The sequence below is a fragment of the Acidovorax sp. LjRoot38 genome (assembly GCF_964252975.1).
Classification (GTDB): Bacteria; Pseudomonadota; Gammaproteobacteria; order Burkholderiales; family Burkholderiaceae_C; genus Acidovorax; species Acidovorax facilis.
This window is the reverse complement of the sequence record NZ_CAXUPT020000004.1, coordinates 1-55,884: the sequence shown is the minus strand read 5'-3', so window position 1 is coordinate 55,884 and position 55,884 is coordinate 1. Positions and strand designations below refer to the sequence as shown.

Annotated in this window: 52 protein-coding genes, 3 tRNA genes and 1 pseudogene (1 of these 56 only partly in view); 19 read left to right on the top strand and 37 right to left on the bottom strand. The window is 63.8% G+C overall.

Annotated elements, in window-relative coordinates; all coding sequences use genetic code 11:
• The 7 genes from ACSQ22_RS08010 to ACSQ22_RS07980 all read left to right on the top strand — a co-directional run.
• Positions 1-380: the 3' portion of a cupredoxin domain-containing protein gene (locus tag ACSQ22_RS08010; RefSeq protein ID WP_436129983.1), read on the top strand. The gene continues 118 nt to the left of window position 1, outside the view; only the last 380 of its 498 coding nucleotides appear in the window; its start codon lies beyond the left edge, outside the window; it ends in the stop codon at positions 378-380.
• A 17-nt stretch (positions 381-397) separates the two neighbouring features.
• The gene (locus ACSQ22_RS08005) at positions 398-937 is read left to right on the top strand and encodes a DUF411 domain-containing protein (RefSeq protein WP_436129982.1); all 540 of its coding nucleotides are present in this window, start codon (positions 398-400) and stop codon (positions 935-937) included.
• On the top strand, positions 934-1,290 hold the full coding sequence (locus ACSQ22_RS08000; RefSeq protein WP_436129981.1) for a copper-binding protein: 357 nt from the start codon (positions 934-936) through the stop codon (positions 1,288-1,290). The genes ACSQ22_RS08005 and ACSQ22_RS08000 overlap by 4 nt, the downstream gene beginning before the upstream one ends.
• Positions 1,291-1,356: 66 nt before the next feature.
• Positions 1,357-2,364 (top strand): P1 family peptidase, encoded by a 1,008-nt coding sequence (locus ACSQ22_RS07995; RefSeq protein WP_436129980.1) that lies wholly within the window; start codon positions 1,357-1,359, stop codon positions 2,362-2,364.
• Positions 2,365-2,504: 140 nt separating this feature from the next.
• Positions 2,505-3,302, top strand: coding sequence for a lectin (locus ACSQ22_RS07990; protein WP_436129979.1), 798 nt, complete (start codon positions 2,505-2,507; stop codon positions 3,300-3,302).
• A 10-nt stretch (positions 3,303-3,312) separates the two neighbouring features.
• Positions 3,313-3,843, top strand: a complete 531-nt coding sequence (locus ACSQ22_RS07985) for an EF-hand domain-containing protein (protein WP_436129978.1) — start codon at positions 3,313-3,315, stop codon at positions 3,841-3,843.
• 133 nt (positions 3,844-3,976) lie between these two features.
• Positions 3,977-5,299: a TAXI family TRAP transporter solute-binding subunit gene (locus ACSQ22_RS07980; RefSeq protein ID WP_436129977.1), complete on the top strand. Its 1,323-nt coding sequence runs from the start codon at positions 3,977-3,979 to the stop codon at positions 5,297-5,299.
• Between the two features lie 115 nt (positions 5,300-5,414).
• Here ACSQ22_RS07980 and ACSQ22_RS07975 read toward each other — a convergent pair whose 3' ends face one another.
• Together ACSQ22_RS07975 and ettA are read right to left on the bottom strand one after the other, a co-directional pair.
• The gene (locus ACSQ22_RS07975) at positions 5,415-7,838 is read right to left on the bottom strand and encodes a DUF1631 family protein (RefSeq protein WP_436129976.1); all 2,424 of its coding nucleotides are present in this window, start codon (positions 7,836-7,838) and stop codon (positions 5,415-5,417) included.
• Positions 7,839-7,898: 60 nt separating this feature from the next.
• Entirely contained in the window at positions 7,899-9,560 is a 1,662-nt protein-coding gene (ettA, locus tag ACSQ22_RS07970) for an energy-dependent translational throttle protein EttA (RefSeq protein ID WP_055400762.1), read from the bottom strand.
• 243 nt (positions 9,561-9,803) lie between these two features.
• Between ettA and ACSQ22_RS07965 the strand changes: the two genes are divergently transcribed.
• The 4 genes from ACSQ22_RS07965 (at position 9,804) to ACSQ22_RS07950 (ending at position 15,429) form a co-directional block, all read left to right on the top strand.
• Positions 9,804-11,624: a DEAD/DEAH box helicase gene (locus ACSQ22_RS07965; protein ID WP_436129975.1), complete on the top strand. Its 1,821-nt coding sequence runs from the start codon at positions 9,804-9,806 to the stop codon at positions 11,622-11,624.
• A 94-nt stretch (positions 11,625-11,718) separates the two neighbouring features.
• Positions 11,719-12,273, top strand: a complete 555-nt coding sequence (locus ACSQ22_RS07960; protein WP_436129974.1) for a nucleoside-diphosphate sugar epimerase — start codon at positions 11,719-11,721, stop codon at positions 12,271-12,273.
• A gap of 33 nt (positions 12,274-12,306) precedes the next feature.
• Entirely contained in the window at positions 12,307-13,422 is a 1,116-nt protein-coding gene (locus tag ACSQ22_RS07955; RefSeq protein ID WP_436129973.1) for an endonuclease/exonuclease/phosphatase family protein, read from the top strand.
• Positions 13,423-13,554: 132 nt separating this feature from the next.
• Positions 13,555-15,429 carry a M14 family zinc carboxypeptidase gene (locus ACSQ22_RS07950; RefSeq protein ID WP_436129972.1) on the top strand — a complete coding sequence of 625 codons (1,875 nt, stop codon included), beginning with the start codon at positions 13,555-13,557 and terminating at the stop codon, positions 15,427-15,429.
• Between the two features lie 209 nt (positions 15,430-15,638).
• On the opposite strand, the gene ybaL is transcribed toward ACSQ22_RS07950, so the two are convergent.
• Entirely contained in the window at positions 15,639-17,393 is a 1,755-nt protein-coding gene (ybaL, locus tag ACSQ22_RS07945; RefSeq protein WP_436129971.1) for a YbaL family putative K(+) efflux transporter, read from the bottom strand.
• Positions 17,394-17,604: 211 nt separating this feature from the next.
• Here ybaL and ACSQ22_RS07940 point away from each other — a divergent pair.
• Positions 17,605-17,681 (top strand) — tRNA-Arg (locus tag ACSQ22_RS07940).
• Positions 17,682-18,135: 454 nt separating this feature from the next.
• On the opposite strand, the gene ACSQ22_RS07935 is transcribed toward ACSQ22_RS07940, so the two are convergent.
• The 14 genes from ACSQ22_RS07935 to ACSQ22_RS07870 form a co-directional block, all read right to left on the bottom strand.
• The gene (locus ACSQ22_RS07935) at positions 18,136-19,833 is read right to left on the bottom strand and encodes a restriction endonuclease subunit S (RefSeq protein WP_436129970.1); all 1,698 of its coding nucleotides are present in this window, start codon (positions 19,831-19,833) and stop codon (positions 18,136-18,138) included.
• 11 nt (positions 19,834-19,844) lie between these two features.
• Positions 19,845-21,326 carry a type I restriction-modification system subunit M gene (locus ACSQ22_RS07930; RefSeq protein ID WP_436129969.1) on the bottom strand — a complete coding sequence of 494 codons (1,482 nt, stop codon included), beginning with the start codon at positions 21,324-21,326 and terminating at the stop codon, positions 19,845-19,847.
• A gap of 89 nt (positions 21,327-21,415) precedes the next feature.
• Positions 21,416-23,893 carry an EcoAI/FtnUII family type I restriction enzme subunit R gene (gene hsdR, locus ACSQ22_RS07925; RefSeq protein ID WP_436129968.1) on the bottom strand — a complete coding sequence of 826 codons (2,478 nt, stop codon included), beginning with the start codon at positions 23,891-23,893 and terminating at the stop codon, positions 21,416-21,418.
• Positions 23,894-24,106: 213 nt separating this feature from the next.
• Positions 24,107-24,310, bottom strand: a complete 204-nt coding sequence (locus tag ACSQ22_RS07920; RefSeq protein ID WP_055400780.1) for a hypothetical protein — start codon at positions 24,308-24,310, stop codon at positions 24,107-24,109.
• 192 nt (positions 24,311-24,502) lie between these two features.
• Positions 24,503-24,578 (bottom strand) — tRNA-His (locus ACSQ22_RS07915).
• 48 nt (positions 24,579-24,626) lie between these two features.
• Positions 24,627-26,558, bottom strand: a complete 1,932-nt coding sequence (locus ACSQ22_RS07910; protein WP_436129967.1) for a SurA N-terminal domain-containing protein — start codon at positions 26,556-26,558, stop codon at positions 24,627-24,629.
• 60 nt (positions 26,559-26,618) lie between these two features.
• Positions 26,619-26,694, bottom strand: a tRNA-Val gene (locus ACSQ22_RS07905).
• A 15-nt stretch (positions 26,695-26,709) separates the two neighbouring features.
• Positions 26,710-26,982, bottom strand: coding sequence for an HU family DNA-binding protein (locus ACSQ22_RS07900; protein ID WP_008906675.1), 273 nt, complete (start codon positions 26,980-26,982; stop codon positions 26,710-26,712).
• 368 nt (positions 26,983-27,350) lie between these two features.
• The gene (pgsA, locus tag ACSQ22_RS07895; protein WP_055400785.1) at positions 27,351-27,917 is read right to left on the bottom strand and encodes a CDP-diacylglycerol--glycerol-3-phosphate 3-phosphatidyltransferase; all 567 of its coding nucleotides are present in this window, start codon (positions 27,915-27,917) and stop codon (positions 27,351-27,353) included.
• 43 nt (positions 27,918-27,960) lie between these two features.
• Positions 27,961-29,952: an excinuclease ABC subunit UvrC gene (gene uvrC, locus ACSQ22_RS07890; protein ID WP_436129966.1), complete on the bottom strand. Its 1,992-nt coding sequence runs from the start codon at positions 29,950-29,952 to the stop codon at positions 27,961-27,963.
• Positions 29,953-30,049: 97 nt separating this feature from the next.
• Complete coding sequence (locus ACSQ22_RS07885) at positions 30,050-31,030, bottom strand: Bug family tripartite tricarboxylate transporter substrate binding protein (RefSeq protein WP_436129965.1); 981 nt, start codon at positions 31,028-31,030, stop codon at positions 30,050-30,052.
• 85 nt (positions 31,031-31,115) lie between these two features.
• On the bottom strand, positions 31,116-32,096 hold the full coding sequence (locus tag ACSQ22_RS07880) for a Bug family tripartite tricarboxylate transporter substrate binding protein (RefSeq protein ID WP_436129964.1): 981 nt from the start codon (positions 32,094-32,096) through the stop codon (positions 31,116-31,118).
• 46 nt (positions 32,097-32,142) lie between these two features.
• Entirely contained in the window at positions 32,143-33,123 is a 981-nt protein-coding gene (locus ACSQ22_RS07875) for a hydroxymethylglutaryl-CoA lyase (protein ID WP_436129963.1), read from the bottom strand.
• Positions 33,120-34,325: a CaiB/BaiF CoA transferase family protein gene (locus ACSQ22_RS07870; RefSeq protein WP_436129962.1), complete on the bottom strand. Its 1,206-nt coding sequence runs from the start codon at positions 34,323-34,325 to the stop codon at positions 33,120-33,122. Before ACSQ22_RS07870 ends, ACSQ22_RS07875 begins: the two co-directional genes overlap by 4 nt.
• A 138-nt stretch (positions 34,326-34,463) precedes the next feature.
• On the opposite strand from ACSQ22_RS07870, the gene ACSQ22_RS07865 reads away from it, so the two are divergent.
• The 3 genes from ACSQ22_RS07865 to efp all read left to right on the top strand — a co-directional run bounded on the left by ACSQ22_RS07865 (position 34,464) and on the right by efp (position 37,212).
• The gene (locus ACSQ22_RS07865) at positions 34,464-35,366 is read left to right on the top strand and encodes a LysR family transcriptional regulator (protein WP_121506858.1); all 903 of its coding nucleotides are present in this window, start codon (positions 34,464-34,466) and stop codon (positions 35,364-35,366) included.
• On the top strand, positions 35,363-36,517 hold the full coding sequence (earP, locus tag ACSQ22_RS07860; protein ID WP_436129961.1) for an elongation factor P maturation arginine rhamnosyltransferase EarP: 1,155 nt from the start codon (positions 35,363-35,365) through the stop codon (positions 36,515-36,517). The genes ACSQ22_RS07865 and earP overlap by 4 nt, the downstream gene beginning before the upstream one ends.
• Before the next feature lie 140 nt (positions 36,518-36,657).
• Entirely contained in the window at positions 36,658-37,212 is a 555-nt protein-coding gene (gene efp, locus ACSQ22_RS07855) for an elongation factor P (protein WP_008906801.1), read from the top strand.
• 132 nt (positions 37,213-37,344) lie between these two features.
• Here efp and rimO read toward each other — a convergent pair whose 3' ends face one another.
• On the bottom strand, positions 37,345-38,736 hold the full coding sequence (rimO, locus tag ACSQ22_RS07850; RefSeq protein ID WP_121506860.1) for a 30S ribosomal protein S12 methylthiotransferase RimO: 1,392 nt from the start codon (positions 38,734-38,736) through the stop codon (positions 37,345-37,347).
• 180 nt (positions 38,737-38,916) lie between these two features.
• Positions 38,917-39,477, bottom strand: coding sequence for a polyhydroxyalkanoate synthesis repressor PhaR (gene phaR, locus ACSQ22_RS07845; RefSeq protein ID WP_055402453.1), 561 nt, complete (start codon positions 39,475-39,477; stop codon positions 38,917-38,919).
• A gap of 236 nt (positions 39,478-39,713) precedes the next feature.
• Here phaR and ACSQ22_RS07840 point away from each other — a divergent pair, with 236 nt between their 5' ends.
• Positions 39,714-40,802 carry a mechanosensitive ion channel family protein gene (locus ACSQ22_RS07840; RefSeq protein ID WP_436129960.1) on the top strand — a complete coding sequence of 363 codons (1,089 nt, stop codon included), beginning with the start codon at positions 39,714-39,716 and terminating at the stop codon, positions 40,800-40,802.
• An 87-nt stretch (positions 40,803-40,889) separates the two neighbouring features.
• On the opposite strand, the gene ACSQ22_RS07835 is transcribed toward ACSQ22_RS07840, so the two are convergent.
• The 3 genes from ACSQ22_RS07835 to ACSQ22_RS07825 form a co-directional block, all read right to left on the bottom strand.
• Positions 40,890-41,333 carry a hypothetical protein gene (locus ACSQ22_RS07835; protein WP_436129959.1) on the bottom strand — a complete coding sequence of 148 codons (444 nt, stop codon included), beginning with the start codon at positions 41,331-41,333 and terminating at the stop codon, positions 40,890-40,892.
• Positions 41,334-42,161: 828 nt separating this feature from the next.
• Positions 42,162-42,491, bottom strand: coding sequence for a hypothetical protein (locus ACSQ22_RS07830; RefSeq protein ID WP_436129958.1), 330 nt, complete (start codon positions 42,489-42,491; stop codon positions 42,162-42,164).
• A 104-nt stretch (positions 42,492-42,595) separates the two neighbouring features.
• On the bottom strand, positions 42,596-42,886 hold the full coding sequence (locus tag ACSQ22_RS07825) for a hypothetical protein (RefSeq protein ID WP_436129957.1): 291 nt from the start codon (positions 42,884-42,886) through the stop codon (positions 42,596-42,598).
• Between the two features lie 99 nt (positions 42,887-42,985).
• Here ACSQ22_RS07825 and ACSQ22_RS07820 point away from each other — a divergent pair, with 99 nt between their 5' ends.
• The 3 genes from ACSQ22_RS07820 to ACSQ22_RS07810 are packed head-to-tail and all read left to right on the top strand — an operon-like array spanning position 42,986 to position 44,089.
• The gene (locus ACSQ22_RS07820) at positions 42,986-43,303 is read left to right on the top strand and encodes a transcriptional regulator (protein WP_436129956.1); all 318 of its coding nucleotides are present in this window, start codon (positions 42,986-42,988) and stop codon (positions 43,301-43,303) included.
• Positions 43,290-43,583, top strand: coding sequence for a BrnA antitoxin family protein (locus tag ACSQ22_RS07815; RefSeq protein WP_436129955.1), 294 nt, complete (start codon positions 43,290-43,292; stop codon positions 43,581-43,583). The genes ACSQ22_RS07820 and ACSQ22_RS07815 overlap by 14 nt, the downstream gene beginning before the upstream one ends.
• Positions 43,580-44,089: a hypothetical protein gene (locus ACSQ22_RS07810; RefSeq protein WP_436129954.1), complete on the top strand. Its 510-nt coding sequence runs from the start codon at positions 43,580-43,582 to the stop codon at positions 44,087-44,089. Before ACSQ22_RS07815 ends, ACSQ22_RS07810 begins: the two co-directional genes overlap by 4 nt.
• Before the next feature lie 6 nt (positions 44,090-44,095).
• Here ACSQ22_RS07810 and ACSQ22_RS07805 read toward each other — a convergent pair whose 3' ends face one another.
• From ACSQ22_RS07805 to ACSQ22_RS07735, 15 genes and pseudogenes are all read right to left on the bottom strand, one after another.
• Positions 44,096-44,416: a hypothetical protein gene (locus ACSQ22_RS07805; RefSeq protein WP_436129953.1), complete on the bottom strand. Its 321-nt coding sequence runs from the start codon at positions 44,414-44,416 to the stop codon at positions 44,096-44,098.
• Complete coding sequence (locus tag ACSQ22_RS07800; RefSeq protein WP_436129952.1) at positions 44,413-44,778, bottom strand: hypothetical protein; 366 nt, start codon at positions 44,776-44,778, stop codon at positions 44,413-44,415. The genes ACSQ22_RS07805 and ACSQ22_RS07800 overlap by 4 nt, the downstream gene beginning before the upstream one ends.
• Positions 44,775-45,389, bottom strand: coding sequence for a lysozyme (locus ACSQ22_RS07795; protein ID WP_436129951.1), 615 nt, complete (start codon positions 45,387-45,389; stop codon positions 44,775-44,777). The genes ACSQ22_RS07800 and ACSQ22_RS07795 overlap by 4 nt, the downstream gene beginning before the upstream one ends.
• On the bottom strand, positions 45,386-45,703 hold the full coding sequence (locus tag ACSQ22_RS07790; RefSeq protein ID WP_436129950.1) for a hypothetical protein: 318 nt from the start codon (positions 45,701-45,703) through the stop codon (positions 45,386-45,388). Before ACSQ22_RS07790 ends, ACSQ22_RS07795 begins: the two co-directional genes overlap by 4 nt.
• On the bottom strand, positions 45,700-46,332 hold the full coding sequence (locus ACSQ22_RS07785; protein WP_436129949.1) for a hypothetical protein: 633 nt from the start codon (positions 46,330-46,332) through the stop codon (positions 45,700-45,702). The genes ACSQ22_RS07790 and ACSQ22_RS07785 overlap by 4 nt, the downstream gene beginning before the upstream one ends.
• On the bottom strand, positions 46,329-46,757 hold the full coding sequence (locus tag ACSQ22_RS07780) for a discoidin domain-containing protein (RefSeq protein WP_436129948.1): 429 nt from the start codon (positions 46,755-46,757) through the stop codon (positions 46,329-46,331). Before ACSQ22_RS07780 ends, ACSQ22_RS07785 begins: the two co-directional genes overlap by 4 nt.
• A gap of 8 nt (positions 46,758-46,765) precedes the next feature.
• Positions 46,766-47,404 carry a hypothetical protein gene (locus ACSQ22_RS07775; protein WP_436129947.1) on the bottom strand — a complete coding sequence of 213 codons (639 nt, stop codon included), beginning with the start codon at positions 47,402-47,404 and terminating at the stop codon, positions 46,766-46,768.
• Positions 47,401-48,123, bottom strand: a complete 723-nt coding sequence (locus ACSQ22_RS07770; protein WP_436129946.1) for a head decoration protein — start codon at positions 48,121-48,123, stop codon at positions 47,401-47,403. The genes ACSQ22_RS07775 and ACSQ22_RS07770 overlap by 4 nt, the downstream gene beginning before the upstream one ends.
• A 9-nt stretch (positions 48,124-48,132) precedes the next feature.
• Positions 48,133-48,453, bottom strand: a complete 321-nt coding sequence (locus ACSQ22_RS07765) for a hypothetical protein (RefSeq protein ID WP_436129945.1) — start codon at positions 48,451-48,453, stop codon at positions 48,133-48,135.
• A complete protein-coding gene (locus ACSQ22_RS07760) occupies positions 48,446-48,775 on the bottom strand; it encodes a hypothetical protein (RefSeq protein ID WP_436129944.1) in 330 nt (109 codons plus the stop codon). Before ACSQ22_RS07760 ends, ACSQ22_RS07765 begins: the two co-directional genes overlap by 8 nt.
• Before the next feature lie 13 nt (positions 48,776-48,788).
• A complete protein-coding gene (locus ACSQ22_RS07755) occupies positions 48,789-49,397 on the bottom strand; it encodes a hypothetical protein (protein ID WP_436129943.1) in 609 nt (202 codons plus the stop codon).
• Complete coding sequence (locus tag ACSQ22_RS07750; protein ID WP_436129942.1) at positions 49,394-50,665, bottom strand: carboxypeptidase regulatory-like domain-containing protein; 1,272 nt, start codon at positions 50,663-50,665, stop codon at positions 49,394-49,396. The genes ACSQ22_RS07755 and ACSQ22_RS07750 overlap by 4 nt, the downstream gene beginning before the upstream one ends.
• Before the next feature lie 2 nt (positions 50,666-50,667).
• Complete coding sequence (locus ACSQ22_RS07745) at positions 50,668-50,940, bottom strand: hypothetical protein (RefSeq protein ID WP_426307828.1); 273 nt, start codon at positions 50,938-50,940, stop codon at positions 50,668-50,670.
• 5 nt (positions 50,941-50,945) lie between these two features.
• A complete protein-coding gene (locus ACSQ22_RS07740; protein WP_436129941.1) occupies positions 50,946-54,008 on the bottom strand; it encodes a hypothetical protein in 3,063 nt (1,020 codons plus the stop codon).
• Positions 54,009-54,016: 8 nt separating this feature from the next.
• Positions 54,017-55,884: pseudogene (locus ACSQ22_RS07735) on the bottom strand (hypothetical protein); the annotation flags it as partial.

Here is a 55,884-nt window from a genome sequence, read left to right as displayed (position 1 = left end):
ACTGGGGCATCGCAGGCGACGCCAAGGCTGTGCGCCGCACCATCACCGTCCGCATGAGCGATGACATGCGCTTTGCGCCGAATCACATCGAAGTGCGCGAGGGCGACACCGTGCGGCTGCGTGCCGAGAACAAAGGCAAGGTGTTGCACGAGATCGTGATCGGCACCAAGGCCGAACTGGACCAGCACGCCGAGATGATGAAAAAGCACCCCGGCATGGAACATGACGAGCCCTACATGGCGCACGTGGCGGCGGCCAAGACCGGCGACATCGTGTGGCACTTCAACCGCGCCGGGAGTTTTGACTTTGCCTGCCTGATCCCCGGCCACTACCAGGCAGGTATGACCGGCACCATCACCGTGCTGCCCCGCAACCAATAACGCCAGGAGGACACGCCATGACCATTTCACGCAATCCACGCTCCGCATCCACCGCAGCCCACACTGCACGACGCCAATGGCTCACCACCGCACTGCCTTTGCTGGGTGCGGGTGTGGCCGTCGCCCTGCTGCCCGGCCTGTCCCGAGCAGCCACCAACACCCCAACACCGCTGGAGGTGTGGAAAGACCCGAACTGCGGCTGCTGCCAGGACTGGGTGGACCACATGCAAGCCAACGGTTTTGCCGTGAAGGTGCACGCCACCGGCAACAACGCCGTGCGCGCACGGCTGGGCCTGCCGCAAAAGCTGGGCTCGTGCCACACCGCCCTCATCGGCGGCTATGTGGTGGAAGGCCATGTGCCTGCCAGCGACGTGCGCGCGCTGCTGCAGCAAAAGCCCAAGGCCCTGGGCCTGGCGGTGCCTGGCATGCCCGTGGGCTCGCCGGGCATGGACGGCCCTGCGTATGGCGACCGGCGTGACCCGTACGACGTGCTGCTGGTGGCGCGCGACGGCAGCACCCGTGTTTTCAAAAGCTACAACAAGAAGGCATCGACATGAAAATCCTTTCCATCCCCCTGGTCGCCAGCCTGCTTCTCCTGGGCGCAGGGCCCGCTCTGGCGCAAGCCCCCACCGCTGCAGCCTCCGATAGCCACAACAGCCACCATCCGGCCCCGTCGGCGACGCAAGCGGAACTGAGCGAAGGCGAAATCACCCGCTGGGACCCGCGCACACTGCGCCTCACCTTGAAGCATGGCGAGATCAAGAACCTGGAAATGCCGCCCATGACCATGGTCTTCCGCGTGGCGGACGCCAGCGTGGTGGGTGACATGAAACCGGGTGACAAGGTGCGCTTTCGGGCAGAGCAGGTCAATGGCGCTTACCACGTCAAGCAGATCGAAAAGGCCCCGTGAGCCCCCTGCCGGCTGACTGACGTCGCACAAACCAGCTGGTGCGCCCGGGCACCATAATCGACGGCCATGAGTTCTCAACACGTTCTGGCCGGCAGCGCTGGCAGCATCACCCGCGTGGCGGGCATCGAGGTCGGTCACTTCACCGAAACCCGCCGTCCCACGGGCTGCACCGTCATCATCACCCGCGAAGGCGCCGTGGCCGGTGTGGATGTACGGGGCGCAGCACCCGGCACCCGCGAGACCGATCTGCTCCACCCCTCCAACCTGGTGGACAAGGTGCACGCCATCATGCTGGCCGGAGGCAGCGCCTGGGGGCTGGATGCCGCCACCGGCGCTGTGCGCTGGCTGGAAGAGCGCAACATCGGCTTCGATGTGGCCGTGGGCCGCCTGCCCATCGTGCCTGCCGCCGTGCTGTTTGACCTGCTGGTGGGCGACATGCGGATTCGCCCCGACGCTGCGGCGGGCTACGCGGCGTGCGATGCGGCATCCACCGCCGACCCGGCCGAGGGCAATGTGGGTGCGGGCACGGGTGCGGCACTGGGCAAGATCTACGGCATCCAGCGTGCCATGAAGGGCGGCATTGGCACCGCCTCTGTCACATTGGATGGCGTCACTGTGGGCGCGCTCATTGCCTGCAACGCCCTGGGTGACGTGATCGACCCCGACACCGCACAAGTGATTGCAGGCGCCCGCACCGACGACGGCCTGCGCCTGCGCGACACGCGCCGTGCCCTGCTGCGCGGCGACCCGCCCCAGCCCCTGCTGGCGGGCACCAACACCACCATCGGCGTGGTGGCCACCGACGCCGTCATCACCAAGGTACAGGCCCACCGCCTGGCCGTGGCCGCCCACGACGGCCTGGCGCGCAGCATCAACCCGGTGCACACCATGTCCGACGGCGACACGCTCTTCAGCCTGGGCACTGGCCGCGCAGGCAAAAGCCTGGGCATGATGGTGCTGGCCACCATGGCAGCCGAGGCCACGGCCATTGCCACGGCACGCGCTGCACGCGCGGCGCGGTCCATCACCACGGCGGAAGGTTTGTACTTGCCGTGGGCTGGTGAGTTGGGGTAAACAATGGTCATGGGGCCATGGCCCATGAGCCCATATGATGCCCACACGGCGCAGGGCTCAGCCGCCAGAACACGCCCGCAGCGCACCGCGGCCCCCACGCGCCAGTCTTGCCACCCTATCAATCGCGACAAGGAGAATTCATGAAAGACCTAAACCGTCTGCGGCACAGCTGGTTGTTGTGCCTGCCTTTGCTCCTGAATACCCAAGCCGCCATCGCCCAGGACCAGTTCGTGGACCTGCAATCCAACGGTGGCTACACGTCCTATCGCCTGCCGGACGACACCACCCAGGTGGCCCTGAGCGCACAGACACAGGGGGCTTGCCGTTTCAATCGCACCTGGGGCTATGACCTGACGAACCGGGAACTTTGGACCAACGGGGGGTGTGGCGGCCGCTTCCAGATTACCCGAAGCTACGCACCGAACAACAGCAGTGGCTCCAACGCAGGTGCAGCGGTGGCCGCGGTGGCCGCCATCGCGGGCCTTGCGCTGCTGGCCAACCACAACCGGCACGACAACGACCGGCGACCCGAGTACCCAGACTATCCCGGCCAGGGTGGCGACTGGGGGCGAGAAGTCCGCGTGGACGGCCGCCTGTGCCTGGACGTGCGGGGTGGCAAGTTCCAGCCAGGCACCACATTGCAGGTGTATGAATGCAACGGCACCGCGTCCCAGCGGTTTGCTGTGGGGCGCGGGGGTGAGATCCGGGTACGCGACCTGTGCGTGGACGTGGACCGTGGCGACCCGCGCGATGGCGCACGGGTGGTGCTGTGGTCGTGCTCGGGCTCGCGCAGCCAAAGCTGGGCCACCCGGGGCGGCCAGATCGTGAGCCAGCTCACCGGCAAATGCCTGGACGTGGAGGATGGCCGGGTCCGCCAGGGCGCACACACCATGGTCTGGCCCTGCAACCGCAGCCCCAGCCAACGCTGGTGGTGGTAAGGAGGGCCCAATGATGATCACAACCCAAACCCCACACGCTCTGCGCACCATGCGCTTGCTGTGCAGTGCAGCAGCGGCAGGCACCTTCGCTCTGGCATCTGCATCCGCCGCGCAGGCAGCGGATGCCCCGGTGTCTTCCCCCACATCCCCACCCAAGGTGACCACCGCGGCCCAGAAGCCAGCAGCACCATCGCGCGCCAACCGGCTCCAGGCAATCTGCTCGTCTGCTGACCTGAACCACGACGGCAAGGTGTCTCTGGAGGAGTTTCACCGGGACATCGTGCAAGGCTGGCACAACCTCTCGCCCGATGCGACAGGCCATGTCCAGCTCTCCGACCTGGCCCAGGTGCCGCGCATGGGCAAAGGCCGCCTGAAGCGACTTGCAGCCGTTGACACGGACAGCGACGGTAAGCTGTCGTTCAAGGAAGTCGTTGAAAGCCGCATGGCCTATTTCGACGCGGCGGATACCGATCAGGACGACCAGCTCTCCCTTCCGGAATGTGTGGCTTACGAGCGCCAGCGGCGCGGCAGCAAGCCATAGATCTCAGGAACTCCTGTCGCTCCTGGCCCCATGTGCCTGGAGGGCGTAGGCCACAGCCGCATGAGCAACCACGGGGCCTCGGATGGTCGCAGAGGCCTCGTGGTTGCTCCACCCCATGTTCAGCACTTATTCCATGTCCCAGGCTTTCCGCAATACCCTGCTTTCTCTGCGCGATCTGATCGTGTCGGCCGGTCCTCTCGCGTTTCTGGCGGTGGGACTGCTGGTGCTGGCGTACTGGTGGCTCAACCCCAACCCACCCAAAACCGTGACACTGGCCACAGGCCCGGCGCAAAGCGCTTACGAGGAGTTTGGCAAGCGCTACCAGAAGGCGTTGGCGGAGGACGGCATCGAAGTCCGGTTGCTGCCCAGCGATGGCTCTTCGCACAACCTGCAGCTGTTGCGTGAGGGCAAGGCCGATGTGGCGTTTGTGCAGGGTGGCACGGCCGAACTGCAACCCGATGATGCCGACGAGCTGGTGTCTCTGGGCAGTCTCTTTGTGGAGCCCGTGTGGCTGTTCTACCGTGCGGAGACTGCAGAACGTGTGTACAACACTCCGCGCATCGACAGCCTTCGGCAGTTGCGTGGCTGGCGGGTCAATGTAGGCTCAGACGGTAGTGGCGTGCCCAAGCTGATGGAGCGCCTGCTCGACGCCAACAAGGTGGCGCCTGGTGCGGTGCAGATGTCCCGGCTGGAGCAGACGCCAGCCACCGTGGAATTTCTGGCGGGCAGACTTGATGCGCTGGTGTTCGCCTCGGCCCCCGAATCCCTGATGGTGCAGATGCTGCTGCAGACACCCGGCGTGCAGTTGCTGGACTTTGCCCAGCACGAGGCCTATGCGCGGCGGTTTCCTTTCCTGACTCCGGTCACATTGCCGCGCGGCGTGGTGGACCTGGCGGCCAACGTGCCCACGCGGGATGTGCGCCTGGTGGCATCCACTACCTCGCTGCTGGCACGCGATGCCACGCACCCTGCCCTGCTCACCCTGTTTGCGCAGAATGCGCAGAAACTGCACGGCGGATCGGGCTGGTTCAACCGGGCCCGCGAGTTCCCCAACTCACGCAATAGCGAACTTCCGATTGCCAAAGAAGGCGACCGGGCCATGAACGAGCCGGTGCCGATGCTGCAACGCTACCTGCCGTTCTGGATGGCAAACCTGATTGAGCGCATGTGGCTGGTACTGGGCATTTTGCTGGCGATCATGCTCCCGCTGTCGCGCGTCGTGCCGCCGCTGTACCAGTTCAGGGTGCGATCACGCGTTTTCCGCTGGTATGGCCGGCTTCGTGAGATTGAAAACGACATGGAGGCTGGCAACATTGACGCCGCCGAGCTGCTCAAGGCCCTCAATACGCTGGAGGCACAGGCTGAAAAAGTGAGCGTACCGTTGTCCTACGCAGACGAGTTGTACGCGCTGCGCAATCACATTCACCTGGTGCGCAAAAAGTTGCTCCGCGCCTGAGCTGTCCCTGGCGCTTCAGGGTACATCTGTGAATTGAGCGCCCTTTGTTGCATGGAGCACGCGAGGCCAAGGCTCAAAGCGATGGCGAATCGCGTGGGAAGCGCGGGGTGCTGAGTTAGCGTGTCTTGGAAGACTTGGAGCCCAACGGGGCAACTTTGGAGGAAGGGGCGCTGCTGGTCACCTTCCGGGACGACCCCGCTGAGACAGCGTCCAGAACACGGACCGTGGAGGACACTGCCGGAACCACCCGCAAGGAGCCGTCCGCAGCCAGCTTGTCGCGCATCCGCCGGGTCATGGATTGCGTGCTCGCATCGGGTGCTGTGAAAAGGAACAGGGTGCCGTGTGGGCTGGCCCAGGTAAGTTGCGTGCGGACGACCCGGCCGTTGGTGACCAGCTCGACCCATGCGCCAATTACAAAGTCAGCGTAGGGATCGGGCGCATCCACGGGCGCCTGAACACTGTCCTCGGGGGCCACAGCGGAGGCTTGCGCTTCAGCAGGGGCTGCTTCTTGGGCCACCGGCTCGGGTTCTGGCTGAGGCGCCGCCACAGGTGCGGGCGCTGGCTTTTCAAAGGCCGACTGATGCAGCCCCACCAAACGCTGCAAGAAGGCGCTGGTCTGCACTGCGGGGTAATTGATGGTCTTGAGCCCCTTGCGCAACTTGGCCAGCAGGCCGGGTATGGCCTCGTTCAGGCGCTCAGGTTCCTGGCGGGTCAGGTCGGGTTGGGCGCTCCATAGCAGCACAGGCACCAGCGCCAGGTAGCCACCGGGGTCCTCATCCTGCCCATCTCCGCCCTTGAGCACCTGCGCCAAGGCGATCACATCCGCCCATGGGCCGGCGGCAAAATCGAGCACGTCGGCAGGCACGTTCTCCAGATCAGGCAGCCTGCGGATGTCGGCCGCAGTCTTTTCGGCCAGCATTTCCCGCTGCTCCGCTTGGAGCAAGGCTTTTTGCTGCGCTTCCTGATGGGCCTTGATCTTCTGCTCCTGAGTCTCCCAGGCAGACTGCAGGGCCTTGAGCACGGTATCAAAAGGCCCTGCATCTTTGATTTCGTTGGCAGTCAGGTGCTCCACCGCACCTTGCACCAAGCGCATGAAACTGCTGAACCCCGGCGTTGCTTCTGCGGTGAACGCCAGACTGCGTTGCGTCAGCTCATCCAGCAAACGGCGCGCGGGATGGGTGCCATCGGTGAAAAACCGCCCATCGTGTGTCACCAGTTGTTTGAGTGCGGGCTCCAAACTCTTCACAGCCTTCTGCACGGGCGGCAGAAGGCGAGCATCCTGGGCAATGTTCTCCATCATGCGGCCAACCACCTCAATGGCCATGGCCGGGGATTGGGTGGCCGCCTCCATCGGCATGGCCGCGTACACCACAGGAGCCACACCCGGGCCCCGCCACCCCGTCAAAGGCGCCGACAGCGAAGCTGCCTGGCTGCCGCTGGCGAGCCTTCCCACCAAGCGTTCGAGCTGGGCCATGTCCTCGATGGCCTCGGCCGCTGCACCCACAGGGTAGTAACCACCGCCTTGCGGCATCGGTTGGGCACCCGCAGGAGGCACACCCCACGCAGGCTGCAAAGCCACCGGCTGCGAAGGCATGGCGCCATATGCGCGTGGATCAAAAGGATCTCCGCCAGCCAACATCTGGCGCAGGATGCCCACCGTCAACAATGCTTCTTCTGCGGCTGGCGCCATCGGCGATTGCAGGGAATCGCCACTCCAGCCAGTGGAAGGCCCCATGCCACGGCCATAGCCGGTGTTGCCATAGTCCCCCATGGGCGCGCCCATCGAATTGCCATAGCCGGAGTACCCCCCACCATAGCCGGTACCCATGCCGGTGTTGGTGCCAGGGCCACCGTAGCCACCGCCACGACCCGCGTTGCCGCCGGGCGTGCCGAGCACCGCGTACCCCACGGGCTGAACGCCATGCTCGCGCAGGCTGGCAGCCGTTTTTTTGTATTCATCCACCAGCAGCTTACCCAACAGGTCGCGCATGTGCTGCATCCACAGCTGGCGCACTTCGGGCGATACACCAGTGTCTCCCACCACCTGCTGGAGCGCGCGGATATAACTTTCGGGGCGCAGTGGGTTGCGTTCGGGTTGCACACTGCGCAAGCCTTGTGCGGAACTGACGAGGGTGTTGAGTTCGGCCAGTACCGCATCAGTGGCATGTAGCGCCGATTGCTGCGCCTTGGACAGCTCCACCTGCGCCTGCATCTCGTTCTCATCCATGAGCGAGAGTTCACCGAAGTCCATGCCGGTGTCCTCGGCAGAACTGCGGCCTTTGGCAGCGGGACCTTCGGCAAAAATCTCCAGCAGGGCCATGGGATAACCCTTGACCAGCGCAGCTTCATGCTGGTTCAGCAAGCGCAGGCTGTCACTGACCAGATTGCGCTGCTGGATATTGCGGACGACAGACTCCTCACCCGTCAGGGCCCCTTGCGTGACCTTGACCAATTCCTGCATCAACGCCTCGCCGCCGCGCACGGCGTTGACGACACAGGCGCGGAAAACAGTTCTCGAACGAGAAGCAGTCTGGGACATGGTGGGGAGGAATCGATCGGACAACAGGTTTCCAGATGCAATGCTACTTGACCTGACGCCTTATTTGAGGGCTTTGAACCTCATTCGTTTGGGTTTTGCCCCTTCTTCACCCAGGCGCTTCTTCTTGTCGGCCTCGTACTCCTGGTAATTGCCGTCAAAGAACGTCCACTGGCTGTCACCTTCAGCCGCCAGGATGTGGGTGGCGATCCGGTCCAGGAACCAGCGATCGTGGCTGATTACCAACATCGTGCCGGCAAATTCCAGAAGCGCGTCTTCGAGAGCCCGCAACGTTTCCACGTCCAGATCGTTGGACGGCTCGTCCAGCATCAGCACGTTGCCGCCGGCAATCAGGGTCTTGGCCAGGTGCAAACGACCGCGCTCCCCCCCTGAGAGCATGCCAACCTTCTTTTGCTGGTCGCCGCCATTGAAGTTGAACCGGCCACAGTAGGCGCGGCTGGCCATCTGGAATTTACCCACGTTCAGGATGTCGAGCCCGCCCGATACGTCTTCCCAGACGGTCTTGTCATTCGACAAGTCATCGCGATGCTGGTCCACAAAGGCCATCTTGACGGTGGAGCCGATAACGACCTCCCCCGCGTCCGGCTTTTCCTTGCCCGCAATCAGCTTGAACAGCGTGGACTTACCGGCGCCGTTGGGCCCGATGATGCCGACGATGGCGCCTGCAGGAATGTTGAAGCTCAGGTTGTCGATCAGCACGCGGTCGCCAAACGACTTGGTGACGTTCTTGAACTCGATCACCTGGCTGCCCAGACGGTCCGCCACGGGGATGAAGATTTCGTTCGTTTCGTTGCGCTTCTGGTATTCGTAATCGCTCAGTTCCTCAAAGCGGGCCAGACGGGCCTTGCTCTTGGCCTGGCGGGCCTTGGGGTTCTGGCGCGACCATTCAAGTTCCTTCTTCAGGGCCTTGGCGCGGGCTTCCTCACCCTTTTGTTCGGCTTCCAGACGGGCGCCCTTCTGGGTCAGCCAGTCGGAGTAATTGCCCTTGTACGGGATGCCGGACCCACGGTCCAGTTCCAGAATCCATTCGGCGGCGTTGTCCAGGAAGTAGCGATCGTGGGTGATGGCCACCACGGTGCCGGAGTAGCGCTGCAGGAACTGCTCCAGCCAGTCCACCGATTCGGCGTCCAAGTGGTTGGTCGGTTCGTCGAGCAGCAGCATATCGGGCTTGGACAGCAGCAGGCGGCACAGGGCCACGCGGCGTTTTTCACCACCGGAGAGCACGCCAATATTGGCATCCCAAGGTGGCAGGCGCAGCGCATCGGCTGCGATTTCCAATTGGTGCTCGGAGTCGGTACCCGCCGTTGCAATAATGGCTTCCAGCTCGGCCTGCTCGGCGGCCAGCGCGTCAAAGTCGGCATCTTCAGCGCCATAGGCGGTGTAGACCTCTTCCAGACGGGCCTTGGCGGCAAAAACCTTGCCCATGCCGGCTTCCACGCTCTCCCGCACGGTTTGTGTCGGGTCCAGCTGGGGTTCCTGGGGCAGATAGCCGATGTTCAGACCGGCCATTGGGATGGCCTCGCCTTCGATTTCCTTGTCAAGGCCCGCCATGATCTTCAGGAGGGTGGACTTACCCGAACCGTTAGTCCCCAATACGCCAATCTTGGCGCCCGGGAAGAAGCTCAGGGAGATGTCTTTCAAGATCTGCCGCTTGGGCGGCACGATCTTGCCGACGCGATTCATGGAAAAAACGTATTGGGCCATTGAGTGTCAAACCTGCAAAAATGAGCAGAAATTCTGCGTGCAAACCGAGATTATCGGGCCATGCGACAATACCCACCGTAGCGGGCTCCAGTTGCCCGCCACATCAGCACACTGCTGGGGACGAAGGAAGCATCAACTTCCAGGCTCCCACTCTTGAACCTCATCGGCTTGAGACTGGCTCGACAACCTCCCGGTTGCACGACAGGCCGATACCCAGCGCCCCGGACGGGCGCATCCAAAGACATGACATTTGACGAACTGAACCTGGCTCCTGCCATCCTGAAGGCCGTGCACGAAACGGGCTACGAAACCCCCACGCCCATTCAGGCCCAGGCCATTCCCGCCGTGCTCGCAGGCCACGACCTGCTGGCTGGCGCGCAGACTGGCACCGGCAAGACCGCCGCGTTTACCCTGCCCATGCTGCACCGCCTTTCGCAAAGCGCTGCCCCCAAGAACAAGTTCGGTGGCAAGGGCATCCGTGCCCTGGTGCTGACGCCCACCCGCGAACTCGCCGCCCAGGTGGAAGAATCCGTGCGCGAATACGGCAAATACCTGGATATCAACTCCACCGTCGTCTTCGGCGGTGTGGGCATGAACCCGCAGATCGACCGCGTCAAGCGCGGCGTGGACATTCTGGTGGCCACGCCCGGCCGCCTGCTGGACTTGCAGCAGCAGGGCTTCCTGGACCTGTCGACCGTGCAGGTACTGGTGCTCGACGAAGCCGACCGCATGCTGGACATGGGTTTCATCCACGACGTGAAGAAGGTGCTGGCCCTGGTGCCCAAGGACAAGCAAAGCCTGCTGTTCTCGGCCACCTTCAGCGATGAAATCCGCGACCTGGCCAATACCCTGCTCAAGAACCCTCAGAGCATCCAGGTCACCCCCAGCAACACCACCGTGCAGCGCATCTCGCAGGTGATTCACCCCGTGGGCCGTGGCAAGAAGAAGCAGGTGCTGCTGCACATCATCCAGCAGCACAACTGGAGCCAGGTGCTGGTGTTCACCCGCACCAAGTTTGGCGCCAACAATGTGGCCGAGTTTCTGACTAAAAATGGCGTGCAGGCCATGGCCCTGCACGGCAACAAGAGTCAGAGTGCGCGCACCCAGGCACTGGCAGGCTTCAAAAGCGGCGAAATCCGCGCCCTGGTGGCCACCGACATTGCAGCGCGCGGCATTGACATCGACGACCTGCCGCACGTCGTCAACTACGAAATCCCGAACGTCTCTGAAGACTACGTGCACCGGATTGGCCGCACGGGCCGCGCTGGCGCTACCGGCGAAGCCGTGAGCCTGGTCTGCATGGACGAAGAAGGCTTCATGATGGACATCGAGCGCTTCACCAAGCAGCAGATCCCGGTCCAGATCATCGAAGGCTTCGGCCCCGACGCGGGCGAGAAGGCAGAGCCCATCGCCATGGGTCGCCAGACCATCTGGGGCGGTGCAGGCAAGCCCCCGAGCCGTGACGTGATGCAGGCAGCCGCCAAGGCAGCCCGCAGCGAAATGATGGACCGCATCCGCACCAACAAGGCCGGCCAGGGTGCTGGCGGCGGCGGTGACCGCGGCCCCCGCAGTGGCGGCGGTGGTGCCCGTGGTGGCCGCGCCGGTGGTGCCCCTGCTGCAGCGGGCGGTGGCGGCAATGGTCCGCGCGGTGGCCGTGCCGGTGGTGGCGGTGGCGCCCAGGGCGGCGGCGCACGCGCTGGCGGCCAGGCACCTGCACGCGGCCGCTCCGGCGGCAGCGCCGGTGGCGGAGGCGGCGGCTACGAAGGCGGCAATCGCTACGACGACTCGCAACCCCCACGCGCGAATGCCCACCTGGGCACGCACATGGGCCATGCCAACCCAGGCCATCGCAACTCCAGCCATGCAGGCGGCGGCGCTGGCGGCCAGCCAGATCCCATGCGCACCAGCGTGGACAGCTTGGGCGGCGGCGGTCGCCGTGGCGGTGGTGGCTATCGTGGCAACAACGGTGGAGGTGGCGGCTATGGCGGAGGCACGGGTGGTTCTGGTGGCCGGGGCAACGGGTCTCGTGGGCCGGGCGGTTCTCGCGGCTCTTTTGGCCGCTGATCCGTCGGTAGGCAAAAACACAGCCCATACCGGCATAGCGCCGGGCGAAGCGCTGCCACCCGAGGTGCATGCGCTGTATGCCCTTGGTCGGCGCATGCCTGACATCACGCATCCACGGCTGCACCTGCACGCTGTGGATTTTGCGGCCTTGGGCGCACAGCCCGCGGTCCCGGGCCTGCCGCATGTAGATGATGTCTACATCACGTTGGGGACGACCATCGCAGCGGCTGGCAGCCAGCAGGCTTTTCGCGCGGTGGACCACGACGCGGTCATTGCCACCGCGCGCACAGCGATGGCGGCCGGGGCCACCCGCTGCGGGGTAGTGACCGCCATGGGCGCAGACGCAAATTCCCGCATCTTCTACAACCGTATCAAAGGCGAGGTCGAGCAGGCGCTCAAAAGCCTGGGCTTTGACACGCTCGTGATCGCGCGCCCATCGCTGCTGCTGGGTGAACGCCGGGCTCTGGGCCAGGCCGCGCGCCCCGCCGAGTCCCTGTCCATCAAGGCCTTCAAGCTGCTGGACCCGCTCATCCCCGCCAGCTACCGCGCCCGCCCCGGTGCCGACGTGGCGCGAGCGCTTGTCCATGCCGTGCAAACGCGGCCTGCGGGGCTGCACGTCCTGTCAGGCAACGCGCTGCAGGTCTTCTGACCTCTTCCCCAGTCCACTGCAGTTGCCTGTGCGATGCTGTGGCCTATGCGCCCCAACGACTTCTCCCAGCCCCTGGCCACTTTGATGGTGGCCACCTGCAATGTGCTCAACCTGGCCAATCCTGGCCGCCTGTTCTACGAGAACCAAGACCCCTACAGCCAGACGGAGTTTGATCGCAAGCTCACCTGGCTGGGCGACCGGTTTCGCATGCTCAATGCCGACGTGCTGGCAGTACAGGAGGTGTGGGACGACGCAGCATTCAAGGGCGCCCTCGGCCGCAGCGGCCTGCGCTACGACTTCGTGGCGGTACCCGGGGCGGAGAACGATGCGACGCGCACCGGAGCACAAGGCACGCCCCGGGTCGGCATTGCGACACGGCTCAAGGTGGATGCCTTGCAGTCGTTTGCGGAATTTCCCCCGGGCTTCCAGGTAGAAATACCGGGCCTGGGCCTGCACACGCGCTTTGAACGGCCGCCTCTGGTTGCAACACTGCGCATGAAACACGGACAGAGCCTGAACGTACTGACGGCCCACCTCAAATCCAAACGGCCCAAGTTCCTGCAGGATGCACAGGGCAACCCCACGGAAGACCGGGACGACCGCAAGGTGATGGCGCTGGCATCGCTGCGCTCGCTGATCATGCGGGGCGCCGAAGCCATGGCGCTGCGCTGCCTGGTCATCGACCTGCTGCACCGCACCAGCGTGCCGCTGGTGGTCTTGGGCGATTTCAATGACACCCCGGACAGCGTCACCACACAGCTCATCTGCGCCACCAATGAGATCGCCTACGACCGCTCGGCACGCGATGTCGCGCTGTTCAATGCCTACGACCTGCAGGGCGATGCGGCGCTGAAGAAGGATGTCGCGTACTCACACATCCACCAAAGCTCGCCCAGCGTGCTCGACCAGATTCTGGTGAGCGAGGAATTCGTGCACAACGGCAGGAACAGCATGGGCGACGTGCGGCGCGTGGACTACTTCAACGACCACCTGCACGAAGGACGTGACAGGACCCGATCGGACCACGGTTTTGTGCGCGCACTGCTGCGGCTGAAGATGGCACAGCAGACGGAGCCCTCACCTGCACCGTCCACCTCCGCCGGCAGCTCGCTGGCCTCGAATCCAGTCCCATCGGCCCCAAAACTGTGACATCGCACAGGGCTTTGGCGCGTCAACCCCGGGTTTGCAACGGGATGTACGCTGACACGGCATGGCAGTGACGGGCAGGTAACATCGCCGTAACAAAGCCGCCCGGTCAGGCCTCAGAAGGCAGATACCACCATGAACATGTACTCCAACCCTCACCGCACCCCACCAGAAGCGTCATCGGCCCTGCCGCCACCGGCTCGCCCACAGCGCATGCCCTGGAAGGTCTCGGCGTTGCTGGCAGCCGTGCTGCTGACGGCGTGCTCCAGCACCCCGCTGCCACCCTGGCCATCAGCGCCAGCCACGCGAACCAGCGCGCCGGCCCCCTTGCCCCGCGCTCAGCCAGGTACGGTGGTGCCAGCGCCCTTGGGCCAGGCCCCACAGGCTCAGGCCCCGCGCCAAGGGGCGATCGCCAGCCCGCTGCCACCACCCGCGCCGCTGGTCGTGCAAAACGAAGGCCCGATGGCGCCCCCCTACGGTGCGGCCGTGGCTGCCCGGTTCCCTGATCCACCCATGGCCTACAGCACACCCGGCCTGGGACCGGACCGCAGAGCTTTCACCACCAATGCCGAGCTGGGCCAGTGGCTGCATTCCCTGGCCGATCCGGCTCCCCGTGGGCCCACGCGCACCAAGCTGCTCAACCTGGGCATGTCGCAGCGCGGTGAACCCATCCTTGGCCTGCTGGTGACCCGCGCTGCGGGCACGGAACCCGCCAACCTGGACACCAGCGGGCGGCCCACCGTAGTGCTCGTCGGCCAGCAGCACGGCGACGAACCCGCAGGCAGCGAAGCGCTGCTCGTGATCAGCCGCGAACTAGCCCATGGCCTGCTGGAACCCCTGCTGGACCGCATCAACGTGGTGATAGTGCCGCGCGCCAACCCCGATGGCGCCGCCGTTGGCACCCGCGTCACGGCCAATGGCGTGGACATGAACCGCGACCACCTGCTGCTGAACACCCCCGAGGCCCGCGCTCTGGCCAAGGTGGTGAACGACTACCGCCCCATCCTGGTGGTGGATGCCCATGAATACACGGTGGTGGGCCGCTACCTGCAGAAATTCAACGCCATCCAGCGTTATGACGCCCTGCTGCAGTACACCACCACCGCGAACTACCCCGAGTTTCTGACCAAGGCCTCGCAAGAGTGGTACCACCAGCCCATGGTGGCGGCCCTCAAGGCCCAGGGCCTGACCAGCGACTGGTACTACACCACCTCGACGAACCCGGACGACAAGCGCATCTCCATGGGGGGCACCCAACCCGACACCGGCCGCAATGTGAACGGCCTGAAGAACACCATCAGCCTGCTGATCGAAACACGGGGCGTGGGCATCGGGCGCATGCACATCCAGCGCCGCGTGCATTCGCAGGTCACAGCCATCACCAGTGCGCTGCGCAGCACCGCAGAGCGGGCGGCCAACCTGGAGCAGGTCCGATCCTTCGTTGCTCGCGACGTGAGCGCCCAGGCCTGCCGCGACCAAGTGGTGGTAGAAGCAGCGGCCACCCCCACCCAGCGCGAGCTGGACTTCCTGGACCCCGAAACGGGTGCAGACCGCGCCATCCGGGTGGACTGGAACTCATCCCTCACCTTGCGCCCCACCAAAACCCGCGCCCGCCCCTGCGGCTACTGGCTGTCGGCCAACTCCACCGCCGCCGTTGAGCGCCTGAAAATGCTCGGCCTGCAGGTGATGCGCGTGGCCGAATCCGGATCGGCACTGGCCGATATCTACCGCGAAACCGCGCGTGAGTCCGGCGACCGGCAGGACGTGATCGGCACCATCGCCGGGGGTAAGGGCATTGTCCGCGTGCAGGTATCGCCAGTGCGCAGTGCCATCGACGTGCCTGCGGGCAGCTTCTATGTGCCACTGAATCAGCCCCGCGCCAACCTGGCAGTGGCCGCCCTGGAGCCCGACACGCAAAACAGCTATTTCGCCAACCACCTGATTGAAGAGCTGGGAAATACCGCGCGCATCATGTCACCCCCTGCCCTGGTGTTTGAAGACATCAACTAGCCTTGAACGCGCCTGCCTGAAACCCACCACCGACGAACAATGCAAGGTCTTGTGGGTCGAGGCGGCAGAAATGCGGGACAAGGTGCAGGAGGCAGTGCGCAGGAGCAGCCCAACGAGGCTGCAACCAGCGCCCGGGCAGAGAAAACACTATAAAACTAATAGCTTCCAGCGCTTATCGATCAAGCGCTAGCAGCCAAAAACACTGGTATTCAGACCCCACCGTGCAGCGATGCAGGGCGGGTATGCCGCGCAAGGCGTGCTTCGGTACGCTCCAGCACATGGCGGGCCATAGCCTGGGCCAACGCCTCGTCGGCCAGAAACACCGTGCTGTCGCACTCCTGCGCAAGCCGCCGCGCCTCATCGCCACTGTGGCTGCGCACCACGGTTTCGATGTGGGGGTTCAGTGTGCGCGCGGTGGTGATGATCTGCCGCACATTCAGGGTGTCCGGCGTAGCAATGACCAGCATGGCGGCGCGGGCGATGTGCGCCTGTATGAGCACGGCAGGGTCCACCGCATCACCAAACACTGCTGCAATGCCAGACTCCCGCAATGACTCCACCAGTTCGCGGTTCTGCTCGGCAACCACGAACGGGATGTCGTTGGCCACCAGCACATTGGCAACGCGGCGCCCCACCCTGCCGTATCCCACCAGCACCACTTGCCGCGCGAGATAGCGGGCGTCGGTGCTCGTGGGCAGTTCGGCCAGAGGGTCGTCGCGCTGCTCCAGCCGCCGTGCCAATGCCGACCGGGCGCGCAACCAGGCCTGCAGCGGGGCAATGGCATGAAAAAGCATCGGATTGAGCGCCATCGAAATCAGCGCCCCCGCCAGCACCAGGCTGGCCCCTTCGGGCGGCAGCAGCCCCAGCGATGCGCCCAGCGCCACCAGGATGAAAGAGAACTCCCCGATCTGCGCCAGGCTCGCCGAGACCGTGAGCGCCGTATTGAGCGGGTAGCGAAATGCCAGCACCAGGGCCGCCGCAGCCAGCGTCTTGCCCAGCATGATGATTGCCACCACCGCCAGCACCTGCAATGGCCGACTCCACAGCACGGAGGGGTCGAACAACATGCCCACCGAGACAAAAAACAGCACGGCAAAAGCGTCGCGCAGCGGCAAGGACTCTTGCGCAGCCCGGTGGCTGAATTCCGACTCGCGCATCACCATGCCCGCAAAAAACGCACCCAGCGCAAACGACACCCCAAACAGCGCGGCAGACCCAAACGCAATGCCCACCGCTGCAGCTACCACACACAGCGTGAACAGCTCCCGCGAACCCGTGCGCGCCACCTGCCAGAGCACCCAAGGGAACAGACGGCGCCCCACCAGCAACATCAGCGCCACAAAACCTCCAACCTGCAACAACGTCCATCCCAAGGCCTGCCACAGCGCCGCGCCATCCACGCCCTGGGCAGCTGCACCTTCGCCCCCTGTGCTGCCACCCAGCCAGCCTGCAAGCGGCGGCAGCAACACCAGCACCAGCACCATGGCCAGGTCTTCCACCACCAGCCAGCCCACGGCAATCCGCCCGGTGTGACTGTCCAGAATGCCCAGGGTCTCCAGCGCACGCAACAGCACCACCGTGCTGGCCACCGAGAGCGCCAGGCCAAACACCAAAGCCCCGCCCAAGCCCCAGCCCCACCAGGTGGCCAAAGCCATGCCCAGCCCCGTGGCCACCATCATCTGCACCACCGCCCCGGGCACCGCAATCTTGCGCACGGCCAGCAGGTCACCCCACGAGAAATGCAGGCCAACGCCAAACATCAGCAACATCACGCCGATTTCAGCCAACTGGCTGGCCATCGCCGCGTCTGCCACAAAGCCCGGTGTGTATGGCCCGATGACCACGCCCGCCAGCAGATACCCGATCAACGCAGGCAACCGCAACCGCGTAGCCACAAAACCCAACGCCAGGGCCAGCCCCAGCGCGGCAGCGATGGTGTGTATGAGCGTGACGCTGTGCGGCATGGTGCGGGCGGGCCGAGGAAATGTGTTGGCGGGTGGGTAGGTAGCCTCGTTATACCCGCATCCACCGGGCTTCTGCTACTGCCAATACCAAGGCCGCCCTCTTCGGGGAGGCTCTGTACGCAGGGTATGATTCGCGGTCTGCGCCACAGCGCAGTTGCGGAATACTCTGCAATACAACCGAGTAAGCACCTCTTTGCCGAAAGCTTGTTCACTGCCCGTAGCTCAACTGGATAGAGCAATAGCCTTCTAAGCTATAGGTCGGGGGTTCGAGTCCCTCCGGGCAGGCCAAAGCAGCCATTCACACAGTCTCACAACCTCTCAGAACCCGCATGTTTCCCGGCATGGCGGGTTTTTTGTGGTCTCAGGCCATTTCACTGCGGACCATGGGATACCCCCAAAAAGTGGGTACTTCTGCTGGTATCTCGACATGCCAACGGTGCAGATACCGTGGGTGCCGGTGCAAAACGTGTCGCCGGGGGCTTGCCATCAGGCCCCGGTCGCCTGCACCTCGTACGCATGCTCTCCCCGATGGTGTCACCGCACCGCCCGCCCCCGCATCAGCACTGCGCCTACGGGGAAGGCTGGGCCACGCCCAACAGCGCAGCAGCGCGCGGATGCGCATGCCTTCCTACACCCACCCACGCTGAAAGTCAGGCCACGGGACCGTGCCTGCCTGCATATCGACCAGCAGGTCGTTCATGTCCTTGGGGTTGGTTTGAACGCTGCCCACAGGCATGCACTTTCACACCGAGGCCGTGGACTCCACCAGCGCCTGGGCTAGGTTGGACTGGGTGGTTTGGGCATCGACCAGGCGCTGGCGCAGGTCGGCGCACAGGCGGCGCAGGGCTGTGACGCGGGTGACGATGCGGGATTGTTCGATAAGGGGAGGAAGAGGGAAAGCCAGCTCAGCGACCTGCTTGGTCGATATATGTGGCACGCCGTTGCTGCGCCCTGGGTCGATAGTGCCCATGAACAAATCAGACTGCAGCCAAAGCACCAGAAACTCAGGCGACACACAGACAAGTGAAGTAAGTCGCGCAACCCGCTGGAGCAACAAGCATGGCAAGTCAGATTCTCGAATTACCGCGTATTTCAGGCCGGTGGAGATGATGGGGCGGTCCAGCGAAAGAACGATATCACCCACACGCAGTGCGAACTGCTCGTAGTCTTTTGCGGTCGCAACATCAAGCATGACTGGTGTCGACCAATCAACGTGACCATGGCTTACGTTCACGTTGCGCAAGAGCCGAACGCCAGCTTGCTTGAACCACTCACTCTTGAACGCGTAGCCGTTGAGCATTTCAACAACGTCAGCGACGCGCGCCCACTCCCACCCCACCGGCAACTCAAACGGCTTTTCCTCGTCGGTGATGGGCGGCAGGGGTTTGTCGCGTTTGATTTGGCCTGTGGCGATGAGGCGGTCTTTTTCGGCGCGGATCTTTTGCAGCAAGGCGCTGGCGGGTTCGTCGGTGGGGTCTTGGGGCACGAGCAGGCCGCGCACGGCCAGTTGCAGCAGGGTTTGCTCCAGGGCGTCGATGGCTTCGGGGCGGTCGAACAGCAGGTCGAAGTGCTGGGCCACACGCTGCCAGTTGTCGGCCAGTTCCTCGGGCGTGGTGCTGGCGGTGAGCGTGCCCAGCAGGGTGCTGACCAGTTGGGCGTGTTGCGCGGCCTCCAGTTGGCCCTTGGCCTGTAGCGCATCGCACAGGCGCATGAGTTCTTCGACGCGGGTTGCGATACGGGATTGTTCGGCGAGGGGCGGTACTGGAATTGGTATCAGTTGCAAACGAGCAGATTTGATTCCTTGGGCTGTTACGCCAGTAGCTTGGTCTGAGAACACACCTTGCATCCAGGGCGACCGCAGAAATGTTGAGAGCGCACCGGACATTTGGGGTTCGTACAGTCCAAAACAGATGACACGCTGGGCGAGTGCAAAGCGTTCTTCAATATCAATTGCAGCGACATTTCCAAGCGGGGCTTCGGTTGTGAACAACAGATCACCGACTTTTGGGAATCCGCGAGTCATCCAGCCAGCGTAAGCCGCTTCAGCAATGAATTCGCGCGGCACACGGTTGATGAACCCTTGCCGAACATTTTTTGCAGTGATCAGTGGAATACCTGACTCGGTCTTCGTCGGCGTTTTGCCGCGATAGTCGATGAAGTTTGCAAGTTGGCCGAGCCTCACCCACGCCCACCCCTCCTGCAACTCAAACGGCTTGTCCTCGTGCGCAATCTCCGCCAACGGCTTGTCCCGCTTGATCTTCCCCTCCGCAATCAGCCGATCCTTCTCCGCCCGAATCTTCTGCAGCAGCACACTCGCCGGTTCATCCGCGGGGTCTTGCGGCACCAGCTTGCCTTGCACGGCCAGGGTAAGAATCAGCTCGCGCAGGCGGGCCACGCCACCGGGGGCGGTGGCCAATACATCCAAATTTGATAGCAGCATGCGCTTATCCATCAAGCGCTAGCGGCCATTTTGACCATTAATGACCGCGCCAGGATGCCCTTGAGCTCGTCGCGCAGGGCCTGGGCCTCGGCTTGCAGGCGGGCGTGCTGGGCCAGCAGTTCGTCGGGGTCGTGGCTGGTTTGTTCGCCGACGTGGGGGTTCTTCTGGTCGAGGTTCCAGTTGGCCGCGCGGAGGGTGTCGATGCTGACCTTCCAGGCGCGTTCGTTTTCCACGCGGGCGGCAAAGCCGTCGGCCTCGGTGCCCCACCAGGCCTTTTCGGCGTCGAACTCTTCGACGCGGATGGGCTTGGTCTTGTTGTAGTTCTTCACGCCCGGTGGGTACGGGTGTTCGTAGTACCAGACATGCGGGGTGGGCTGGCCCTTGGTGAAGAACAGCAGGTTGGTCTTGATGCCGGTGTAGGGGGCGAACACGCCGTTGGGCAGGCGCACGATGGTGTGCAGGTTGCACTCAGCCAGCAGTTGCTCTTTGATGCGGCTTTTGACGCCTTCGCCAAACAGGGTGCCGTCGGGCAGCACCAGGGCGGCGCGGCCGTTGACTTTGAGGATGTGCTTGATGAGCACCAAAAACAGGTCGGCAGTCTCTTTGGTGCGCACGTCGGCGGGGTAGCCTTGTTCGATGCCGGGCTCTTCCACGCCGCCAAAGGGCGGGTTGGTGAGCACCACGTCCACGCGGTCTGCCTGGGTGTAGTCGCGCAGGGGGCGCACCAGGGTGTTGTCGTGGCGGATGTTGCTGGGCACCTCGATGCCGTGCAGCAGCAGGTTGGTGACGCACAGCATGTGCGGCATCTGCTTTTTCTCGACGCCGCGAATGCTGTTTTGCAGCACGGCTTCTTGGTCCGCATTTTTGACTTGCTTGCGCAGGTGCTCGATGGCGCACACCAGAAAGCCGCCGGTGCCGGTGGCGGGGTCGAGCACCACCTCGCCCAGTTGGGGGTTGACCATGTCCACCATGAACTGGGTGACGGCGCGGGGGGTGTAGAACTCGCCCGCGTTGCCTGCGCTTTGCAGGTCTTTGAGGATTTTTTCGTAGAGGTCGTTGAACTGGTGGCGCTCGGCCTGGCGGTTGAAGTCGATGCCGCCCAGCTTGTTGACCACCTGGCGCAGCAGGTGGCCGCTTTTCATGTAGTTGTAGGCGTCTTCAAACACGCCGCGCACCACGTAGCCGCGCGGGTTGCGGGCGGGGTCGGCGCTGAGGCTCTTGAGCGTGGCAAAGAGCTGGTTGTCCACAAAATCGAGCAGCGCCTCGCCGGTCATGCCCTCGGGGTCGGCCGCCCAGTTGCGCCAGCGCATGGCCTCGGGGATGGGGCTTTGGTAGTGGTCCCGCGTGAGTTCCAGTTCTTCTTCGAGCGCATCAAACACCTTGAGGAACAGCAGCCAGGTGAGCTGGCTGATGCGCTGGGCGTCGCCATCGACGCCGCTGTCCTGGCGCATGATGTCCTGGATGGATTTGATGACGAGGGTGAGGTTGGACATGGGGTGCAGAATTTGAGTCAAAACAGGCTCTATCGCTTATTGGATAAGCGCTAGCAGCTATCAAAAACAGAGTGATTAGGCTGCCACGGTCAGGCGGCCGGTGGCGTAGCGTACAGCTCGCGCTCCAGGGTTTGCAGCGCGTGCAGGTACTGCGGGCGGCCGCCAAAGCTGCGCACCAGTTCCACCGGGCTGCCCAGGTCGGTGAAGGGCTGGAGCTTGAAGACTTCGTTGCTCTCGATGGTGGCGATGCCTTCGTCGGCGTATTTGTCGAGCAGGGCCTCCAGCACCTTGCGCGCTACGGGGCCGTATTGGGTGAAGACGTTGCGCTTTTGCACGCGGCGGGCGCGCTCGCTGCGGGTGAGCGGGGGCTGGTCGTAGGCCACATGGAGCAGCAGGTCGAACGGGTCGAGGTCCACCATGCCCATGTGTGCTACCTCGTCGGCCAGGGCTTCGAGCAGCACGCCCTGCCCTTCCAGTTCTTGCAGCAGCGCGGCCTTGCGGTCGGCCTGCTGCCAGGCCTGCAGAAACTGGTCGAGCGATTCGTATTGCTTGCGCAGGTTGATGCGGGTGTAGTCGCGCAGGCTCTCGGTGATGAGCTGGCCCTGGGCGTTGAGGTACTGCACGCGCTCGCGGGCCACGGCCACGGTGACGTTGTTGCCGAGGACGTATTTCTTGGGGCCGTCCCCCGCGCCGCTGCCGCCCGCGAAGGGGCCTAACGGGTCCAGGAGGTGGCCTTCGACAGGCTCAGGCTGAACGGGCTGGGATGGATCTGAGATCGCGGGCGCATCGGGCGGGGCCACGGGCTCGCCGCTGCCGGGCTCGTAGATTTGCACGGGCTCGCCATCAAAGTCTTTGTCGGCAAAGAGTTCGGTGGCGCGCTTGAAGTCGAGGATGGTGAACCAGGTTTTGCCCAGGTCCTCGCGCAGGCGGGTGCCCCGGCCAATGATCTGCTTGAACAGCGTCATGGACTTGATGCCCTGGTCCAGCACGATGAGCTTGCAGGTTTGCGCATCGACCCCGGTGCTCATGAGCTTGGAGGTGGTGGCGATCACCGGATAGGGCTTCTCGGGGTCGATGAAGTTGTCCAGCTCGAGCTTGCCTTCGGTGTTGTCGCCCGTGATCTGCACCACGTATTTGGGCTGGGTGGCGCACAGGTCGGCATTGGCGTTGCTCAGCGCCTGGCGCATGCGCGCGGCGTGGTCGATGTCTTCGCAAAAGACGATGGTCTTGGCGTAGCGGTCGGTGGCCTTCAAATATTCGGTGATCTTGACGGCCACGGCTACGTCGCGCTGCTCCAGCACGAGCTTGCGGTTCATGTCGGTGCCGGTGTAGATGCGGTCTTCAATGGCGTGGCCGTGCTTGTCGGTCATGCCCGCCGTAGGGCGCCAGCCGAAGGTGTCTTTATCCAGATCGACGCGGATGACCTTGTACGGGGCCAGGTAGCCGTCTTCGATGCCTTGCTTCAAGCTGTAGGTGTAGACGGGCTCGCCGAAGTAGTCGCTGTTGGAAACGTCCTTGGTCTCTTTGGGGGTGGCCGTGAGGCCGATCTGCGTGGCGCTGCCAAAGTAGGTGAGGATGTCGCGCCAGGCCGAGTCTTCGGCCGCACTGCCCCGGTGGCATTCGTCCACCACGATGAGGTCGAAGAAGTCGGGGCTGAACTGCTTGTAGATGTTGCGCTCTTCGTCGGTGCCGGTGACGGCCTGGTAGAGCGAGAGGTAAATCTCGTAGCTTTTGTCCACCAGCTTCGTGGTTTTGTTGACAGCCAGTTCCACGTCTTCGACCGACACGGTGCCCTGCGCGTCGACGCGCTCCACACCTTTGGCGTTGGGGCTGAGCTTGGCCATGGCACCCTTGAAGGGGCGAAAGTCGTTGACCATGGTCTGGTCGATAAGGATGTTGCGGTCGGCCAGGAACAGGATGCGCTTTTTGGCGCCACTCTTCCACAAGCGCCAGATGATCTGGAAGGCGGTGTAGGTCTTGCCGGTGCCGGTGGCCATGACCAGCAGCACGCGGTCTTGCCCGGCGGCAATGGCCTCGACCGCGCGGTTGACGGCGCCCAGCTGGTAGTAGCGCGGGGTTTTGTTGGGGGCGTAGTCGAACCCTGCGATGCGGCTTTCTTCGGCGGACCAGCCCTTCCAGGCGCAGTAGCGTCGCCACAGCTCTTGCGGCGAGGGGAATTCTTCGAGCGTGAGGTTCTGCTCCAGCACGCCGGTGGCCATGGTGGCGTCGCGGAACACAAAGCCGTCGCCGTTGCTGGAGAAGCTGAACGGTACATCGAGCAACTGGGCGTAGTTGAGCGCCTGGCCCATGCCTGCACCGACGGCGTGCTGGTTGTCTTTGGCCTCAACCACCGCCAGGGGAATGTTGGCTTTGTAGAACAGGGCGTAGTCGGCCCGCAGCACCGTGCTCTTGTCGCGGTAGGCCTTGCTGCCACGCACCACCACGCGCCCGGCGCGCAATGGGTACTCCCGAAAAATCTGGTCCAGACCGTTCCACCCGGCTTGCTCCATGGCTGGGCGGATGAACTTGTCGCAAATGTCGCTTTCGGAGAGTTTTGTTTTGTCCATTCGGCAGTTCGCACCATCCCTGTGGATGCAACGGTGGTGTGTAGTTGTTACCGGATACTACAGCCCCTCTCCGTCATCACCGAAAGAATCATTGCCAGCGAGGAGGGGCGTCGAAAAAAGATGGAGCTTTCTCCAAGCGAAAGCGTGGAACCCAATGTTCGTGCGGCTTGCAGGGCACCGCATGGGCTCCTCCGGTTCAAAAAGTCCGGAGCATTACCGGTTTGGCTGCGGGACGGCAGCATAGTTCATGGCGATGGCCTGGACCACCGCGCCAATGAGCGCGCCATCGCCCGCACTCTGAGGCAAAACCTCCCGAACGATCTGGACCGCGTACTCCAGCTGCTCCTTGGCAAGGGCTGCTGACATGGCGTTGCCACGTTTTTCGCTGGGCGACGCGTCGCGGATCACAAGGCTCATGGAAGACTCCAGAAAAAGCTAAAGACGCAGTATGCGCTGCATACGACGCGCTCCATCCCAGCACTACCCAAATCCCGCCAAGAAAGACTGTTCGAAGAGTGGGCAGAAGCAATGGCTCCGGACTGCCCCTCACATGCTGGAGGCCCAAAACAAAAAAGCGCCGCAACATTTGTTGCGGCGCTTTTTCTGATTTGGGGTGGCTGATGGGGCTCGAACCCACGACAACAGGAATCACAATCCTGGACTCTACCAACTGAGCTACAGCCACCGTAGCTTTGTATTATAGCCTGGGATTTGAGCCCCAAGACCAATTTGCTTAATTTTCTGCAGCGGCCTGCAAAGTGGCCGAGGGTCGCGGCGCTTTGATCTCTGCCTTGAAACGCTTCTTGAGCATCTCGTAGTACGCTTGGCCTTCCGCCGAAGCCCACCACTGCATATATTGCTGCCGCTCCTGCTGCGCGCGCTGGCCCTCTGGAGCCGGCCGAGGCACCACACGGTTCACCTTGACCACAGCATAACCCTCGCTCCCCAGGTCCACACCAACCCAGGCTGGGAGAGCGTCGGCTGTCGGCGCGTGCAGCGCTGCGTCAATCAGAGGACGGGGCAGGTTCTGGGCCTGCTCACGCGAAATCTGGATGGGAGCCCCCAGGCCGCTGGCGGTGGCCGGGGCGGTTTTCCACGCAGCGAGCTTGGCTTCGCCTTCCTTGCGCGCCAACTCAGAGGCTTTCTGCCCCACATACAGTTCGCGCACGCGGGCTCGCACTTCTTCCAGCGGCAGGGTTTTGGCGGGGGTGTACTGCACCACACGGCCAGCAGCCAGTTGGCTGGGGCCTATTTCCACGGCCTCGGTATTGCGTTTGTTCTGCACCGAATCCGAAGAGAAAAGTGCTTCCAGGAACTTGGGGTTGGCCAGTGGCCCCATCGCGCCAGGAGCTGGCGTGCGGGTGAGGCCGGACGCGGTCTGCACCTTGAGCTTGAGCTTGTCTGCCACCGGCTTGAGGCTGTCTGCCTGTTCATACACGCTGTTCGTGAATGACTCCGCCACCTCGGCAAACTTGCGCTGCGCCTGCTGCTGCTTGAGTTCGGCTTCCATGGTGGGGCGCAGTTCTTCAAAGGAAGGCTGGCGGGGTGCCTTGATGTCGGTCAGCTGGATGATGTGGTAACCGAAGTCGGTTTCCACCAAATCGCTGATTTCACCCTTCTTGAGGGCAAAGGCCGCGTCTTCAAACGGCTTGACCATGGCGCCCCGTCCGAAGAAATTCAGATCGCCACCTGCGGTGGCCGATCCTTTGTCGTCCGAGGCCTTCTTGGCCACATCCGCAAACGTGGCTGGCGCCTTGCGCACCTGGGCCAGCAGTTCCGTCGCACGTGCCTTGGCCTTCTCACGGTCGGCAGACGATGCGTCCTTGGAGGCATTGATCAGGATGTGGCTGGCGCGACGCTCTTCCTTGCCAGCCATGCGCGCAACGTTTTCCTTGTAGTAGGTGCGCAAGTCGTCCTCATTGAGGGTGATACCGGAACGCACGCTGTCGAGGTCCAGAACCACATACTCCACCGAAGCCTGCTCCATCTGAAGGAACTTTGCAGGATTTGCCTTGTAGTAGGACTCCAGATCTGCATCCGTGGGCGCAACCTTGGCAGAGAAATCTGCAGACTTGAAGCGCACCACCTGGATTTCTCGCTGCTCATAGAGCGGGTCCAGCGCGAGCTTGACCTGGGCATTGGTACTGAAGGCGGTACCCATCACACCACCAATGACCTGGTTGATCGACAGATCGCGGCGGACATTGGCCTCGAAGCCTTCCGGCGTCAAACCTTGCGTACCCACCAGGGCCCGATAGGCTTCTGCGTCCAGCGTACCGTCAGCGCGCTTGAGCCCTGCAATGGCGGGAATCTCCTGCAGGCTGCGTGCCAGCCGCGAATCACTCGTCACCAGATGCATTTCCTTGGCGGCAGCTGCCAGCACGCGGTCGCGCACCAGGCGCTCGAGCGTGGCGTAGCGGGCCTGGGGAGAGTCAAGAAGCTTGGGATCGACCGAGGGAGACTGCGCACGCATGCGGTCGGTCTCCATGCGATGGGCATTGTCCCAGTCAGTCTGGTTGATCTTGTCGCCATCGACGCGCGCCACCACTGGGCTCTTTTCAGAGAAGTAGTTGCTGTCAATGCCTACCAGCACAAACGATGGAATGATCAGCAAGAACAATAAGATCATCACGATCTTGGAGTGCTTGCGGATGGATTCAAACATGGTCGATCTTTCAGAAGGCAAAAAACAAAAGGCGAACTTGCGTTCGCCTTTGTTCGGTGGTGGTGGGTCCTGACGGTCTCGAACCGCCGACCTACTCCGTGTAAAGGAGCCGCTCTACCAACTGAGCTAAGGACCCCACCTAAACTGATCCTCAGTTCAAGGCATCTTTCAATGCCTTGCCAGGACGGAACTTTGGAACTTTAGCAGCTTTGATTTTAATCGTAGCGCCGGTACGGGGATTGCGGCCCGTGCGAGCAGCGCGTTTGCCGACCGCAAAGGTACCGAAACCGACGAGCGAAACGGTGCCGCCCTTCTTCAGGGTCTTCTTGACGGCCTCGATCGTGGATTCCAGGGCACGAGCAGCGGCGGCCTTGGAGATGTCGGCGTTGGTAGCGATGTGCTCAATCAGTTCGGTTTTGTTCACAAGAAGCCTCTCGGAAAAGAGTTGATGGAATGTCTCGCGGATATCTGGTCTTCACACGTCCGAAAGCGCAGCCGGAGGCTGGTTGAAAACAGACGGGGGAATGACTGGCATACACAGCAGTGGCTGCTGCATCAGATTAAAGCCATCGAGTTTCCGGGTGTCAATACAACACGCTGGTTTGGCGCAGCGTTGGGATGAATTCTAGTCGTATTTCACGCTGCGACAGGGCTTGTGGGGCGTTTTTGTCTCAAACACGCCGTATGGGCAGCACTCCGTATTGACACCCCAGTTCCGACAATGCAGCGCAGGCCACAGTCCCCCGCATTCATCCGCAAAACCACCGACGGGATGCGCGCGCCCCACTCCTGCTACTTCACACGCGCCCGGATTTCTGGCAATGCCTTTTGCAGGTAGTACACCATCGACCAGACCGTGAGCACAGCCGAGGCCCAGATGAGCCAGGTGCCCCACACGCCGGTATCGATGACGCCGAACAGGCGCCCGTCATAAAGAAGGAAGGGGATGGCCACCATCTGCACCGTAGTCTTGACCTTGCCGATCATGTGCACAGCAACGCTCTTGCTCGCGCCGATCTGCGCCATCCACTCGCGCAGGGCTGATATGGCGATCTCGCGGCCGATGATAATGAGCGCAACGAACACATCGGCGCGCTGCAGATGCACCAGCACCAGCAGCGATGCACACACCAGAAACTTGTCGGCCACCGGGTCCAGAAAGGCGCCAAACGACGAGGTCTGGTTCAGTTTGCGGGCCAGGTAGCCGTCCAGCCAGTCGGTGGCTGCGAACACCACAAACATCACGGTGGCAATGAGGTTGCGCGTGGCCGGGTCCAGCGGCGCGTAGAACACCCCCACGATCAAAGGTATCGCGACGATGCGCGTCCAGGTCATCAAGGTGGGGATAGTCCAGAACATGGGTCGATTGTGTCACGGCAGGGCGCGCAGTCCGGCCGGGGACTCAACGCAAGGCGCGATAGATCTCTTCGGCCAGCTCACGCGAGATGCCGTCCACGGTGACCAGGTCCTCCACACTGGCCGCAGCCACACCGCGCACCCCGCCAAAACGCTGCAGCAGCCGTGCACGCTTCTTGGGGCCCACCCCCGCAATTTCTTCGAGCTGACCACCACCCACCCGCACCTTGGCCCGCGCAGCACGCATGCCGGTGATGGCAAACCTGTGGGCCTCGTCGCGGATCTGCGCCACCAGCATCAGCGCCGCCGAGTCCTTGCCCAGGTAGACCTTCTCGCGGCCATCTGCAAACACCAGCTCTTCCAGACCCACCTTGCGGCCCTCGCCCTTTTCCACGCCCACGATGCGGGTCAGATCGAGCCCCAACGCGGTGAACACCTCGCGCGCCACGCCCACCTGGCCCTTGCCACCGTCGATGAGCACCAGATCGGGCAGACGTGCCACACCTTTGGGCTTGGTGGGCTCTTCACCCCCGGGCGCGGGGTTGGCCGCAAAGTCGATGCCCCCAGCTTCGCGCGCGGCCTCGGCCACCTTGCTGTAGCGGCGCGTCAGTACCTGGCGCATGGCGGCATAGTCGTCGCCGCCCGTAATGCCTTCGATCTTGTAGCGGCGGTATTCGCTGCTCTGCATCTTGTGGTGATGGAACACCACGCACGATGCCTGGGTGGATTCACCCGCCGTGTGCGAGATGTCAAAACACTCGATGGTGAGCTGGTCCAGATCTTCGGGCGGCAGATCCAGCGCCTCGGCCAGGGCACGTGTGCGCGCCTGTTGCGAGCCCTCTTCGGCCAGCAGGCGGGCCAGTTGCAGATCGGCGTTCTTTTGCGCCATGTCCAGCCAGGCGCGGCGCTGTTCGCGCGGCTGGTGGATGGCGGTCACGCGCACACCACTTTGGTCGCCCAGTGCCTCCAGCAACGCCTTGTCCACTGGTTCGCTGGTGACCAGCACCGGCGGCACCGGCACGCCGATGTAATGCTGGGCGATGAACGCTTCCAGCACGAGCACCTCGACACGGCGAAAGGGCGCGGCCGGAGTATTCTCATCGGTGCCGTCACCGCCCTCTTCCTCGAACACGGCGGCAGCGTCTTCCACATGCACCGGGAAATACGGCCGGTCTCCCAGATGCCGCCCGCCGCGCACCATGGCCAGGTTCACACAGGCGCGGCCGCCTTGCACGCGTACGGCCAAGATGTCCACATCCTTGTCGTCCGCAATCTCGATGGACTGCTGGTGCAGCACCCGCGACAGCGCCTGGATCTGGTTGCGCACATCGGCGGCCTGCTCAAATTCAAGCCTGTCGGAATGCGCCATCATCCGCACCTCCATGGCCTTAATCACCTCCTGCGTTTCGCCGCGCAGCAGTGCCTCGGCATGCTGCACGTCGGCGGCATAGGCCTCAGGCGAGATCAAGTCCACACAAGGCCCGGTGCAGCGCTTGATCTGGAATAGCAGGCAGGGCCGCGTGCGGTTGGCAAACACCGTGTCTTCGCAGGTACGCAGGCGAAACACCTTTTGCAGCAGTTGGATGGTTTCCTTGACCGCCCAGGCGCTGGGGTACGGACCGAAATAGCGGTGCTTCTTATCGACCGCACCCCGGTAATAAGCCATGCGCGGAAACACTTGGGCGGGCGCATTGCCGCTGGCCGTGGGCGTGCCTGTGATCTTGAGATAGGGATAGCTCTTGTCGTCCCTGAACAGGATGTTGAACTTGGGGTTCAGCGTCTTGATGAGGTTGTTTTCCAGCAGCAGCGCCTCGGCCTCGGAGCGCACCACCGTGGTCTCCATGCGCACGATCTTGCTGACCATGTGGCCGATGCGCGTGCCGCCATGGTTTTTGGTGAAGTAGCTCGACACGCGCCGCTTGAGGTGGCGCGCCTTGCCTACATACAGCAGCGCGCCCTGGGCGTCGAAATAGCGGTACACGCCCGGCAGCGCGGGCAGCGCAGCCACCTGCGCCAGCAGTTCTTCGGAATGGGACATGGCGCGTATTGTGGCCCCGCGCGCAGCCTGGCCTGTGTACTATGAAAAAAATAGCTACTAGCGCTTACGCATCAAGCGCTAGCAGCCAATCTGACCACTATTCTGCTTCGATCTTCGAGCTTTTCACCACCTGCGCCCAGTTGGCAAGGTCCGCCTTGACCTTGTCACCCAGCTGCGCCGGGGTCTGGTAGTCGGCCGTGGCGCCTTGCTCTTGCGCCTTTTGCTGGAAGGCCGCGCTTTGCACCACGGTGCGGATGTCGGCAGTGAGCTTGTCCACCACCGGCTTGGGCACTGCAGCGGGTACAAACAACGCGAACCACGACGTGGCATCGACCTTGGGGTAACCCGCCTCGGCCGTGGTGGGCACATCGGGCAGGCTGGGCAGCCGCTGCTTGCCCGTCACGGCCAGCACGCGCAGCTTGCCGCTGGCGATGTGGGGCATGAACGGAGGCGCGGTGCCAAAAGTCAGGTCCACCTGCCCACCCAGCAGGTCCTGCAGCGCGGGGCCCGTGCCTTTGTAGGGCACGTGGACCATCTTGATGCCGCCCTGCTGCTCCAGCATGGCGCCCGTGACATGCTGCAGCGAGCCATTGCCCGATGAGGCGTAGTTAAGCTTGCCGGGGTTGGCCTTGGCATAGGCCATCAGCTCAGGCAGCGTCTTCACGGGCAGGTCGTTGCGCACCACGATGATCTGCGGGGCCGAGATCACGTTGGCCACGGGCTGAAAGTCGGCCTGGTCCCACTGCTTTTGTTTGGTGATGTGGGGAGAGATGACGTGGTAGCCCGAGTACTGCATGAACACGGTGTAGCCATCGGGCTCGGCGCGTTTGACGATGCTGGCGGCAATATTGCCGTTGCCACCGCCCTTGTTGTCCACGATGACCGACTGGCCCAGCACCGGCGCCAGGGCCTGGGCCAGCATCCGGGCCGACAGGTCGGTGGTGCCACCTGCGGCGGTGGGCACCACCATGGTCACGGTCTTGGTAGGGTAGGCGCCTTGCGCCAGGGCAGAACCCCAAAAGCCGGTGGCGACGGCCGCCAGGGCCAGGGACGTGAATTGCTTGCGATGCAGGTTCATGCGATGTCTCCGCTTTCTCTGTTGTTGAATGTCGTTCCGGGGCGGCGGCTGGGCAGCCAGCACCCGCCATAGCCATCTCAGGCGCTCAATCCACGGTGGCGCCGGTGTCCTTCACCACGCGGCTCCACTTGGGCAGGTCGGACTGAACCAGCGCCGCCAGTTGGGCTGCCGTGCCCTTGAAGGGTTCACAGCCCACGGTAGCCAGCTTGTCCACCACGTCCTTGTGCTCCAGCGCCCGGGCCACCTCGGCCTGCAGTTGCGCCACGATGGGCGCGGGCGTGCCGGCCGGGGCAAACAGCGCGTACCAGGGCGCCTGGTCAAAGCCCTTGATCGTCTCGCCAATGGTGGGCGCACCGGGCAGCGCAGCCACACGCTTTTCATTGACCACGCCCAGCACCTTGAGCTTGCCCGCCTTGATGAACGCAATGGCCGACGGCAGGCTTTGCACCGACAGCGGCACCTGCCCACCCACCACGTCGGTGGCGGCTGCGGCGGACCCCTTGTACGGAATGTGCTGCAGCTGAATGCCAGCGGCCTTTTGCAGCATCTCGCCGATCAGGTGGTTCAGCGTGCCGTTGCCCGCCGAGGCAATCGAATACTTGCCAGGGCTGGCCTTGGCCAAGTTCACCAGCTCGGCCACGTTGTTGGCGGGAAACGACGGGTGCGCCACCAGCACATAACCGGCCGTGGCGACAGGGGCCACGGGGGCAAAATCTTTCACCGGGTCAAAGCCGGGGTTCTTGTACAGCGCGGGGCCAATCACATGGGCGCTGTCGGCCGTCAGCAGCAGGGTGTAGCCATCGTTGCGCGCGCGGGCCGTGGTGCCCGTGGCCAGCGTGCCGCCGGCACCAGGGCGGTTCTCCACGATCACGCTCTGGCCCAGTTGCTCGCCGAGCTTTTGCGCCACCACGCGCGCAATGGCGTCATTGGCGCCTCCCGCAGCCTGGGGCACGACCACGGTGATGGGCTTGGACGGGTACTTGTCCTGCGCGCCTGCGGCCAAGGCAGCAGAGCACAACATAGCAGCCGTGAAGAGTCGGCGGGACAGCATCGTTTGAAATGTCATGGCTTTTGTCTCCTGTTGTTGTGAATGAATGCAGGCTCGCCCGCATTCAACGCGAAAGCGCTCTTTCGCGGATGGCGTCGAAATCCGTCGGCACCGGGTGCAGCGCCAAGCGCGGGCCTGCCTTGGCGATCTGACTCGGAATGTCGTGGCCGAAGAGCACAGGCAACTGCTGCGCAGCTGCCACCAGCCGGGCCAGGTCAACGCCCGTGTCGTAGCCCATCAGCGCCAGCGCATGCACGATCTCTTCACTGCACACATTGCCGCTGGCGCCGGGCGCATACGGGCAGCCGCCCAGGCCGCCCAGCGAGGCATCAAAACGGTCCGCACCCGCGTCGATGGCCGCCAGCACGTTGGCAAGGCCCATGCCGCGCGTGTTGTGAAAGTGCAGCGTGAACTCCACACCCGGCCAGCGCGCGCGGGCCGCCACCGTGATCTGGTGCACCTGCGTGGGGTAGGCCATGCCCGTGGTGTCGCACAGCGTGATGCCACGCACACCCAAGTCTACAAAGCGCTGCACCCAGCCGAACACGTCGGCTTCGGGCACATCGCCTTCCATGGGGCAGCCGAACACGCAGGACAGCGACACATTCACCGCCACGTTGGCGCCCTGCGCCAGCGCGACCACCTGCGCCAGCGCTGCGAACGACTGTTCCGGCGTCATGCGCAGGTTGGCCAGGTTGTGCGTGGCACTCACCGACATGACCAGGTTCAACTCGTCCGTGCGCGACTCGATGGCACGCTCTGCCCCTCGAAGGTTGGGCACCAACGCGGTGTAGACCGTGCCAGGGCGGCGCGTAATCTCGCGCATGACGACCTCGGCGTCTTTCAGCGCGGGAATGGCGGTGGGCGATGTGAACGAAGTCACCTCGATCTTGGACAGGCCCGCTGCCGACAGCGCATTGCACAGCGTGATCTTGTCGGCCGTGGGCACAAAGGCCTTCTCCATCTGCAGGCCGTCGCGCAGGCCGACCTCCTGCATGTGGATGCGGCGGTTCGCGCCTTGCCACACGGTGTTGGATGAACTCATTGAATGACCCCCTTGCTGCGCAGCAGGGCGATCTGTTCGGCCGTCAAACCCGCGTCGGCAAGCACCGCATCGGTGTCATCGCCCAGGTGCGGAGCACTGCTGCGGATGGTTCCGGGCGTGCCCGAGAGCTTGGGCACGATGCCCGGCACTTCCACGCTGTAGCCGTCGCGTGTCTGCTGCGTCAACAGCATGTCGCGGGCGCGGTAGTGCGGGTCTTCGGCAATGTCTTTGGCGGTGTAGACCTTGCCCGCCGGCACGCGGGCGGCGCCCAATGCATCCAGCACCTGCGGCACGGTGCGCTGCGCGCTCCAGGCGCCAATCGCAGCGTCGATCTCCTCCACGCGGGCCACGCGGCCGGTGTTGTTGGACAGGTCCGGCGCGGCGCCCAGATCGGGCCGGCCGATGGCATCCATCAACCGCTTGAAAATGCTGTCGCCATTGCCCGCCACCAGCACCCAGCCGTCGGTGCACGGGTAGGCGTTGCTGGGCGCAATGCCCGGCAGGGCGCTGCCTGCGGCCTCGCGCACCGCGCCGAAAGCACTGTATTCGGGGATCAGGCTTTCCATCACGTTGAACACCGCCTCGTGCAGCGCAACGTCGATCACCTGGCCTTTGCCGCCGTTGACCTTGCGGTGGTACAGCGCCGTGAGCACGCCGATGGTGCCGTGCAGCGCGGCGAGCGTGTCGCCAATCGACACCCCGACGCGCACCGGCACGCGACCGGGCTCGCCCGTCAGGTGGCGCAGGCCGCCCATGGCCTCGCCAATGGCACCAAAGCCCGGCAGGTCGCGGTACGGCCCGGTCTGGCCGTAGCCCGAGATGCGCAGCATGACCAGGCCGGGGTTGAGCGCGTGCAGTTCCTCGGGCGACATGCCCCAGCCTTCGAGCGTGCCGGGGCGGAAGTTTTCGACCAGCACATCGGCCTCGGCGATCAGCTGGCGAGCGATGTCCTGCCCCTCCTTTTGCCGCAGGTCCAGCGCCACCGAGCGCTTGTTGCGCGACTGCACCTGCCACCAGACGGAGGTGCCTTCCTTGATCAGGCGCCAGTTGCGCAGCGGGTCGCCGGTCTCGGGCGCTTCGATCTTGATCACGTCGGCGCCAAACTCGCCCAGCGTCTTGCCGCAGAACGGCCCGGCAATCAGCTGGCCCATTTCGATGACGCGCACGCCTTGCAGTGCGGCGGGGGAAGCGATGGAATCCATGGAACTGTGTGTCTCCTGCGGGCGGTGATGCTGGGCCGGAATGATGCGCACCTGCGGCCCTCCTGCAAAACGCTCAAGCAACAAGCCACCATCGCAATCCGGCATGGCAAGCAAGCGGCTTGCTACCATCGGTGCCCCATGAAACTCGACCCCGTCTCCCTGCGCCTGTTCGTTGCCGTGATGGAAGAAAACACCATCGCCGCTGCAGCCGCGCGCGAGCATCTGGCCGCATCGGCCGTGAGCCGCCGCCTGGCCGACTTGGAAGACGCGCTGCAGGTGGCCTTGTTCACCCGCAGCAACAAAGGCACCGAGCCCACCGCCGCCGCGTTTGCGCTGCTGAACCTGGCGCGCGGTGTGCTGAACGATCTGGACGGCATCGCCACGCAGATGCGCGACTACGGCACGGGCGTGCGCGGCCATGTGCGTGTGGTGGCCAATATTTCGGCCATCACGCAGTTTTTACCCGCCGAGTTGCAGAGCTTTTTAGAGCAACACCCTCAGGTGGATGTGCGGCTGCAGGAGCAGATCAGTACCGCGATTGCCCAGTCCGTGGCCGAGAACGCCGCCGACGTGGGCATCCTCAACGAAGGCAGCTACGGCGAACGCGTGACACTGCTGCCCTACCGCACCGACGAACTGGTGCTGGTGGTACCCACCGGCCACGCGCTGGTGCGACGCAAGTCCGTGCGCCTGGCAGACGCCCTGCCTTTTGACTTTGTGGGCGCGCACCCAGGCAGCGCCATCAACAACCAGCTGACCCGCGCGGCCGCCGAGGCGGGCCTGCCACTGCGCCTGCGCATGCAGGTGACGAGCTACGACGCGCTGTGCCTCATGGTCAACGCGGGCCTGGGGGTGGGCGTGATGCCCCGTGGCAGCGCCGCGCTGTACCGGGGCACGCTGGCCATCCGCACCGTCACGCTGAACGAGACCTGGGCGCAGCGGCGGCTGGCGCTGTGTGTGCGGTCTGAAGAATCGCTCTCCAGCGTTGCCCGGTTGCTTGTGGAGCACCTGCGCGCGCAGCCAACGGGGCCATCACCATGAGCCGCCCCCTGCCCCCGCTCCAGTGGGATGTGTTCTGCCGCGTGATCGACAACTTTGGCGACATCGGCGTGTGCTGGCGCCTTGTGGCGCAACTGGCCGCGCTGGGCCACCGCGTGCGCCTGTGGGTGGACGACGCTTCGGCCCTGCAGTGGATGGCGCCCCAGGGCTGCCCCGGCGTGGAGTTGCGCGCCTGGTGTTCGCCACCACCGAGCCCTGATAAACCCGCCCCCGATGTGATGGTGGAGGCCTTCGGCTGCGATATCGCTCCTGAATTCATAGCTTATAGCGCTTATCCATCAAGCGCTAGAGGCCAAAAATCCTCCAAACCAGTCTGGATCAACCTGGAATACCTGTCGGCAGAAGCTTACGTGGAGCGCAACCACAGGCTGCCGTCACCCATCCTGTCCGGCCCCGCCGCAGGGTGGACGCGCTGGTTCTTCTACCCTGGCTTCACGCCCGGCACGGGCGGCTTGCTGCGCGAACCCGACCTGATGGCACGGCGCGAGGCGTTTGACCGCAGCGCCTGGCGTGCAGAACACGCCGCCGCCTTCGGGCTGGGCGATGGTTGCGCCGAGCAGCGCTGGGTTTCGCTGTTCTGCTATGAACCCGCCGCCTTGCCGGAGCTGCTGCGGCACGGCCAGACACGGCCCACGCAGTTGCTGGTGACTCCGGGCCGCCCCACGGCCGCCGTGCGGGCTGCATTGGCTGAGAGCTGTGATCAAAATATCGCTCAAAAGGGTCTCCAGCGCTTATCTGACAAGCGCGAGCAGCTATCAATTTCATATCTACCCCACCGCCCCCAGCCTGCGTTTGACGAGATGCTCTGGGCCTGTGACTTCAACGCCGTACGCGGCGAGGACTCGCTGGTGCGGGCGCTGTGGGCGGGCCAGGCGTTTGTGTGGCAGATCTACCCGCAGCATGACAACGCGCACCACGACAAGCTCTGGGCGTTTCTGGACTGGCTGCAGGCCCCCGCATCGCTGCGGCAGTTCCACGCGACCTGGAACGGACTGGACGCCGAGCCGCTGCAATGGCCCGGCGACGACACCCTGGCCGAGTGGACGGCCTGCACCCAGGCCGCCCGTGCGCGCCTGCTGATGCAGGACAACCTCGTTGCACAACTTTTGGGCTTTGTCGCCGAAAAACGGTAAAATCCGAGGCTTTGCGCAAATCAGGTACGGCACAGCAGTGCCACCACCCCGCGCACTTTCGCCGCAGAACATGCACCGGCGCGCAAACCAGGCGGTTTGCCAGCCCGCGCGTTGAGCGGCCCCAACCCAAGCAACTTGCTATGAAAATCGCTCAAGAAATCCGCGCCGGCAACGTCATCATGCACGGCAAGGACCCCATGGTGGTCCTGAAGACCGAATACGCCCGCGGCGGCCGCGGTGCAGCCACCGTGCGCATGAAGCTCAAGAGCCTGATCGGCAACTTCGGCACCGAAGTCGTGTTCAAGGCCGACGACAAGATCGACAACGTGATCCTGGACAAGAAGGAGTGCACCTACTCCTACTTCGCCGACCCCATGTACGTGTGCATGGACACCGAGTACAACCAGTACGAAGTGGAAGCCGAAAACATGGGCGACTCGCTGAACTACCTGGAAGACGGCATGACCGTGGAAGTGGTGTTCTACGACGGCAAGGCCATCTCGGTCGAACTGCCCACCAGCGTCGAGCGTGAAATCACCTGGACGGAACCCGCCGTCAAGGGCGATACCTCCGGCAAGGTCATGAAGCCTGCCAAGATCGCCACCGGCTTTGAAGTGCCCGTGCCCCTGTTTGTCAGCCAAGGCGACAAGATCGAAATCGACACCCGCACCGGCGAATACCGCAAGCGCGTGTAAGCTGCCCTGCGCAGTTCTCCCTTGCGGGAGAACGACCACAAAAAAGGCTTCCCCTGGGAAGCCTTTTTTCATGGTATTTTTAGCCGCCAGCGCTTATCTAAAAAGCGCAGATAGCTATCAATTACATAGCTATCAAATGGGTTGCGCCACCAGATCGTGCCCACGCACGCCGACAATGCGCGCCTTGGTGAACTCGCCCACCTTCATGGTTTTGCTGATCTTCTCGGGCGGCAGCAGCTGCACGGTGCCGTCGATCTCGGGCGCATCCGCATAGGTGCGGCCCACACCGCCCTTGCGGCCCAGGCCAGGCGCTGAATCCACCAGCACCTGCATGGTGGCGCCCACGCGGCGCTGCAGCTTGGCAATCGACACCTCTTCGGCCACTGCCATGAAGCGGGCACGGCGCTCTTCGCGCACTTCCAGAGGCAACATGCCCGGCAGCTCATTGGCAGCGGCGCCCGTCACATCACTGTAGGCAAAGCAGCCCGCACGGTCGATCTGCGCCTCGCGCACAAAATCGAGCAGGTGCTGGAACTCTTCTTCCGTCTCGCCAGGGAAGCCGGCGATAAAGGTGCTGCGGATCACGATCTCGGGGCAGGCCTCGCGCCAGCGCTGGATGCGCTCCAGGTTGCGCTCGCCGCTGGCCGGGCGCTTCATGCGCTTGAGCACGTCGGGGTGGCTGTGCTGGAAAGGCACATCCAGGTAGGGCAGCACGCGGCCCGTGGCCATGAGCGGGATCACCTCGTCCACGCTGGGGTACGGGTACACGTAGTGCAGCCGCACCCAGGCGCCGTAGGGTTCGGCGATCTCGCCCAGCGTCTGCACCAGCTCCAGCATGCGCGTCTTGACCGGCTTGCCATCCCAGAAGCCGGTGCGGTACTTCACATCCACACCGTAGGCCGACGTGTCCTGGCTGATGACCAGCAACTCCTTGACGCCACCTTCAAACAGGGCCTTGGCCTCGCTGAGCACATCGCCAATGGGCCGCGACACCAAGTCACCGCGCATGGACGGGATGATGCAGAAGGTGCAACGGTGGTTGCAGCCTTCGCTGATCTTGAGGTACGCATAGTGCTTGGGCGTGAGCTTGATGCCCGCAATACCAAAGCTGCCCGGCACCAGGTCCACAAACGGGTCGTGCGGCTTGGGCAGGTTCAGGTGGACGGCATCCATCACCTCTTGCGTGGCATGCGGACCGGTCACGGCCAGCACGCTGGGGTGCATCTGGCGCACCATGTTGCCGCCGTCGTCGCCCGTGCGGGCGCCCAGGCAGCCGGTGACGATGACCTTGCCGTTCTCGGCCAAGGCTTCGCCAATGGTGTCCAGGCTTTCCTTGACGGCGTCGTCAATGAAGCCGCAGGTGTTGACGATGACCAGGTCCGCGCCCTGGAAGGTCTTGGAGGTTTCGTAACCCTCCGCGCTCAGCTGCGTGAGGATCAACTCGGAATCGGTCAGTGCCTTGGGGCAGCCCAGGCTGACGAATCCGACTTTGGGTGTTTTGGTGGGGGCAATTGCTTCGCTCATATCCCCGTATTGTCCCAGTTCCGGCGTCAGACCGGTGGGACGGGCAATTGCCTGCAATGCTTGCGACTCGCCGCGACCTATGAAACTGGCGCGATCCTAGGCCAGCGGCCACCGCGCAAGGGCCGCCCCGCCGCGCTGGCGGCGTCCCCCTGGGGGAAGCCGCGAAGCGGCTCCGGGGGGCTACCGCTTGAGTCCAAACGCGCCCAGCATCTGCTCCGTCTGCTTTTGCATCTGCTCCTGCATCTGCGTGAGCATGGACTGCGACTGCTCCACATAGTTGCCCATCATGCCCTTGAGCATGGGCGATTGGAGGCTCATGAACTGGGCCCACATCTCTGGCGTCACGCTCTGCGACTGCTCGGCCAGCTTGGCCTGAACGTCGGTAAACGCCTGTACGTTCTTCTCCAGATACGCGCCCATGAAACCCTGCATGGCATGGCCATAAAAACGGATGATGTTGGCCAGCACCGCCTCGGTGAACATGGGTGCGCCACCGGCCTCTTCTTCCAGAATGATCTGCAGCAGAATGCTGCGCGTGAGGTCTTCGCCCGTCTTGGCGTCGCGCACTACCACCTGCTGGTTGGCCATGACCAACTGGCGCACCTCGGCCAGGGTGATGTAGGTGGAGGTGTCTGTGTCGTACAGACGGCGATTGGGGTATTTTTTGATGACACGCTGCGCCGACTTGGGCGCGGCACTTTTCTGTTCGGACACGACGAACTCCTCGGGCTGGAAGCCCATGTATTGCAGTGCAGCACATTCTAGGGAACGGGCAGCCCGGCACCAGCAAAGGAATACCCTGATGACTAGCTACGCGCCACTGTCGCCGGGGTGACACTTGCCGGGCCCGGTAGCGTCACCACGCTTGGCGCAGCCGTCACAGGCCTGCACCAGCCCATCAACCGGTGCGGCGCACCGTCTGACAGCTGAATACGTTTGCCGGTGCGATAGTGGGCGTTTGCCCTCTTTTTCACACGATGCTCGAAAGTTTGCAGCTCTCCCCCTGGCTCGCTACGGCGGTAGCGGCCTTGTTTGCCACGACCTTGGCAGCCATCGCCCATCGGATGGTCGCCATCGTTCTGCGCCGCGCAACAACCCCCCTCCCCGTGGTGCAGACCGTGGTGCTGGCATGCATACCGGTCATGCGGATTCTGCTGCCGTTGATCGCGCTGCAACTGGTATGGCAAGCCGCCAGCGATGATCTGCCTTACATCGGCGGTATCCGCCATCTCAATGGCCTGGCGGTGATTGGCGGAACCTGCTGGCTGCTGATTGCGGCGATTGGCGGCCTGGCCAATGGGGTCATTGCCCAACACCCCGCAGATGTGGAAGACAACCTCACGGCCCGACGCATCGCCACCCAGGCACGCGTGCTGTCGCGCACGGCGATGACCGGTGTGGTGATGGCGGGCCTCGCGCTCATGCTCATGACTTTTCCAGGAGCCCGGCAAGTAGGTGCCAGTTTGCTCGCGTCGGCCGGGGTGGTGGGGATTGTGGCGGGCATTGCAGCGCGCCCGGTCTTCAGCAACATGATCGCTGGCCTGCAGATCGCACTGGCCCAGCCCATCCGTATCGACGATGTGCTCATCGTCGAAGGGGAATGGGGGCGGGTAGAAGAAATCACCAGCACCTATGTGGTGCTGCGCATCTGGGACGAGCGGCGCTTGATCATCCCGCTGCAGTGGTTTATAGAAAACCCGTTTCAAAACTGGACACGCACCAGCTCTGAAATCCTGGGAACCGTTTTCCTGTTTGCCGACTATCGCCTGCCGCTGGACCCGCTGCGGGCCGAATTGCAGCGGGTGCTGGAAACCGCACCAGAGTGGGACAGGCGAGTGAACGTGCTGCAGCTCACCGATGTGACCGAGCGCACCATCCAGATCCGCGTGCTGGTCTCCGCACGATCATCCAGCCTGGCGTTCGACCTGCGGTGCCGGGTGCGCGAAGCGCTGGTGACCTTCATCCAACGCGAATACCCGGACTGCCTTCCACAAGTGCGTGTGCCTGCACAGGGGGCTGAAGCACCGACGAGACCGCTCGAGCAAGAGCCCCCGTTGAAGGCCTGAGCCAAGGCAGCGCTATGGGTGCACCCACAAGAAGCCCCGCCGGATTTCTCCACGGTAGCAACCATGCCGGAACATGGGCATTCTTCCTCAATAGCCCATCTTGAAGTACGCCACGGCAAGCACCGCAACGATGGCGGCGAGAGCAGCAAGCCAGAAGATCCGGATGTCGTACAGACCCAGTTCAGGATCAGTGTCCACAAAACCCTGATGGGCACTTGAAGAATTGGATGGAGTGTTCATGGTGGCATCCCTTCTCTTTGAAGGCACCAAAGTTATCGCGACCCCGTGCGTCTTCGTGTCAGACAAAAACCAATTCATTGATTTGCCGCCAGACACGCAGGCGCCGTCACCCTCGGTGAACTCAATGGGTGCAAGGAGCCAACAAAGAAGTTCGTCGGTATCCCCAGGGCGATGAACGACCGCGACGCCCGACATCGCATAAAAAAGAGGACTGATTCGAGCGCGACCAAAGAAAAAGCCACCTGTAATAAGGTGGCTTTGTACTTTTTGAAACCTGGTCAAGGTTTCCACAAGTTTTTCAGTGGTCTGAAAGCTGGTTTCCTTCAGGGAAAAACTTGGTAGGCGCGATTGGACTCGAACTAAAAAAGGCGGGTAGGCGTGACACGGGCTTACAGGATGGCGAGCCGATTTTGACCCCCAGTGACCCCCTGGAATACTCGCCAATGTCCCTCGGAAATGTCCCTGACTTTTGCGGCTATGCCCTAACCGTCTGCAGCAGCGTGTTCCCATGGGCCACGGTCCCGTCCTTGTGAAGAACGTCGCACGAGTAACCGGGATATGAAGCACTAAAACGTTGCGTCTTCCACGCCAAAACCGTCATGGTCCCTGCAGCTTTCCTTGCGTAATCGTACGAAGGAAGGCCTTGAGTCTTCAGATCTGCCGCCAATCCAGTGCTTGATAACTGAATATCGATTGCAAACCCCTCTAAGGCCTCAATTTCCCTTTTCCGCGTGCTGAGCAACGTCATGTGATCTCCTTACGAATTGTTGCAGCAATTATGCATGCGCGGAAGTCGGCTCACCCCCGCACCGACCCGTGCAGGCTCATCAGCCGCTGAGCGATCCCATCGGGGTCGATTCGCATGTTGCTCATGGGGATAGTGCCCGCGCAAACGTGCTCATACCAGACGTGATACCCGGACAGGTGCGGCATCGGCTGGCCAGCGCACTGTCAGATGACTGCGGCGATGCCAGGGGCGCCGAACTCGCCCAGCTCCTCCCGGCCGTCGAATACTTGGGCCCGGTAGTTGCCGGGTTCTATCTTGTCGATGCGGAGGGTGAGGATTATGGATGCGCGCTGGCTGGAGAGGGCTGCATTGTGCCCTCGCTCCGACCATGCTCAGCAGTTCCAGCCCCGCCACTTGGGCCGGCTCTGCTCAACTTCACTGACCCATTTGCCGATGTCGTCCATCAGCTCTTGGGCTCTTGCCATGTCGATCCGCTCGTCTCTGAGTTCTTTCCAGATGAACCCGAGATAGCCATCTATGCCCCTGGGATAGCAGACGTTGTCCTGCTCGAAGTTGCCGTAAAAGTGGGGCACCCCTTCGAAGTCCGTGGGCCCTGAATGCGCCACCGCTTCAAATTCCCAGCCTTTGTGTGTAGGGGTCAGGTGAACTGTGGTGGTGGAGCCCCAGCGATTCGTCCAATACGTGAGCGTCAAGTGGTTCATAAATCATCTCGATATCTTGAAGACCGCAGCGTAGCGAAATGTCCGCTTTGAAGCTACACCGCACCGGTAGTAATCCCCAGGGTAGGATCCTCTCAGCGATCAGATCACTTCAACCTACTTTCAGGCGGCAGCGCCAAGGTGCCCACGCCGGACGGTGGGCGCGGTGCCAGCCAGTGCACCCACAGCCCCTTCAGCCAGGCCAGGGCGCACACCACCGCCACCACGGCGACGCCCCACTGGCCGCTGTCCCACACCGCCCAGAGCCAGAAGGGCTGGCTCGCGAGCCCCACGATGCAGGCCCACCGCTGGAACCGCAGGCTGCGGCTTTGCGACAGCCAGATGGCGGTCGGGCCCATCAGGGCGATAGCGGTTTGAACGATCTGGTCGGAGGGCATGGCGGGATTGTGCACCACTGGATAAACGAACAGCAATTATTTTTCCGTGCGCACAGAAAAAGTGTTGCGCGTTTATTATTTGTCGCTACAATTAAACCCATGTTCACAGTCATCGAAACCCCCGAATTCATCAGCTGGTCTGCCAAGGTCTGGACCGATGCAGAGCGCAACGAATTCATCAGCTGGATCGCTGTGAACACCGAAGCCGGTGACGTGATACCCGGCTCTGGCGGTCTGCGCAAGGTGCGCTGGGGCCGTGCTGGCATGGGCACACGCGGCGGCGCTCGGGTGATCTATTTCACCCGCAACGCCAAGGGCGAGGTGGTGCTGGTGCTGGTGTACGCCAAGGCCAAGTTCGACAACATCAGCACCGACGTGCTGAAGGCAATCAAGGAGAAGTTCGATGCCCAAAACTAAGGACCCGGAAGTCGCTGAATTCGAGGCGGCCCTGCTTCGCAGCGTCGATCAGGCGCTGGCGGGCGAACATGGCGCGGTGCACACGCCTGCCGATATCGTGGCGCGCAAGCGTGGGCGGCCTGTGGGTACGACCAAGGCCGACGCCAAGGTGCGCACCACGCTGCGGCTCGACCCAGAGGTGATTGAGGCATTCAAGGCCCAGGGCGCAGGCTGGCAGACGCGGATCAATGATGTGCTGCGCGCAGATGTAGCGGCTGGCCGAGTCCGGGTTTCACGATGAGTCCCAAAAGCGTGCTGCTGCTGGGAACAACTCACTCAGTGCAAATGGGTTCGCGACAAGCGACAGCAGAGGACATCGAGGCTTTCCGGGCAGGTGTTTTAAAACTCTGTGAAGCCCATGGGATTCAAGCAATCGGCGAGGAGATGAGCCTTGACGCGCTGAAGCATTGGAGCTGCTCGGAGACCATCGCTAAGGGGATCTCGTCTGACCGCGGCTTGCCTCACCGCTACTGCGACCCTGAACATGAGGAACGAAAAATTCTCGGGGCTATCCATGAGGAACTGCATCCAGGCGTTCGCGAGTTTTGGGATATGCCACCACTCACACCGGAGCAAGCAGAAGCAATAGAGCGTACTGCGTTTGATCGGCGTGAGGAGGAGTGGATTCGACGGATCCTAGACTTGAACGTTTGGCCTTTGCTCTATATCTGCGGCTCCAATCACGTCACATCCTTCACCGAAAAGCTCGCCCGCGAAGGCATGGCGGTGCAGGATGTCAGCCTTTGAGACCCTCTACTTCGGCCAGGCAGCCCGCAGCCCCAGGGGCTCCTTGGCCGGCCCCGTCCCGACAGGCGCAGTGCACACCGCGAGCGCCGCGCGCAGCTGCACTTCGTAGCCCTCGCGCCGCTCGATCTCAGCCTGTGCGACCTGGGTGAACTGGTCTACCGTGGCGCCTGGGCGCAGGGCCTCGGTCGGCATCACTGGCCGCTCCGGGATTGGCTCCTTGCACTCGATGGGGACGGCCACATTCACACGCTGGATTTCCACGCGTGGCGCAGTCTCGCAGCCCAGCAGGCAAGCGCTGACAGCTATCAAAGCAATAGCATATTTCATGGCTTTACCCTCCCCTGCAGCCAGCTATCGACCCTGGCCTGCGCGCTGGCGCACACGTCGCCCGGCACTGGCGCGGGCGTGGACAAGATAGTGTCCGCCCGCTGGTTGTGCGTCTTTGCCGTGGTGGCAGCAGCGGCCCGGGCTGGCGCAGCCTCGCGAGCCCGCTTGTCGGCCAACTCCCGCAGATCGTCCACACTGTCGCTGCATTCGCTGGCCGCCTGCCTGGCCCCGTCACGCTGGCCCTCCATGTCGCGCAGCGCGGTGCGCGCCTCGGTCGTGTCGTCGCGCTGGCCCAGGTAGGCCCAGCCCAGCACGGCATTTGCCGCGAGGCTCAGCAGGATGATGATTTGCCCGGGGCTCATGGGCGCACCTCCGAGATCAGCCCGGAGCTGAAATGCCCGTCCCTGCCCCACTCCGCGCACAGCTCGCGCGTGGTGGCCCGGCGGTCCACCAGGCCGGGCAGCACCGCAGATTGGCCGTTGACGGTGCCTCGCACCCACCGGGGCATCTGTTCGCACATGCCCACCAGATCGCCCGAATTGCCCAGGCGCACCAGCGTAGTGTCGTTCAGCACGGCCGGGCCCAGGTTGTAGACCATATCGATCAGGCTCACGCGCACCCACACGTTGTAGGCGTCCCAGTTCTTGAGCGCAGCGCGGGCCAGGCGCTCCGCCTCGATGTACTTGGGCAGCTCCAGCCGCTTGCAATCCTCGCGCGAGTACGTGCGACCCGCCACCACCTCCGGGCCTGTCACGCCATTGCACACAGTGAGGGGCTGGCCCTTGCCCAGCTTGTCCACGTAGGGCGTGCCGATGTGGCGCCCGCTGCTTTCGTAGTGGCTGCCCAGCTCCATCGCCAGGACCACAGAGTCGCTGTGCTGCTGCACGGCGTAGTAGGTGGCGACGCCGCCTGCAGCGCCAAAGGTGATGGCCAGCGCGGTTTCGACCAGGCGCTTTCGGATGAATTCTTTCATTTGTGCCCTTTCAGCGCAGTCCAGAAGCCCAGACACGCAGTGCCAAAGCCCACGATATAGGCCATGGGTTTTGCCAACTTGCCCAGCCAGTTCAAGACCTTGATGGCGCCCTTGAACGACTGGAAGAGTTCGACCAGTTCAGCCGTGTCGGCCTTCACCGCCCGGGTGGCCAGGGTGTTGACCTCCAGCTCTCGGCGCAGCGCGATCTGCTCCGCCTCCACACGCGAGAACCGTTGATCGCCGTCGTCCAGACGGGCGTGGATGGTGGCGGCTGTAGTGGGGTCCACGAGGTTTCCAAAATCGTCTTGGATCACTGCTGTATCTCCTGGCCTGGCCACCCGGCCAGCACGTCAATCAGCTGCAGGGCCTGGGCGTCCTCGCCCGCTGCGTCAATCTGGTCCTCGATGCGCTGGCACGCACCCGTGAGCGCACCGTGTATGACGCGGTACTGGTCGTCTTTGGCGGCGATGCGCTGGGCCAGGACCAGGCGGTCGATCTGTCGGGCGGCGGCCGCACCGTTGATCCATGGCGTGAGCGCATGCACATCGGCGATCAGCGCCCGGGCTTCCGAGGTCTGCACATGCCAACTCTCGCGCTCGCTCAGTGGGTAGCCACCGGCGATCACATGCATCCGGCGCTCGTACTCCGCGTTTAGGGCGGCCAGCAGGCCCGCTCGCACCTGGGCGATATCGTCTGCCGCGAGAGGCACCACCATCCATGCCTGTTCCCATCCACCACTGGCCTCGACGGGCTGAATCTCCACAGCCTTGTGCGTTGCCGGGTTGTGCTCAGGCGGTGCGACGGCAGCCACTGGGGCGAACGCCTCAAACGCCTCATTGAACGGCTCCGGGAACACCGTCAGCGGGTGGGCCGCACGGATCTGGGCGAGCGTCACGGGGTATTCACCGGACGCCGTGTCGATGAAGAAAAGTTGAGCAGTCATAGGCTGAAAGTTCTTTGCACGCCAGCGGTCCAAAACAGATCCGGCAGTTCACGCAAGCTGACCCACGACACGCCGTCGTGCGAGCCTTGGATCACGAAAGAGTTCGGGTTGTAGGAAACGATGGCGTAGGGGTAGATCGCCACCTGCCGGATCACGGTGGGGGTGCCCAGGTCATACGCCAGCCGCTGATTCGTTGGACTGGTGGATCTCCAGTAGGTGGAGGTGCTGTTGTCCACGGTCGAGCTTGCTGCGAACGGCGCAAACGTAGTGGTGGCAGTGGCCGGAGTGCTCGACGCGGTGACATCGGCGCCGCCCACGGTGGCGCGCAGCTCCACTTCGGTGATCCCGAATTCCGGCCCGCCGTTGGTCGATTGCAACAGCAAGCCCCAGTACCGGAATTGATCTCGGCGTGCGGATAGCGCCATGCCCCGGTTCATGCCGCAAACCCCGCCAGCGCAGAGGCGTACCACCCTGCCGTGCCCAACGTAGCGCGCTGGAAGAAGATCAGATGCCGCGTGCCTGCCGTGAAGATGGGCGTTCCGCCCACCCACACCGTGCCGCTGGGCATGGTGATCGCGCCCCCGGTATGGTTGATCTCCAGCACGCACGAATACGCACCGGAGGGGATGTTGCTGAACGACAGCGTGGTGTTGGCGCTGATCGCGGCCGAGAACGTGTTGGCAATCGCGCAATCCATGACGCCACCAGACACGGAAGCTACGGCCTCCGCGTGTGATGCAAGGCGCTTCCATGGAGTCCAGGTGCTGTCGTGCTTTGCACGCACGAAAATGCCGCCAACTTCCACCCCAGTCTGAAATGCCTCCTGGGCAAACTGTGTAGTCCGCGAGCCAAGACCAAAGGTGAGAACGTTCCAGTAAGCCACGGTCAGTGCAGTGGGCCAGTCGGTTCCGCCGCCTGTGACGGTCAGATACGAAACCCAGCGCCCGACAGGCGCGTCGGCCATCAAGTCGGTTTTGGCGTAGGTTGAGCCCACCGCCATAGGCACGTAGGCATCCAGCTGCTCCTTGGCAACCACATCCTTCGCATCAGTTCGACGGCCGACGTGCTTCATGCGATCACCGTGGCCCGGTATTGGCCCGAGCTGGGTGCCGTGCCGAAGGTGAGCTGCACGGTGTTGACACCGTTGGCCACCCAGTCCACCAGCACGCCCGCATCGCCGGAAACCTCGCGCACGCTGACCGCCACGTCCTTCGTGTTCAGGTTGTGCGTTAGCGTGATGGTGGTGGCCGAGCCGTCGCCGATGGTGGCGCTGTACTTGCGCGCCACGACAGTCGGGTCTACCGAAATCACCCCAGCGGAGATGTCGATGCCGATGCCTTCGGTGTAGCTGGTGCCGCCGCCCACCTGGGCCCAGACCAGGGCCGTCGTGCCAATGGTGACTGGGCCGTCCGTGGTCATGTGCCACTGGCTGTTGCCGTTGGACGAACCCTCGGACACGAAAACGGCAGCCCCGACCACTTCACTCGCAGCGTCGAAATCTGCGGCCCGCGCCCATGCTCCGGATGCCGCGACATAAATGCCATTGTCTGCCCCGGCGCTCTGGTTCTTGACCAGCACCCGGTCGCCAGCAATGACGCTCACACCGTCGATGGTCTGCGCGCCCGAGAGCGTGATGTTGGCGGTGCTGGCCGCGCGCACGGGCTCTTTCCACTTCCAGCCTTGCACGGCCGCGTCGAGCTGGGCCTTGGTCACAAGGTCCTGCGGGTTCGTCGCATCGCCTGCGTTGATGATCTTGAAGCCGCCAGCGTCAAGGGTGTTCGTGATTTTCATGGTGGTTCCTTAGTTGCAGTAAGCGAAGCCGGTTAAGGGGGTGCCGTGGGTGACTTGCACAAGGTTGTCGTCTACCCAGCGAACGTCGGGCCAGATCTGGTTGCCCAGGTGATCCGTGACAGCGACAGACGGGCGGCGGCCCAGGTTGTGGGCCACAGTCCAGACCGCCGCCGCGATGGCCTGGGTGTGCGTGTAGGTCATGCCGCCAGGTGGGCCGGGCTTGCCCACGATCACGGACGCCATGTCCGCATGCAGCGTTGCCGGTGGTTTCAGCAGCCGCAGCGACAACATCGGCGGCAGCTGGATTTCAAGGTCCAGGCGTTCAGGCATGGGTAGCTCCGCGCACCACGTAGAAGATCGCGGTGTCTGTTGGCAGCACGAAGCCATCGGGGTCGGTCAACTTCACGTCGAACTGCGCCTGGCCCACCGTCCAATCCGTGGTGTCGAGGCACTTGAGCACCAGCACGCGAGTGGTCACCGGGTCTTCCCAGGTTGCAACCAGGTCGGCCAGCAGCACGTCTTCCTCGGTGCGCGCCTGCGATTGCAGGGTCCAGCCCACGAAATGCCCGTCTGGGAAAGCGCTGGGGATGCGGATCAGCACATGGAAGCTCGCGCCGCGCTTGAGGGAGAAGGTTTCGGTTTGGCAGGTCATAGATGTCTCAAAATCAAGTGGCAATGCCCACGCCTTTGAAGATCAACTGCCCGACCTGCACCCCGCCTACGAAGGCCCAGGCGGTCAGGGTGTCGGTCTGCGACGAGCTGGTCCCTGTGGCCGCAGCGCGCAGGTGCAGCACGTTCCCGTAGATGGCCACGCGGTGCCCCTGCCTTGACACTGCCGGGTCACCTCCCTCGATGTAGTCCCACTCGAACACCCAATGGGCGTCGGTCATTGCCGTGCCCTGTATGACGCCGAAGTAGGTGCGACCGGGCCAGTCGTGGTAGTAGGTCGTTTCAACCTGCAGCTCCACGCAATGGAAGCCGGGCCCCGGGACTGGCTGAGCAACAAAATCGGAATCGACCACCACAGGCGTCCCCACCCAGATCGAGGACTCAAGCCGCCAGCGGTCGATATCGTGGATATCCCAGCGTCCGTCGGGCAGCAGCTCCGAAGCGATGTTGGTGCCAGCGTCCAAGATCCCGCCCAGCCACCCCACTCCAAAAAGCTCACCCTCGCCCGGAATGGTTGGCGACTCAGACGCGGCGGGCGCGGCTTGCGGCAAGCGCTGCATGCGCAGGGTGAGCCCCAGATTGGGAGAGCGCTGCACGACCGTCATACAACGACCTCCAGCGTGATGTCGGCAAAGCCTGGCATCCGCACGGTGAGGGTGTGGGCACCGCGCGGCGTGCGGAACTGCACCTTGCCGGAGGCGTCCGTATTGGCCGTGTAGAGGCCATCAAGCGTGACCGCAGCACCGGCCATGGGCTGGCCAGCGTCGTCTTGAATGGTGAACGTCGCCACGCCGTCGCGGTAGGTCACCGGCTGCGCATCTGCCGCTGCGGCGTCCATGGCGGTGCCCCGGCGCACCAGATCCACGCGTGGCGCTGCGGTGGCGAAGATCTCGGCGGTCACCGTGTAGATGGCAGTCTCGCGGCTGAGAGATACCGACGCCAGCACCGCCAGGCCTTGGGGCACATGGGGGTGCGCAAGCATTACGGTCTGCCCCTCGCGCAGGCTTCCAATGCTCTGCTTGACTTCGGCGGACACGATCCACCGCGCGCGGCCAGCGTAGCCCAGCACCAGAGTGGAGATCGCCAGGGCATCGCGCGCCAGGCGCACGGCTGGCAGGCTGATTTCCATGGGGAGATCGCCCCAGCGCTGCTGCGCCGTCGGTGCCGCGATCTGCATGGACCCACGCGGTGCACCCGCCGCCCAGTCGTGGGCGTAGGTCACGCGCGCAGCGGTTCGCAGACCCTGCGTCTCCGCCCGCGCGGAGATCGTCTCCACGGACGACAGATCCAGGGTGGCCACGGGCTGGCCTGGCGCGCGGCGCATGGCCCAGCCGGGGCGCCACATGGCATGCAGGGGTTCCACCACGGCGGCGATGGCCTGGCGCAGCGGCTGCGCATCCGCAAACACAATGCCCAGCGCGGTTTGACCGTAGTGCTCATCCAGCCCGGCCCATGCGTCCCGGGGCTCGGTGTGTCCGCAAAGACGCATCAGCTCGCGCACGATGACAGCAGGAGTGGCCAGCACCGCGCCGGTTTCAGGGTGGCGGCGTCCTGCCACGGTGACCGCCACCGGATCCGTGAGCGTTGGTTGTGCCAGGCGGACCACGGCAATCGGGCGGCCGGTGGCGTCCAGGCGCTGCACCAACTGCCAGCCCTGGGTGGGCTTGCCCGCGACAGTGACACGATCCACGCCCGCAATGGGGTGATCGGCCACCAGCCATTCGGCGCCGGTCAGGTCGATAGGAACAGGGGCCATCGTGGCGCGGCCAAACACCCACGGCAGGTATCGGTCCGCAGCGTCTGCCCGGTACTGGGGCAGATCAGAGGCGCGGCGCAGCGGCAGCGGGTCGGAGTACAGCAGAGGTGCGCCCATGGTCAAGCCTCCAGCTCCAGCACCACGGAGGCGCCCAGCGTCACGGCCTGCACCGCGCCATAGAAGATCAGCTCGCCGTCCTGGCGCAACTCGCCCCGCGCGCGCAGCACCTCGGCAGCGACCAGCACCTGGGTGTGCTCGCCGCGCGCGTTGTCGATGGTCACGGGCATGTTCGACAGTTCGCCGTTGATGGCGGAGTTCGAATCGCCCACGGCCGCGATCTCCGGGCCAGCGAAGGCCAGGGGCGGGATGGTCTGCAGCGTGAGCTCAAACATGCTGCTCACACCATGACCGCGCTCAGCGGCAGCGAGATGGACACCCAGCGCTTCGCGGTGGACTGCCACGCACCACGGTCGCGGATGTCGGAGATTTCATCGCCCTCAACCGTGCACAGCGCGGCGTCGGCCGGGGCCAGCAGGTCGGGCACCATGGCCAGGGCTTCGACTCCCTCGCGTGCGGAGTGGTCCAGCACTTCCATGAGCCCTGTCAGCGCCGAGTCGAACAAGGCGCTTTGCTCGCCGTCCAGGTCCCAACTCCAGTTGCCCGCCGTGCCCGCGCCACGATAGAGGGCGCCAGCATTGAGCCCCGTGCCGCGCGACAGCGCCCAGGCCCGACTGCGCGTGATGTTGGGGGTGACGGTGGGCTGCCAGCCCGTACCCGCCCACATCCACCCGATGGAACCGCCCGCGCCCGCGTCGGTGATGAGCAGCCGCAGGTAACGGACGGATGCCGCGTGTGCAGGATCGAGGACGGCCAGCATGATGCCCTTGCGCACATCGACCGGCATGCTCCATTCGCCGTGCGCAGCGGTGCCGCCTTCCAGTTCCACGGTGGCGCCGGGGGCAATGTCATGCAACGCCAGCATGACCGCCTCGACAGGAAAAGCCGCGCCCAGATCCAGCGACACGGTTACATCAGCACCGTCCCAGGCAAAGGCGCGGCCGACACGCGGCTGGCGCATGCGGTCGGTGCCGAAGGTGGCCACTGCCCGGAATTGCCAGGTGTCGCCCGCCACGAAGGATGGCGCAGCCCCGGCCGCCCCCTCCAGCAGCAGGCCGTCACCCAGATCCAGCGCCGGGCCGTACAGGTCGCCCTCGGTCCATGCACCACCGTCACGGCGCCAGCGCAGGCGCCCGCCCTCGATGTCGAGCGCGATGGTGTCGCCCACCTCGAAGGGGATGCCCCCGGGCAGCAGGTCCACATCGGCCGGGCCTGCGGTGTAGGTGGCCGGGGCCTCCGGGTCATACAGCCAGTCAGGCAGCCCGCCGAGCACAGAGCTGCGCACAGTCCAGGTCTGCACAGGGCTGCCGTCTGACCCGCCCGTGAGGGGCGCGCTGCCTGCGGCGATCAGGGGCAGCGTGAACTTGTCGCCCTCGTTCCACGCCGATTGGTTGTGCGTATTGCTGATGCGGATGACAGCGCGGTCGCCCTCTTTCAGGCGGTGCTCGCACTCGGTGACCAGGCCAATGCCAAACTCGCGGGTGCTCACAATCTTGCCGTCTGCGTCGCGGATCACGCTGACATACGGCACGTTGTTGAACATGGGGAGATAGTTGCCTTCGACGTCTTCCCACCAGAAGTCGTCGCCAGGATCACGCCAGCAGGGGCTCCCCGTCTCCCCGCCAGCGTCAGTTTTTGGGAGGATGCCTGCCTTCGCGCGACATACATCCATCTTTGCTTCGTACTTCTGGTTGAGCGTGTCACCCAGAGTGGACACGTTGCCCCCGGATTCATCCATGGCTGCATAGGCAGTCCAGTCGGCCTTGAACTGCACGACAGCAGCGTCCCAGGCAGTGAGCGCATCCGTGTTCTGGGAGATCTCCAGCAACGCTGGCACCAGCACATTGCTGATGCAGTTGTTCACCAGACGCACGTCCCCGGCATCGGTGACCACCTTGGCGCTGTTCGCCGTTTCGCCCACTGCGAGGCCAATGTTCGTGCCCAGGAACCCGGCACGCCACTCCATCAAAGGGATCAGCCGCGTCTGTATTGCGGTTTCCATACTTCCTCCATCCTCTGGGAGCAGTCCCAGACATTCCAGACTGACTGGGAGCGCCGGCAGGTGGCTGCAAGTGCAGTCTGCTGGCGGGCGTTTCTTCCATTCAAAAGTCACCTCCTTGTCGGTTGCGGCGATGCCCAGCAGCACCGGCTTGAAACAGATCGCAGGCAGGCCTTCGCCGGTAGTGCGCGTGGTGGGCACAAAGCGCGGCGTGATGGACGCCCCCTCAGAGACCGCCATGGTTGGCGCTGGGATCGTGAAAGCGACCGGGCCCGCCGTGTAGGGCACGCCGGTATAGGCGGCCGGGAGTTGGCCGCTGACGCCGCCCTTGACGCTCCAATACTGGGCACCGCCTGTGGCGCGCCCCTCGCACGTCACGGTGATGTTTTCCGTGGGGGCAGAGGGCGACACAGCGCCCACCACCATCGTCTGGGGTCGGGTCACGGATGCGATGACGGGCAGTGCGTGGGCATCGGTGCGCAGCGGGATGTCCGTGACGGCCTGACCGCCTGGCGCGCGGTCTTCGGCCACCACGCCCAGCACCTGCAGCAGCGCGCTGCGGGCCTGCACCTGGCTCAAAAATTCGAACATCGTGGTTGCGATGTAAGTCTCGGTATCGGTGCCGTCCGTCACCTCCAGCGTGTAGGAGCCGGTCACGGCCCGCACACGGGTGTTCGCGGGCACGTCGTACGCGGGAGCGGGGTCCACCCGGTAGGTGAACCGCCCCTTGTCCCAGGTCTTCCAGGCGCGCAGCACCTGGGGGATGCCAGCGAAAGCGATGCGCAGGGCACCCACTGGCACCTCGGCGCCGTTGCCAGGTGGCTGGCCCCAGTCGAACTGTGGGCCTTCGAAACTGGCCGTGCCCGAGCCGATGGCGTCGAGGGTGGAATACGGCAAGTCCGTGTAGGACAGGCTGCGTGTGACGGTCAGCTCGATGTTGTTGCCATCCGCACCAGCAGCGCGGGCCGCGAGCTGCACGCCGAAGAAGTCCAGCATTGCTGGTGTCGAGGCCTCGCCCGCGTCGAGCAGGGTGAAGCGCAGGGTCTGGGGCACGGCCCCAACGTCGATGGATTGCACCTCCACCGTGCCATTACCCACGCCCTGCAGCACCGGCGATGACGTACGCATCTCGCCATCCGGGCCGCCCAGGACCTCCACGTCCACCACCGAATCAGCTCCACCCGTGTACGCGCCGGATAGGCCCATGGAGCCATTGCCCGCACGGGTCTGGGACAGCAGGTGCATTTGCGTGCTGGGGCGCTGCGCAGACGCGGTGATGACGGCCGCGCGCACCTTGTTGTGTGCGTTGCCGAGGATGCGTGTGCGGGTGTAGGGTGTGACCATGGCGGCGATCAGGCGTGGAAGCCCCGACGGGAAAGGGTTTCAATGGCTGGGATGAGCTGGCGGGCCATGCGCTCGGCCTCCGCGCGGTTGCTCAGGTCCACGCCGGGGGCGAGATGGATGTTGATGACGGGAGCAATGCCGCCAGCGCCAGAGCCTGCGGACACACCACCACCACGGCCGGGGCGCCTGCCACTGCTGTCGTCTTCGCTGTTGTTGCCGCTGCTACCACCCCGGCCACCGGGTGCGCCACCTGTTTCGGCGGGGTCCTTGGGCTTGTCGACGCCGCCGTTGTTGAGCAACTTGAACTCCAGCTCCTGCAGTTCGCGGCGCATGTCGGCGATCTGCTTGCTGGTGGCAGGGTCTCGTATCTGCCCGCCCAGCTGGGACATCATGCTCAGCAGCACAGCGAGCTGGCGGGCCCGCTGGGCGTCGGGGTTGTTGACGTTCTCTTCGCCGTAGCGTCGTTTCACGTCCTCGTCGATCTGTTCCTGGGTTTCACCCTGGTTGATACGCTCGCCCGCCGTGTTGAGGGAGTACCCCTCCTTGTCCATGTTCCACTTCTTGCGGTAGGCCTCGGCGGCTTTCTCGGCGGCGGCGGCCTCGCGTTCGAGCAGCGCAATCTGGCGCTCTGTGTTGTCGGCACTGAGCTTGTGCTTCATGAGGATGCGGTCCATTGCATCCTCGTGGGCCTGAATGGCTTCGCGCGTTTCGTACCAGCCACGAGCTAACCGGCCCAAGCCTTCAGCACCTTTGTTGGCCGCTTCAAGCGTGGAGCGGCCAGCCTCGTCCACCGCGATCTTGTAGCCACGCACACCGGCCTCAGCGATGACCCAAGCGGGAGCGATGCCCCGGTTCGCCTCAATGGCGCGCTCTGCAGCAACACGGAAAGCCTCACTGAGACGTTCAGCGCTCTCGGTGCCGCTTGCTTTGAGAGTGTCGAACGCCCTCTTGCCCTGCTCGGCCAGTTCTTTCAGCCGCGAGGTAGAGACGAGATTCAGGTCTGTCCACGCCTGATTGATTTCCGCAAGGGCCTTGGAGCCATCTTTGGCTGCAGGTCCGAGACGGCGCAAAGCTTGGTTGATCTCTTCAAGCTTCTTGCCCGCTTCCGTAAGGTTGCCGTCCGCCACGAGCTTGCGGTATTCCTCCCGCAGTCCGGCGATATGTTGGCGCGCCTCTTTCGTTGCCTGAGCAGAGAGAACTTCAGCATTCGCCTTCTTCTGCATTGCCGCGCCGTAGTTCGCAGCAGCCTCCGCCCCTCGACTCAACTCGGCGGCAACAGACGCCATTACCTTGCCGGTTCGCTCGCCCTCATCTGCGGCAACGGCCAGACCCTTTGCCATGCCCTCAAAGCCTTCGCGCACCGTATCGACGCCCTCAACCACCCCGCCCAGTGAACCACGTAGCTTGTCGCCCAATGCCTGAACTGCAGCACCCATAGCATTCGAGCGCATCTCCAATTCGTCGGCGATTTCCTTGTATTGCTTTGACAGGTCACCGAAGGTGATCTTCGCGGAGGCTCGGTAGAGCAGTTCCAGGCCTTGAAGCAAGCCTTGGATGACGGTGGTTATGCCTGCGGCAGTGGAATACATCGCTGCTAGCAGAATGTTTCCAGAGGTCTGAATGCTGCCGTAGGCAATCTTTATCGTATTGCCCGCGTTGGTGGCGTACTCGCCCACCTTTGTGAGAGTTGCGTTAGTGTCGTCTGCAAACTTCTGCAGGCGCTCCACCACCTGATCGAAGTTCACGGTGCTCATGAAATCGCGAACGAACTTCATGCCATTGCGCATCGCTGTGGCGATGGACTCGCCAAAACGCAACACCGTGCCGTCATCCACTGCGCGGCGGAAGGCAGCAGTTAGATCATCGACACCCTGCT

Excerpts from the sequence above, each read along its gene's own strand:
- ACSQ22_RS08005 (WP_436129982.1), top strand. The coding sequence starts at position 398 with ATGACCATTTCACGCAATCCACGCTCCGCATCCACCGCAGCCCACACT.
- ACSQ22_RS08000 (WP_436129981.1), top strand. The coding sequence starts at position 934 with ATGAAAATCCTTTCCATCCCCCTGGTCGCCAGCCTGCTTCTCCTGGGC.
- ACSQ22_RS07995 (WP_436129980.1), top strand. The coding sequence starts at position 1,357 with ATGAGTTCTCAACACGTTCTGGCCGGCAGCGCTGGCAGCATCACCCGC.
- ACSQ22_RS07990 (WP_436129979.1), top strand. The coding sequence starts at position 2,505 with ATGAAAGACCTAAACCGTCTGCGGCACAGCTGGTTGTTGTGCCTGCCT.
- ACSQ22_RS07985 (WP_436129978.1), top strand. The coding sequence starts at position 3,313 with ATGATGATCACAACCCAAACCCCACACGCTCTGCGCACCATGCGCTTG.
- ACSQ22_RS07980 (WP_436129977.1), top strand. The coding sequence starts at position 3,977 with ATGTCCCAGGCTTTCCGCAATACCCTGCTTTCTCTGCGCGATCTGATC.
- ACSQ22_RS07975 (WP_436129976.1), bottom strand. The coding sequence starts at position 7,838 with ATGTCCCAGACTGCTTCTCGTTCGAGAACTGTTTTCCGCGCCTGTGTC.
- ettA (WP_055400762.1), bottom strand. The coding sequence starts at position 9,560 with ATGGCCCAATACGTTTTTTCCATGAATCGCGTCGGCAAGATCGTGCCG.
- ACSQ22_RS07965 (WP_436129975.1), top strand. The coding sequence starts at position 9,804 with ATGACATTTGACGAACTGAACCTGGCTCCTGCCATCCTGAAGGCCGTG.
- ACSQ22_RS07960 (WP_436129974.1), top strand. The coding sequence starts at position 11,719 with ATGCCTGACATCACGCATCCACGGCTGCACCTGCACGCTGTGGATTTT.
- ACSQ22_RS07955 (WP_436129973.1), top strand. The coding sequence starts at position 12,307 with ATGCTGTGGCCTATGCGCCCCAACGACTTCTCCCAGCCCCTGGCCACT.
- ACSQ22_RS07950 (WP_436129972.1), top strand. The coding sequence starts at position 13,555 with ATGAACATGTACTCCAACCCTCACCGCACCCCACCAGAAGCGTCATCG.
- ybaL (WP_436129971.1), bottom strand. The coding sequence starts at position 17,393 with ATGCCGCACAGCGTCACGCTCATACACACCATCGCTGCCGCGCTGGGG.
- ACSQ22_RS07935 (WP_436129970.1), bottom strand. The coding sequence starts at position 19,833 with ATGCTGCTATCAAATTTGGATGTATTGGCCACCGCCCCCGGTGGCGTG.
- ACSQ22_RS07930 (WP_436129969.1), bottom strand. The coding sequence starts at position 21,326 with ATGTCCAACCTCACCCTCGTCATCAAATCCATCCAGGACATCATGCGC.
- hsdR (WP_436129968.1), bottom strand. The coding sequence starts at position 23,893 with ATGGACAAAACAAAACTCTCCGAAAGCGACATTTGCGACAAGTTCATC.
- ACSQ22_RS07920 (WP_055400780.1), bottom strand. The coding sequence starts at position 24,310 with ATGAGCCTTGTGATCCGCGACGCGTCGCCCAGCGAAAAACGTGGCAAC.
- ACSQ22_RS07910 (WP_436129967.1), bottom strand. The coding sequence starts at position 26,558 with ATGTTTGAATCCATCCGCAAGCACTCCAAGATCGTGATGATCTTATTG.
- pgsA (WP_055400785.1), bottom strand. The coding sequence starts at position 27,917 with ATGTTCTGGACTATCCCCACCTTGATGACCTGGACGCGCATCGTCGCG.
- uvrC (WP_436129966.1), bottom strand. The coding sequence starts at position 29,952 with ATGTCCCATTCCGAAGAACTGCTGGCGCAGGTGGCTGCGCTGCCCGCG.
- ACSQ22_RS07885 (WP_436129965.1), bottom strand. The coding sequence starts at position 31,030 with ATGAACCTGCATCGCAAGCAATTCACGTCCCTGGCCCTGGCGGCCGTC.
- ACSQ22_RS07880 (WP_436129964.1), bottom strand. The coding sequence starts at position 32,096 with ATGACATTTCAAACGATGCTGTCCCGCCGACTCTTCACGGCTGCTATG.
- ACSQ22_RS07875 (WP_436129963.1), bottom strand. The coding sequence starts at position 33,123 with ATGAGTTCATCCAACACCGTGTGGCAAGGCGCGAACCGCCGCATCCAC.
- ACSQ22_RS07870 (WP_436129962.1), bottom strand. The coding sequence starts at position 34,325 with ATGGATTCCATCGCTTCCCCCGCCGCACTGCAAGGCGTGCGCGTCATC.
- ACSQ22_RS07865 (WP_121506858.1), top strand. The coding sequence starts at position 34,464 with ATGAAACTCGACCCCGTCTCCCTGCGCCTGTTCGTTGCCGTGATGGAA.
- earP (WP_436129961.1), top strand. The coding sequence starts at position 35,363 with ATGAGCCGCCCCCTGCCCCCGCTCCAGTGGGATGTGTTCTGCCGCGTG.
- efp (WP_008906801.1), top strand. The coding sequence starts at position 36,658 with ATGAAAATCGCTCAAGAAATCCGCGCCGGCAACGTCATCATGCACGGC.
- rimO (WP_121506860.1), bottom strand. The coding sequence starts at position 38,736 with ATGAGCGAAGCAATTGCCCCCACCAAAACACCCAAAGTCGGATTCGTC.
- phaR (WP_055402453.1), bottom strand. The coding sequence starts at position 39,477 with ATGGGCTTCCAGCCCGAGGAGTTCGTCGTGTCCGAACAGAAAAGTGCC.
- ACSQ22_RS07840 (WP_436129960.1), top strand. The coding sequence starts at position 39,714 with ATGCTCGAAAGTTTGCAGCTCTCCCCCTGGCTCGCTACGGCGGTAGCG.
- ACSQ22_RS07830 (WP_436129958.1), bottom strand. The coding sequence starts at position 42,491 with ATGAACCACTTGACGCTCACGTATTGGACGAATCGCTGGGGCTCCACC.
- ACSQ22_RS07825 (WP_436129957.1), bottom strand. The coding sequence starts at position 42,886 with ATGCCCTCCGACCAGATCGTTCAAACCGCTATCGCCCTGATGGGCCCG.
- ACSQ22_RS07820 (WP_436129956.1), top strand. The coding sequence starts at position 42,986 with ATGTTCACAGTCATCGAAACCCCCGAATTCATCAGCTGGTCTGCCAAG.
- ACSQ22_RS07815 (WP_436129955.1), top strand. The coding sequence starts at position 43,290 with ATGCCCAAAACTAAGGACCCGGAAGTCGCTGAATTCGAGGCGGCCCTG.
- ACSQ22_RS07810 (WP_436129954.1), top strand. The coding sequence starts at position 43,580 with ATGAGTCCCAAAAGCGTGCTGCTGCTGGGAACAACTCACTCAGTGCAA.
- ACSQ22_RS07805 (WP_436129953.1), bottom strand. The coding sequence starts at position 44,416 with ATGAAATATGCTATTGCTTTGATAGCTGTCAGCGCTTGCCTGCTGGGC.
- ACSQ22_RS07800 (WP_436129952.1), bottom strand. The coding sequence starts at position 44,778 with ATGAGCCCCGGGCAAATCATCATCCTGCTGAGCCTCGCGGCAAATGCC.
- ACSQ22_RS07795 (WP_436129951.1), bottom strand. The coding sequence starts at position 45,389 with ATGAAAGAATTCATCCGAAAGCGCCTGGTCGAAACCGCGCTGGCCATC.
- ACSQ22_RS07785 (WP_436129949.1), bottom strand. The coding sequence starts at position 46,332 with ATGACTGCTCAACTTTTCTTCATCGACACGGCGTCCGGTGAATACCCC.
- ACSQ22_RS07780 (WP_436129948.1), bottom strand. The coding sequence starts at position 46,757 with ATGGCGCTATCCGCACGCCGAGATCAATTCCGGTACTGGGGCTTGCTG.
- ACSQ22_RS07775 (WP_436129947.1), bottom strand. The coding sequence starts at position 47,404 with ATGAAGCACGTCGGCCGTCGAACTGATGCGAAGGATGTGGTTGCCAAG.
- ACSQ22_RS07770 (WP_436129946.1), bottom strand. The coding sequence starts at position 48,123 with ATGAAAATCACGAACACCCTTGACGCTGGCGGCTTCAAGATCATCAAC.
- ACSQ22_RS07765 (WP_436129945.1), bottom strand. The coding sequence starts at position 48,453 with ATGCCTGAACGCCTGGACCTTGAAATCCAGCTGCCGCCGATGTTGTCG.
- ACSQ22_RS07760 (WP_436129944.1), bottom strand. The coding sequence starts at position 48,775 with ATGACCTGCCAAACCGAAACCTTCTCCCTCAAGCGCGGCGCGAGCTTC.
- ACSQ22_RS07755 (WP_436129943.1), bottom strand. The coding sequence starts at position 49,397 with ATGACGGTCGTGCAGCGCTCTCCCAATCTGGGGCTCACCCTGCGCATG.
- ACSQ22_RS07750 (WP_436129942.1), bottom strand. The coding sequence starts at position 50,665 with ATGGGCGCACCTCTGCTGTACTCCGACCCGCTGCCGCTGCGCCGCGCC.
- ACSQ22_RS07745 (WP_426307828.1), bottom strand. The coding sequence starts at position 50,940 with ATGTTTGAGCTCACGCTGCAGACCATCCCGCCCCTGGCCTTCGCTGGC.
- ACSQ22_RS07740 (WP_436129941.1), bottom strand. The coding sequence starts at position 54,008 with ATGGTCACACCCTACACCCGCACACGCATCCTCGGCAACGCACACAAC.